We start from the raw sequence: 57671 nt of genomic DNA, 5'->3' as shown, positions 1-57671 counted from the left end.
TATTTCAAAGGATTTATTCAATGTTCTTACAGCGGTAAGAGAATGGACAAGCACCTGGGCGACATCTCCCCTTGTGATAGATCCTTTATGGCTTTCCAATTTTTCCTGGGCGACGATTTTACCTGTTGGATCATCGAATGAAAGTGCTCCTGGACGCACAATGGAGTAAGACAAGCCGCTGCTTTTTAAATGCTCATCTGCATCATGCTTGGCCTGATAATAATTCTGCATTTCCTTTGCTCCCTGCTCAGGATAATCTGATCCCATGGAGCTCAGCATGACAAAGCGCTTAATGCCAGCTTTCTTTGCAGCATCGACAATCTTTATCGCGCCATTTCTATCAACGGAAATGGTTTTTTCAGGGCCGGTCTTTGATCCGGATCCCGCTGCGAAAATCACAGCATCCATATCTTTGAGTGCATGATCAACCTCTTGCTCCAAATCGGCTATAACCGGGATTGCACCAAGAGCCTCCATGTCATTCTGCTGTTCCTGGCTGCGGATCATGGCATATGCCTGATGCTCGCTGTTACGGCTAAGAATTTCTGCCGCTATTCTTCCTGTATGTCCGTTTGCGCCGACGATTAATACTTTCATTATTTTTCACCCTCTCATTTTTGCTTCTCGTATTATCTTCCCCGGCAGTTAATGAAGTAAACTACATTGTATTCCTAAGCCTTCATGGCCCAATAAAAAAAGGAAACCAGAACGGGCAAAACAAACGCCCTGGTTTCCTTTCATCTTTATATGAATTTCTGTTTTAGAACATAGAAGAACTATGCATAGGCTGGATTCTTGCCTTCGGATCGATGTATTGCTTTGCATTATTAATGGCAGTTGGAGCCTCGCCAAATCCGCTTGCAATCAATTTTACCTTTCCGTCATATGTGCAGATGTCGCCAGCTGCATAAATGCCGGGAATGTTGGTTTCCATTTTCGAATTAACAACAATGGTGTTTTTCTGAATATCCAATCCCCACTCTTTAATTGGCCCAAGGGAAGAAACAAAGCCATAATTGACTATTACAGAGTCCACATCAATTACTTCCTTCTCTTCTCCGTTTGCACCTTCAACAACAACCTGTGTGATCTTGTCTTCATTTCCGATAAATTCAGCAGGAACGAAAGGTGTTTTGATGTCTACTTTAGAATTTTTAAGGTTTTCGACACTATGTTCGTGGGCGCGGAATTTGTCGCGGCGGTGAACGATGGTTACCTTTTCGGCAATTGGCTCAAGCATGAGTGCCCAGTCTACTGCAGAATCTCCGCCTCCAAATACGACAACCTTCTTGCCGGCAAACTGATTTAAATCATCAATAAAGTAGTGAAGGTTTTTGCCCTCATATTTAACGGCATCCTCCAATTCAATTCTGCGGGGCTGGAACGCTCCGTTTCCTGCAGTGATAATAATTGTTTTTGAATAGTGGATTCCTTTTTCTGTTGTTAGCTTGAATATTCCGTCTGCCTGCTTTTCAAGCTTTTGCACAGATTGTTCCAATACCACTTCTTGTTCGAATTTGGACATTTGCTCTTTTAAATTATTAACAAGCTCTTGTGCCCGGACCTTGGGAAACCCTGCAACATCATATATATATTTTTCCGGATATAATGCTGATAGCTGGCCGCCAAGCTGCGGCAGACTTTCGATGATTTTTACGGTCGCCTGTCTCATTCCTCCGTAAAAAGCAGTGAATAAGCCTACCGGACCTCCGCCGATGATTGTTATATCAAATACCTGTTCATTTTCTTCCAAGTGATAACCTCCTAAGTAATAACTCTAATCTGCCTTATATTTTATCATAAATAATATCTTAATCCTTTTAAATAATACTGATTTGGCAGGTGAATTAAAAGGCTGACTTTTTTTAAATTCAAAAGAATCCGTCAAATCCTCCGGAAAAAGCCACTGGAAAAGTGCGGTTAAGGAAGGTGCTGAGTGTAACAGAACACTTTAAAAAATGATTGTGTTATGAAAAAAATGGGTATGTAAAATTTAGCTTTCTATTTGTTCAGTTAGTATTAAACAAATGGTTTTTATTGAAAAAATGATGAAGAATATTATTTTTTTAGAAAAGTTATGAGAATTTTCCGAACAACACCTCCTAGCTTCTTCATGCTTTAGTGAATACATTCACAAAAAAATTTGTATTTTTATCACTATTGTTCGTGCAACCTGTAAATGATAAGTACAAGGTAAACAGAAATAATAGTAAAGGTGAAGTGATACCCTTGAACAAACCAAAAATCGTTATATTAGGGGCGGGCTACGGCGGTTTAATGACGGTTGTCCGCCTGCAGAAGGCATTAGGTGTCAATGAAGCGGATATTGTCCTGATTAATAAACATGATTATCATTATGAAACAACCTGGCTGCATGAAGCCTCGGCAGGTACCCTGCATCCAGACCGGGTGCGGTACGATGTCAAAAGCGTCATTGATAAAAATAAAGTTGATTTTATTAAAGGCACTGTGACAGAAATGAAGATTGCAGATAAAAAAGTCATCCTTGAGGACAGGGAAGTTTCTTACGATTATTTAGTTGTATCCCTGGGGGCTGAAGCCGAAACATTCGGCATTCAAGGCCTAAAGGAACATGCTTTCGCGATTACGAATGTAAATGCTGCGAGGCAGATTAAAGAACATATTGACCTGCAGTTTGCGACATTCCATGCAGAGGAAGAAAATAAGCTCGAGCGCCTGACCATTGTGGTTGGAGGGGCCGGCTTTACGGGAATTGAGTTTCTTGGCGAATTGGCCAACCGCATTCCCGAGCTATGCAAAGATTATGATGTAGACTTCCGCCATGTACGGGTAATTTGTGTTGAGGCTGCACCAAGCGTACTGCCGGGCTTTGACCCTGAGCTGGTAGAATATGCGGTACATTACCTTGAGAAAAAAGGCATTGAATTTATGATTGGGACTCCCATAAAAGGGTGTACTCCTGATGGAATCATCGTTGGCAAGGGAGAGGAAGAAGTAGAGGAAATTAAGGCAGGGACAGTTGTCTGGGCTGCTGGAGTACGCGGAAGCTCGATTATTGAAACCTCCGGGATCGAGGCTGCCCGCGGCCGTGTGAAGGTAAACCATGACCTGAGAGTCCCAGGACATGAAGATATTTTTATCATTGGAGACTGCAGCTTGGTCATTAACGAAGAAATTAACCGGCCATATCCGCCGACTGCACAGATAGCCATGCAGCAGGGGGTAGCGGTGGCAAAGAATCTGACTAAACTAATCCGCAACGAAGATGATTTGATTTCTTTTAAACCAGACATCAAAGGTACGGTATGCTCACTTGGGGAACATGATGCAATAGGTGTGGCATTTGGCAAGAAAATGGCAGGAAAGAAAGCTTCCTTTATGAAAAAAGTAATTGATAACCGTTCATTATATATGATCGGCGGTGCCTCTATGGTCCTAAAAAAGGGAAAATTCAATATTTTTTAATATGCTGCTTGTAATTAGCTGAGAGTAAGGGTCCTTTGCCAGGTTTGGTGGGTATGCTGAGAATTAAATGGGTATTGCTGAGTGAATGAAAGGCTGTTAAGGTTTTCCTTAATGGTCTTTTTACCTTTAGATGTAAGCTGATTTGCAGTAATCGCTGATGCTCTGCAATTGCGGATTCCTTGGGAACCAGACAGGAGCGATGCAGCGGGAAGTTTTGAAGGCTGCGATTGTGAATGTGGAAAGACAGGATAAACAGAAAATTAATTCAAATGGGGAGGGGCAATGAGCGTATGAAAGAACGCGGTAAGAATGTATGGCTGGCTGTTTCAGGCCTTGTCGCTGCAGAGGATGGAAAATGGCTTGTCGTTAATAAAAGATATGGTGGACTAAAGGGTGTATGGTCTCTGCCTGCCGGTTTTGTAAAAGAAAACGAAACTGTCGATGAAGCTGTTATCCGGGAGGTTTTGGAGGAAACAGGAATACAAGCAGAGGTAGAAGGATTGCTTGGGGTAAGAAGCGGCGTTATCCGCAATGAAATAAGCGATAATATGCTGATCTTTCTGCTGAAGCCACGATCCTTTGATGTGATTGCTCAGACAGAGGAACTATATGAGGCTAAATTTATAGATCCTGAGATTTTGATAAAAGAAGGCAAGCATTCTGTATTGCTTGCGCAGCTGCTTTCTTATAAAAAAGAGCATATGCAAACGGTGCTGGATGGGATTGATCCAGGGAGCCACTTTGGATACACTTCTTATAAAATATTTTTGTAATTTTCAGTAATTTTAATTAAAGATGAGCAAACGGGAGAAATGGTGTGATGTATCCGTTTACATAAAAGTATAATGTCCATTTTGGGGGTTTTCATTTTTTTTAATTCTTGATATATTATCAGAAAATTTAAAAAAATAAAGGGGATCTGAAAATGAACAATAAAAATAATGAGTGTCTTTACTGTGCTGGAAAAGGCTATTTTCAACTGCTGCTTGGAGGATCAGAGACCTGTTCTTGCTGTCAGGGAAGCGGAAAAGTAAAGGAACAAAAATAAACGGGCTCCTTCTTTGGAGCTCCTTTTTTATGAAAATAATATGGATCTTTTTTAGCTGTTTCATATATTACGCAGGAAATCCGGTGAAACCCCTTTCTCTATGAGATGATTTTCTTGAATATACTGGCATTTCAGTTATTGACGGACATACGTGCATTAAGTAAACTAAAATAGATGCTTCTTGTAGGGGGTCTTAAATAAAATGCGAATGCCGCTGCCGGTTTTAATCATATCCGTTGTTTTATTTTTTGTATTATTTTTTGGAATCGGCTTTTTGCTTAATATGTTGTTTCGTTCCTCATGGATCATGGTCATTATTTTCCCGATAATAGCAATTTTCATTGTCAATGGTGCAAAGCTGATACAGTATTTCAGAGAACCTGGTACAGTATTTGGACAGATGGGCGGGAAATTTTCTGCACTGCAGTCTGCAGACATCATCATTTTGGCAAGCGGCCTTGCGGGGGCTATTTTAGCAGGGTTCATTATCAAATTATTAAGAAATAAAGGGTATCAAATGTTCTAATATCGAACAGGCTGTGTCAGATGACAGCCTGTTTTTTTCTTATCAAAAAATTAATGTTATAAAGTTTTTATAAAACAATTGCGGATAAGCTTCTTCACTTATGCTGGTCGGAGGCCACCAGGACGGTGGTCACAAAGACGTTGCCACAGGACGTGGCGTTCTTAGTCTTTGATCCTCTGAGAGGCGCTTCCGCTTTTTCGTCAATCCAGCTTCAGCGCCTAGCCCCTCGAGGTCATAAGGCACGTAAGAATTGAAGGCAAAAAGCGCCTTCTATTCTTACGTGCCTTATGCTGGTCGGGGCTTTCAAGGCGCTTCCGCTTTTTATAAAAAAATGTTTCTCTCTTTTATGCATACTTTTCCTTTTTTCGGGAAAGAAATATGAAATGAGAGGAGTGAAATATTTTTATATGACAAAAATTAAAAATACAGCTAAAAGAGCGGGAATCCTCCTGCTTTTTGCAGCGGCGCTTCATGCTACCTTCTATCATATTACAGGTGTAGATGCTAAAATAGCAGATTTTCTGCCGGAAACGAGCTCTGCCTATCACAGCACATCATGGAGCAAAGCTATGGACTTAGGTACACGCCCGCAGAGTAATTCTTTGCATCCTGCATATAGTGCGGCACCAATGGTTTTATCCAGCATAGAACATGTGCAGCCGCAGTCTATTGAAAGCAAAATGAATTTTTCGCAATATCCTAAAGCGAAGGTTAAGGCTACAGGGTATACGGCAGGATACGAATCCACCGGAAAAAAACCTGGAAACCCTTCATATGGCATTACATATTCCGGAGTTAAAGTTAAAAGAGACCTATACTCCACGGTTGCTGCTGATTTAAATGTTTTTCCTGTCGGAACCATCCTTTTCATTCCGGACTATGGTTATGGGGTGGTGGCGGATAAAGGAGGGGCTATAAAAGGCAACGAACTGGATTTATTTTATGATACGGTAGAAGAGGTTTACAGCAACTGGGGAAAGAAAACACTGGATGTTTATATCATAAAAAAGGGTGACGGAAAGCTGTCAGAAAAGCAGCTTACAAACCTGAACGAAAATAAGGAGCTGCAGGTTTTCCGCCAGCAATTTACAGGGAAATCAATGCACTAAAAGCATGCTATACATAACGGAACAAAACAGAAGCAAGCATTGAGGGCATTTAGCCTCAGTGCTTGCTTCTGTTATATAAACTCTTATTGCAGCGTGCTTTTAGAAGACGTTAATAGTGGAAATTCCTTTGGATGCAAAAGTCCTGCAAGTTTGTGCAGACCCTCGAGGAGCCGGGGAGACGGCCTGCAGTACAGAGGCTCTTCCAATATGAATATATTATTGTTCTTCACTGCCTGGAGTTCTCCCCATCCCTGCCGTTTTTTAACAAGATCTGGCTTTACCTTCTTTTCAGGAACGCCTACCCATGCAAGGCAGATGTAATCAGGGTCGTGCTGAATGACATCATCAGAGGACACTTGTACACTTGCAAGCTCAATGTTCTCAAAAATATTATAGGCACCTGCCAGCCTTGAAATTTCCGTCAGCCAGTTAATGCCGCCGGGCGTGAATAATGGATTTGGCCACCACTCCCAGTATAGGGAGGGCTTATGCTTAATTTTGCTTGCGGCTATGCGGAATTCCTCCAGTGATGCAAGGAATTGCCCGGCTCTTTTTTCTGCCGCCTCCTTCATTCCCAATGCTTCACCGAGGACAATTAAGTCGTTGGCTATATCATCCAGAGACTGAGGATTGAAGATGATATGGGGAATGTTCCTTTTCTCCAATTCCGCGATGTTTTTTTCCATTCCAGGCACACTGAGCGAGGCAAGGACAAGATCGGGATTTAAAGCTTCCAGGCGATCCATGCGGATGGATAAGTCTGGCCCGAGCTTAGGAAGGCTTTGCAGATGTTCTGGCCAATCAGAATAATCATCAAGGGCTATCAGCAGGTCGTCTGCTCCCAGATAAACGCATAGCTCTGTATTGCTTGGACATATTGAAATGATTTTCATGCTCTCACCTTCCAAAAAATGAAATGGCTCTCTGATGCATTTGAAATGAGCCCTGCAGATTAAATAATAGCAGAATATGCCATGTGAAAGCCTATCCTTGGAATAAAAGCATATTAAGAATAAGTGCAACGAATATGCCGGACAATCCTCCAAAGAACACTTCGATAGGCTTGTGTCCAAGCAGCTCCTTCAATTTCCGCTGCTTTTGTTTTTCCTCTTTTTTCTGCCAATTCTTTGCTTCTTCTACAAAAGTGTTGAAATCTGCCACAAGACGATTCAAAACCACTGCCTGTTCGCCAGCCTGCCGCCTTACGCCTGTTGCATCGAACATCGTAATAATGGCAAAAACAGCAGCCACAGCAAATGAAGGAGAGTCAGGTCCGGACTCTATTCCTATGGCAGTTGCCAGCGCTGTAACGGCAGCGGAGTGGGAGCTTGGCATGCCGCCTGTAGAGGTAAGCAATGACCAATCCATTTTTTTAAAAGCAACGAAATGGATGGGAACCTTGATGAACTGTGCGAAAAATATGGCAACCAAAGATGATATTAAAGGGAAATTAAAAAAAAATTCCAAGCTTATTCGCCTCATTTCTTTAAAATTATTATTAAATGTTAATGGTGGATTCACATTGGCCGTGAGAAAGCTTTTTCAGACGGCAGAATTTATTGATTCAATAAATGAAGCCAAATTCCTTCTTAAACCTCCAAAATTGTCATTGTCATATGTTCTTTGTTCTCCAGTTTGCAATTCTTTAAACATTTCGCCGGCAAAAAAAGCATGTATTCACAGCAGAGGTCAGTGACAGCTGCTGTTCTTTCATCCTTAACATTCGAAAAATATCGATAACTTGGATATAATGGAGAGAGACAATATGAGAGGGGAATGACAGAATGTTTAATGTCCTGAATGAGCTAGATTTAAATCAAAGCCAGGAATGTCTGCTGATAGGAGTTTTTGATAAACCTGCCAGACTTTCGGGTGCCGCTGAAAGTGCTGATCAGAACTTGGAAGGGCAGCTTTCGGAATTATTAAAATCCGGAGATATCTCCGGAAAGAAAAAAAGCATCGGCAAAATACATACATTAGGTAAAATTGGAATAAAAAGGCTAGTGTTCATCGGTTTGGGCAAAGAAAGTGAGCTGACTTTTGAAATACTTCGCGAGGCATACGGAAGAGCTTTTAAAAGCCTGAACGGGAAATTCACTTCCCTTGCTGCAGACCTTGATACCTTTACCTCTGAGAAAATTGGCGCACTTGACGCTGCACATGCATTAAGTGAAGCTCTGGCGCTGTCAACGTATGAATTTGAGGGGTATAAGCAGAAATCGAATGCTGCTGTAAAAACACTGCATTCCTTTAACGTTTATACAAAGGAAGACTCTGAGGAAATTCTTGCTTCCCTGACAGTTGGCCATGTTTTCGGTAAAGCTACAAACTCGGCAAGAACACTTGTCAACCTGCCAGGAAACCTTCTGACATCAACCGATCTTGCGGATTATGCGGCAGATCTTGGCGGGCGCTACGGATTTGAAATTGAGATTTTGGAAAAGGATGAAATGCTTGAGCTTGGAATGGGCGCGCTTTTAGCGGTCAACCAGGGATCTGTTGAACCTCCAAAAATGATTGTTTTAAAATATCAGGGAAAAGAAGAGTGGAAGGATGTTATTGGTCTTGTCGGAAAAGGTATTACCTTTGATACTGGCGGATACTCTTTGAAAACGAAAACAGGTATTGTCGGAATGAAAACAGACATGGGAGGCGCTGCAGCTGTTCTTGGCGCCATGGAGATTATCGGCGAGCTAAGACCAGAGCAAAACGTTGTAGCTGTCATTCCATCGACAGACAATATGGTCAGCGGAAATGCCTTTAAGCCTGACGATGTTATTACTTCGATGAGCGGCAAGACCATTGAAGTCCTGAACACGGATGCGGAGGGACGGCTGGTGCTGGCTGATGCAGTCACGTATGCAAAGCAGCACGGAGCGGAATATCTGGTCGATGTCGCCACACTGACTGGCGGTGTTATCACAGCGCTGGGAAATGATATGACAGGTGCCATGACTAATAATGAGGAATTTTTTGAACAAGTGCTTGAAGCCTCATTCGAAGCAGGTGAGCCAATGTGGAGACTTCCTATTACGGAAAAAGATAAAGAACGTGTAAGAGGAAGCCGGATTGCAGATCTCAATAATTCACCAGGCGCAGCAGGGCACGCAATAATGGGCGGGGCATTTGTCGGTGAATTCGCCGAGGACACTCCGTGGGTGCACCTTGATATTGCCGGCACTTCAACTGCAAACTCTTCATCTGACCTTGGTACAGCAGGAGGAACAGGTGTCATGACAAGAACACTCGCCTTGCTGGTGGAAAGATTTGAGTCGGAAAAATAAGGGTACAATGCCTGCCGTTTGTGCATAACGCTTAGCCTCTCGAGCTCATAAGTCATCTCCGGATTCAAGGCAAAGAGCGCCATCTATTCGGAGACGCCTTATGCTGGTCGAAGGCCCCCAGGATGGGGGTCGCAAAGACGCTGCCGCAGGACGCGGCGTTCTTAGTCTTTGATTCACTGAACAGGCGCTTTCGCTATTTTTTGTAATCCAGCTTCAGCGTCTAGCCTCTTGAGGTCATAAGTCATCTCCGAATTGAAGGCAAAGAGCGCCTTCTATTCGGAGACGCCTTATGCTGGTCGAGGCTAACGAGGCGCTTCCGCCTTTTTATGTAATCCAGCTTCAGCGCCTAGCTCGCTGAGGCCTGCAGGATGCAGGTCATGAAGGCGTTTCTGCAGGATGCAGAGTACTTAGCCTTCGATCATTGAAAGATGTTTTGTCCTCAGAAGGCAAAGAACGCCTTCTAAGGCCAAAACCCTATTTGCTTCGCGAGCTGACCGAGGCGCTTTCGCTTTTTTTGTAATCCAGCTTCAGCGCCTAGCCTCTCGAGGTCATAAGTCATCTCCGAATTGAAGGCAAAGAGCGCCTTCTATTCGGAGACGCCTTATGCTGGTCGAGGCTAACGAGGCGCTTCCGCCTTTTTATTAGAAATTCATCCATTTTATTCTTAATATAATGTGGCAGCAGCCTTCTTGGGTATTTGCTGTTTTCGGATGGAAGTCCAGGCGGATGCCGTCAGGTGAGAAGAGGATGTCTGGAGAAGTTTGTATACCCGTCCTTAAAATCAGTTTGCGTACTTCGTTCATGTCGGAAGACTGGGCGGCAGACATGATTTTCTGTGAAAGGGCCCTGGAGTGCGTTAAAGATGAAAGCAGTTTTTCAGCATCTCTCAACAAGGCCAGGGAGACATTTGCAGACTTTATAAACATATCCGGGTTTGTCATGTTAAATTGCCTGTCTGCTGCGACAGGGTATGAATAAGGAGATAGATGCAGATAGGATGGATGCTGATAATAACCGGGATAATAAAAATAGGGTATATTCCCCATATCCTTTCCTCCTTAGCGTATGACTGATTAAAACAGCAGCAATTCGAAGTGTTCTGCCTATAAGGTATGAAGGCTAAAAGGTTTATATGTTCCTAATGTATGCGAAGACTTATGCAGCAGAGATATAAATTTGTGCAGCATCAGGAAATTCCCATAAAAAAGGAGATATGATAATGGATATGAATCTGAAGGATACGCTAATGACTTCGCTTGGTATTGAAATTACGGAATTATCACAAGGCAAGGTCATTGCGACAATGCCTGTAGATAAAAGAACCTGGCAGCCATATGGTTTGCTTCATGGAGGAGCTTCCGTTGCGCTGGCAGAAACAGTAGCAAGCGTCGGAGGATTTGAATTAGTGGACAAGGCCAGTGAAGCGGTTGTCGGGCTTGAAATTAATGCGAACCATATAAAAGGAAAAAAATCAGGAATTGTAACCGCAGAAGGAAATCTGCTTCACAGGGGCAGGACCACTATGGTGTGGGATATTAAAATTCGCGATGAAGAAGAAAATCTAATTTGTGTTTCCAGATGTACATTGGCTGTTATTAAAAGAAAGCAAGAGTAGAACAGTCCGGACTTTAGAGCGTCTGCCATACAAGCAAGAAGGGGATAGGCAAGACGGTCTCCGGCTGTTACATGCAGCATATTCAACACGGATTGCCCAAGCAGAAACAGAGACGGAGAGACAGAATGAAGAACACCTATTTAATCGGGCATTTCCCTCTTATATCAATCATTCTTTTCAGTCTTTCATTTGGCTTGTATGGTGAAATGGAAGCATTGATATTGATTCAAAAGATTGGCATTTATAAAGGAATGCTTGAGTTTCTTTCAAAGGCAGAAATAAAGCTTGCTCTTTTGCTTGTTATATTTTTGCTGTTTTTTATGCTATTTTCTGCATTGAAACTGATATCAGATACTGCTATTGAAGTTTCACTGCTGTTTTTTTCAAAAGATTCCGATGGTAATGGACTAAAGAGAATCCGCATGGCTGCCGTTATTTTTGCGGCAGGGGGCGCTGTTTCACTCGTGAGTGTTCAATCCCTTACAGGTTTAGCGGCCATTTTTCTGGGAACCGCTTTTATAGCTTTTATTTATTTTGTTTTTGCGGTCAGTCCTAATTTAAGCATGCCCGGAATGATCGGATTGATTTTCTTTCACACAATCATTTGGGCATCATTCATTTTACTTGTCGCTTATTCATCTCTAAAGCTCTATAACAGCATCATGAACAGCCTGCCGATATAAAAAAGATAAGCAGGCAAAAAGGGCATCGATTATTCGGTGCCCTTTTTGCTTTTTATTAGCTTGTTGATATCCTTCCAAATCATTAAATGCGGGGCGGAGGGCTGAATGGCAGACAGACCTGCAGGGCGGTCTTTCCCGACCCAGACGCCCGTCGTATAATCTTCAGTAAGCCCGACAAACCACATATCCTTGACTCCGTTTGTTGTTCCCGTTTTCCCGCCTATGTAGCTGGAAGGAATATAGGCTTTTTTTGCTGTCCCATTAACGGTTACCTCATGAAGCAAATCCCGCATCTTTTTGACGGTGTCCCTGTTCCAGACAACGGATAAATGGTCGTTCCACCTATAAAGGGTCTTGCCGGATTTATCAGTTACGCTTGTAATCGCTCTTGCCGGCTGATAGTTCCCATCCGCAAAGCTAGTATAAGCATCCGTCAGCTCAAGGGGACTGGTGCCATAGGCGAATCCTCCAACAGCAGCTGTTAATCGGCGGTCATCAGCTGTCACTTCTTTAAAATGGAAAGGTTCAAGATGGCGGAAGCTTCTCTCTATCCCATTTTTCTCAAATAATCGGATGGCAGGGGTATTATAGGATTCGGCAAAGGCTTTTTTAATGGTTACCATTCCATAGCTTTTCCGAGTATAATTTTTAGGGCAATACCCATTTTTGCAAAAGTCTGCACCGCTTACCTTTTCGGCGGTGCTAGCATGAGAATCCTCAATATATGGGGCATATACGAGCAGCGGCTTAATGGCTGAACCCGGCTGGCGAAAACTTTGGTAGGCTCTGTTGAAAGAATTAATTTTATAATTCTTTCCCCCAATCAAAGAGACAAGCCGATGCGTATTATGCTGTATGACCGCTGCAGCTCCTTCTGCTCCAGAACCGGCCAATCGTGTTTGAACAGATTGCCGGGCTCGTTTTTGGATAGCAGGATCAAGAGCTGTATGGATGGTTATACCGGATTGCAGAAGCAGCGTGACTTTTTTGGACAATTTTTCATTTGCTTCTTTTCTTGCTTTAGAGTCATAGCTTATAAGTTTTTCTGACAGCCCTTCCGACTGTGCGACCAATTGGCTGAACTCCTGGAGGGCGTAGACGGTATAGTCAGGATATAATGATTTAGGTTTGCTGATATCCAGTTTAATTTTTTCATGGATGGCTTTTAGGTATTCAGCCTTTGACAGCTTGTTTGCCTGCAGCATTTGCTTGAGAATCCTTTCCTGCCGCTTTTTTGTAAGCTGGTAGTGTGTCAGCGGATTGTAAAGGGTTGGATTATTGGGAATAGCTGCCAGGTAGGCGATCTCAGCCTTTGAAAGCTGCTTCAGAGGCTTGCTATAATAAAATTGGGATGCAGCTTCTATTCCATAGGAGCCATTTTGATAATAGATGGCATTGATATATAGCTCGAGAATTTCACTCTTTGTCAATTTTTTTTCAAGCTGCCAGGAATATAAAAGCTCTGTCAGTTTCCTGTTATACGTTTTTTCCTGGGTAAGATAAAGATTTCTTGCAAGCTGCTGTGTAATGGTGCTGCCGCCCTGGCTGAACGTGTCATGCTTGGAGTTAACGAGTATCGCCCTGCCTATGGCAAGTGCATCCACCCCAGAATGCTGGTAAAAGCTTCGGTCCTCAATGGTAATGAAAAGCTGTTTAAGGAATTCAGGAATGTCTTTTTGGGAAAGGTAGATTCTTCTTTCTGTATTGCTGATTTCCAAAATGGTTTTCCCTGTATCATCAGTCATGTAGCTTGTTTGAGGGATCGTGATGCTTTTATAATTCACCTTTTTATCAAGTAACTGCTCCGCACTCTGTGCATGTGTCCACTCATTGACGGAATAGACCAGAAGGATGTATAAAAAAGGTACTAGCATTAAAATAAAAATATAGCCTAGGATCGTGCGCATACTTATACTTCCAATCTAATATATTTTGGGTATGGCGTAGGGCATGCCAACAGACTTTCAAAGCTGTGCGGTTATATCAAACCCATTTGTTTTATCGGCTTCAATGAGTGCTTTTTCACAAAATAAGAGATATTGCACCAGAAAAAACAAATAAAAAAAAGCAGATTGCATGTAACTTTTATTAATAAAGACTGTGGTTTCTGCACTTTGCTGATTGAAACTGAAATCAGCATGAGCGTTTAATAGAGCTTTAAAAAAAGTAAAAAAATTTCAAAATTTTCTGCTATAATTTGAATAAGCATTTTGGGAAACATGCTTGTTTGTCAGTATATTTAAACAAAGCATAAAAAAGGAGGCTTTGAAGATGAAAGACCAGGTTCAGTATTTATTTATCGATTTTGAGTTTACAATGCCGGAGGGAAGGGCGAATCCACAAGGCTTTTTTGCGGAGATCATAGAGGTCGGTTTTGTGACCGTTATGGGTGAAGAGATGAATGATCAATTTTCTTCGTTTGTTGCCCCGGTAAAATTCCCGCAGCTTACAGAACGCTGTAAAAACTTTCTTCACATTTCACAGGAGCAGGTGGAGCAGGGAATGTCTTTCAGTGAGCTTGTTTCATTGTTAAGCAGCTATGAGCAAAAGTGTCCGACAACTGTCGTGACATGGGGAAATATGGACATGAAGGTGCTTAGGCAAAGCTGCCAGAGGAATGGAATAGAATTTCCGTTTAAGGGCAAACTGATCGATTTGTCTATGGAGTACAAACGTTTTTTTGGAGATCAAAATCAGACAGGTTTGTGGAAAGCTGTACAGGCATATGGAAAAGAAGGCACTGGAAAGCATCACCGTGCATTGGATGATGCCATAACCACATATAACATTTTTAAACTGGTTGAGAAAGATAAAAGCTATATGAAAAATCACCAGCCGACAACGATTGGGGAACGCATTGATTTATCCCAAGTCTTGAATAATCTTGCATTATAAAAGCCAAATCACTATCACTGATTTGGCTTTTATTGTTTCTTTTATTTGAAGTAATCCCCTTCAAGATCCTCGAGCATTTCAAGACTTTTTTGATTCCACTCCGTTTTGTCTTCCAATAATTTATTTTTCATTGCTTTCACGGCTTCTTTAAGTGATTCAGTATAATCCGGTATTTCTCCTTCGTAATGCCTGACCATGTTCATTGAAACATTGGTCTGTTCCCTATAGGCTAAGGAACGTCTTTGATGGAACATTGCTACATCTGTTTGCTTTGGATTGTGAAGGTCACCTTGCATGGGATGCTTGGAAACAGCCATGACCTTTACCAGATATGCCTGCGGGCGGATGCCGGTTATTTCACCGATATATTTTCCTGTTTTATATATGGCGGTTACACGGTCGCCAATTTTAAAATCCTGATCTGTCATTTTCTTTCCTCCTTGGAAAAATGCGATTGATATACACTATCATACATAAAATGGGCCTGCTTTTACAGCGTGGTCTTTTGCTGCGCTCTGCTTAGGCGCTTGCGCTTTTTATTAATCCAGCTCCAGCGCCTAGCCTCTCGAGGAGAAGGCAAAGAACACCTTCTCGTCTTACGTGTCTTATGCTGGCCGAGGGCCCCCAGGATGGGGGTCACAAAGACGTTGCCGCAGGAAGCGGCGTTCTTAGTCTTTGTTCCGTTGCATGGCGCTTGCGCTTTTTATTGATTCGTGTAAAGTGTACATTGTAAGGAAATGACTAGTAGTAGGTTAACTTTCATTATCGTATGGAAGATATATAGGAAAGAAGGAATGTACAATGGTTCATTATCCGCAATTATCGAAAGAGTTATCTGAAAATGAAAAAGCAGTTGTGATGGAAACTTCTCAGGGAAGCATTAAAATTAAGCTTTTCCCGGAGCAGGCGCCAAAAACTGTGGAGAACTTTATTACTCATGCCCAAAATGGATACTATGATGGTGTTATTTTTCACCGTGTCATCAAGGACTTTATGATTCAGGGCGGAGACCCTGATGGAACTGGCATGGGCGGCGAGAGCATTTGGGGAGATACTTTCGAAGATGAATTTTCCATGGAGCTTTTCAATCTCCGCGGGGCGCTTTCAATGGCTAATGCCGGACCGGGTACAAATGGGAGCCAGTTTTTTATCGTTCAAGCCCAAAATGTGGACAGCCGGATGGGTGAGCAAATGAAACAGGCCGGCTATCCGGAGGAAATTATTGAAGCTTACATGAAACAAGGAGGAACACCGTGGCTTGACCACAAGCATACTGTATTCGGCCAGGTGATTGAAGGGATGGAAATCGTAGACAGCATTGCGAACTTCCCCACTTTAAACGGTGACAGACCTGTAGAAGATATTATCATTAAGTCCATCAAAGTACTGGGATAGTAAAAAGAACGCAAGCATTTTTATTGCTTGCGTTCTTTCTTTATAAGCAGCGCAAATGCCCCCTAAGAACTTGTGTGGCTGGTGCGGAGTGATACTGATATAATGGAAGAAGGAAATTTCGGACTATTCGGAAAGGGATGCGATGACATGAATATTGCAGAATCAGTGCTTGCTTTATTTCTTTATTTTCCAAAAGATAAATCTGAGTATATCCCTGCAGCCATTACATCTGTGATCTTTGTAATTGGTGCTGTGCTCACGATGAAACTTATTATCTCAGTCTCAAAGAAAGAAGCTTTAAAAACGAAGCACTTGGAAGAAGAGCTTCTTAAGAAAAATCAAATCAGTGATAAGCTGAAATAGCTCTAATTCCTTTACATACTAGTTTTTATCTCTGTTAAAACTTCCTCTTTTTGCTTTACGTGTTTAAGAATGGCGACTATTAGAAAGCTTACAATTACCAGCAGCAGCCAGGAGCTTATCTTGCTGAATGAAACAAGATGCCATGCCTTCTGCTGGTCTGGGTATTCCCAGGCGCCAAAAAAGGTAGCGATGTTTTCTGCAATCCAGATGAAAAATCCGATTAAGGCGAAAGAAAGGGCAAGGGGCATTTTGTATAAATCGCCATCGGCCCTGAACGACACATATGTGTTGAAAAAAAGCAGGACTACAAGAGCTGTAAGCACCCAGCGGAAGTCAGGCAGAAAGTGATGGGTAAAGAAATTCAGATAAATCGCCCCGGCCAGTATAAGCACCCAATCAGTGCGGGGCCACCGGAGCAGCTTCAAATCCAGCCTCCGCCATGCCTGGCACATGTAGCTTGCGACACTGGCATACATAAATCCGCTATAAAGCGGGACGCCATGGAATTTGGTCCAGGCACTTTCGGGATATGCCCATGAACCCATGTGCACCTTGAACAATTCCAGAGCAAGCCCGATGATATGAAACAGGATGATGACCTTAAGTTCATCCAAGGTTTCAATGCCTGTGAGGACAAGCAGGACTTGGGCAGACAGGCAGACAAGCAAAATAAAGTCATATCGGTGAAGGAATGGGAAGGGGAGAACTTTGGATATTGCCAAAGTCAGGAATATGATTGCAGGAAACAAGCAGGACAAAGCCTGCTGATAGGCAAAATCCATGATTTTTTAATTACAGTCATAAAACGGCTCCTTCCAGCAAAATGGAATAATTAAAGAATATACGTTAAAGGGACTTTTGAATAGAAAAAAATACCGTGAATATTTCTAGCAGAGTTTCTTGTATTAGTAACAATGGCAGTTAAGATGTGGAGGGATATGGGCTGAAGGCGCTAAGAGTATCATTGCAGATAAAAATACTGGGGCTCGTCCTTTCTCTTGGGCTGCTGCTTATCATTATTTTCACAGGATTTTTCAGTTACATGGAGAGCAGACAGATAGAAGAGAGCAAAGGAAGAATGGCACTGGAAATTTCGAAAACGGTTTCACTTATGCCCGATGTCATCCGGGCTTTCCATAGCAGTGATCCTTCAAAAACCATTCAGCCTCTTGCTGAAAAAATCAGAAAAAGAACAGGAGCGGAATTTATAGTAATCGGAAACAAGGATGGAATCCGGTATTCCCATCCCCTTGCAGCGGAAATCGGGAAAAAAATGAGGGGAGGAGATAATGAGAGGGCCATCACTAAAGGGGATTTTTATGTATCGAAGGCAAAAGGCTCACTCGGACCATCTCTTAGAGGAAAGTCTCCTATCTTTGATCAAACGGGACAAGTAATCGGCATCGTTTCCGTTGGCTTTCTCCTGGAAGATATTAATAAACAAATCACAGAAAACATTACGAAGGTCTTGTTTGTCTCTCTTTTTGCCCTCTTGATCTCCATCATTGGAAGCATCTTGCTTTCTGGTAATATCCGCAGAGATACAATGGGCCTGGAGCCTTATGAAATTGCTTCTCTTTACAAAGAGAAAAACGCAGTTCTTCATGCAGTGAAGGAAGGGATACTTGCCATCAATAAAGAGGGATTCATTACGATGATGAACCAGCCTGCCAAAAGGATGCTCCATATTGAGGGATCTGTCCGCCATATGAAAGCTGAGCGGCTATTTCCATCTGATCTTCTTTATGAGGTTCTCGGCTCTGGAATTCCAGCGATAGATCGGGAAATTACATGGAGAGATAAGACGATAATTGTGAACAGCACCCCTATTTTTGACAGCGGGGGGGTGAGGGGAGTTGTCGCTTCCTTCCGTGATAAAACAGAAATAGAACAGATGGTCAACACGCTATCTGAAGTAAAAAGGTATTCAGAGGATCTTAGAGCCCAAACGCATGAATACACCAATAAATTATATGTGCTGTCAGGCCTTCTGCAGCTTGGGGAATATAAAGAAGCCATCACAATGATTCAAAATGAAACCAGTATACTGCAATATCAGAATTCAGTAGTATTCAATCAGATCAAGGATACAAGAGTCCAGGCGATTTTGCTGGGTAAGTTAGGGAAAGCTTCGGAAAAAAAGCTGAACTTCGATATAGTTCCAGACAGCTATTTAGAGGTACTGCCAAATCATATTAAACTTTCTAATTTAATCCTCATCATTGGGAATTTACTGGATAACGCCTTTGAGGCGGTGTATGGAAAAAAATCTGGAAAGGTCACATTTTTTGCTACCGATATTGGCAAGGATATTATCTTTGAAATATCTGATAACGGCAAGGGAATGGGGCCTGAAGAAAAACTTCATCTTTTCGAGAGGGGATATACCTCGAAGAAGGGAAGCGAACCGAGAGGCTATGGACTGTCTAATGCAAAAGAAGCTGTCAGGGAACTAGGCGGGATGATAGAGGTGCAAAGCACGGAACAATGCGGTACTGATTTTATCGTGTATCTACCAAAGTAATGAGCAAGGAGGCAGAAATATGCAGAGAATCAAAGCGGTCATCGCTGAGGATGATTTTCGGATTGCAGATATTCATGAGAAGTTTCTAGAGAATTTCAATGAAATTGAAGTAGTCGGAAAATCTCTTAACGGAAAAGAGACGCTTCAGTTATTGAACTCAAAAAGTCCCGACTTGCTGCTGCTTGATGTGTACATGCCCGATGTGCTGGGGACGGACCTGCTTGCGGAGATACGCGAGAGATTTCCGAGAATGGGAATTATCATGGTGACAGCGGCCACAGATAAAGTATTTCTGGAAAAAGCCTTAAGCTACGGGATTGAAAATTATCTGATTAAGCCTGTAAGCAGAGAACGTTTTAATAACATCATACAAGAATTTCTTCATAAGCATGCTCTGATGGAATCCGGACAGGAAGTAGATCAGAGGTATATTGATCTATTATTTTCCAAAGGGAAACGGGAAGTACCAGGCGCTTCCGAAGGCCTGCCGAAAGGAATTGATGAGATCACTCTCGGGAAAGTAAAGTATGTTCTGCAGACACAAAGAAATGGCTTATCTGCTGAAGAAGCGGGCAAGAAAATAGGGGCTTCAAGAACAACAGCCCGCCGCTATCTCGAATACTTAATTTCAGTTCAAGAAGGGAAGGCAGAAGTGGTGTACGGGATTGTAGGAAGGCCGGAAAGAAAATATTATCCTGTTTAAAAGGCGAGGTTCAATAGAACCGGCCTTTTTTAGTATATAGGATGGCTGTTGAATTACACCCGGGCGGGGAGCTCTTGGGGGAAGGCGACTAAACTTGCCTTCCTCATGCTGAGGCCCTCAGAATGGGGATCACAAAGACGCTGCCGCAGGACGCGGCGTATTTAGTCTTTGTTCCTCTGACCAAGGCGCTAACGCTTTTATTGTGAACTTTATGATCAAAATGTTTTTAAATTCTTTTAATTATTTTAATTTGTAAACGCTTACAAATTAAAGTGTTTTTATTACACTGAATGTATAAGTCAGGGGAGGGATAGGGATGCTTGCTTTACTTGGATTTTTGATGATTCTTCTATTTATGGTTTTAATCATGACAAAACGGTTATCTGCGATGGTTGCGCTTATTGCAGTGCCAATCATATTTGCCCTGATAGGGGGATTTGGAAAAGAAATAGGGCCAATGGCGCTCGAAGGGATCAAAAGTGTGGCGCCTACGGGAATCATGATTCTGTTCGCTATTCTCTTTTTTGGGATTTTAATGGACGCAGGTGTATTTGATCCCGTCATTTCAGCTATCCTTAAGATAGTAAAAGGAGATCCAGTGAAGATTGCAATAGGAACTGCAGTGCTTGCACTTATGATTTCTCTTGATGGAGATGGAACCACAACTTATATGATCACCATTTCAGCCATGCTGCCATTGTATAAACGGATAGGGATGAAGCCCCTTGTCCTGGCAGGGATTGCGGTTTCTGCATCTGGCGTGATGAATCTCCTTCCTTGGGGAGGGCCGACTGCCAGGGCCATGACCGCCCTGCATTTAGAAATGCATGATATCTTCACTCCAGTCATTCCATCGATGATAGCGGGGGTTCTGTTTGTGTTATTCATGTCCTATTGTCTTGGAAGGAAAGAACGGAAAAGGATAGGGGTTCTTCAAATCGACTTCCGTACAACTGCTATGCAGGCTGCTGCTGCTGAAGGGCCTTCCTTGAAAAGGCCGAGACTGATTGCTGTAAATTATTTGCTGACAATTGCGCTTCTGGCTGGATTGATTAAAGAGCTGCTTCCGGCTCCCGTATTGTTCATGGCCGGATTTGCTATTGCTATCATAATTAATTATCCAAAACTAAGTGATCAAAAAGAAAGGGTTTCACATTACGCAGATAATGCATTGTCTGTCGTTTCCATGGTTTTTGCCGCAGGGATTTTTACCGGTATTCTTTCAGGAACCAAGATGGTAGATGCAATGGCCAATACCATGATTACACATATACCAGATGCTTTTGGATCGCACTTTGCATTAATTACAGCCATCATTTCGGCACCTTTTACTTTTTTCATGTCCAATGACGCATTTTATTATGGAATCCTTCCATTAATTTCGAAGGCAGCAGCAGGCTATGGGATTGATCCCTCATTTATCGGGCGGGCATCGCTTCTCGGGCTTCCGGTGCATCTGTTAAGCCCTCTTGTGCCGTCCACCTATCTATTGGTAGGTATGGTAGGCGAGGATTTTGGCGATCTGCAGCGTTCTTTCCTCAAATGGGCATGCGGTTCTGCTGGTATCATGATTCTTGCTGCCGTTGTACTTTCTATCATCCCTTTATAATCATAAGAAGCTGTTTCACTGAGCCATGCAGGGCCTTTGAAGCAGCCTTTTTTTCTGTTAGGCCCCGTATGGTGATTTGCTCTAAGCGTGACTTGAAAGAGATTTTGCCCTATTTTTAGGTGAAGCGAAATCCAGACTATTTATGATATTTGGATACGAACAAAATTGTAAAAAAATCCCTTCATGAAAGAATGAGAGACGGAAAATACTATGTAATAGAAATGCTGTCAAGTTCACTTCTCAAATGTCACTTGCTGATTTATAGATCAGGGGTAAGGAAAGGATGTTGCAAAAGTGCTCTCCAAAAGACAAATCGAAATATTTAAAACGAATCTGCAAAACCTAAAGAAGGATCTGGAGGACAGATTAGAGGCAAATGGGGATCTGAATTTGAATGAAGATCATCCGCATGCTTCAACAGGTGAGCTATCGAGCTATGACAATCATCCCGGAGATGAGGGCTCTGAACTTTATGAACGGGAAAAGGACATCGCTTTGTACGAGCATTACCAAAACGGTATCAAAGACATTGAAGGTGCACTGCAAGCGATTGAAGAAGGGGCTTATGGTACGTGTAAGGTCTGTTCTGGTGAGATTCCTATTGAAAGATTGGAGGCTTTGCCTACGACTCAATTTTGTATAACGCACAGTCCTTCACAGGATACCTCCCATAACCGCCCGGTAGAGGAGGGTGTTTTGATGCCGCCTTTCGGAAAATTTGAAAAAGATGAAGAAGATGAAAATGCAGCATATGATGCGGAAGACTCGTGGCAGGATGTTGCAAGCTACGGCACTTCAGAGTCCCCTTCGGATTTTGCAAGGCCTCCTGGCCATTATGATGACATGTATGTGGAATCAGAAGAAAATACCGGCTACGTGGAGGATTATGAAAACTTTGCCGGAACTGATATAGAGGGAAAAAATGTTACAGTATATCCCAATTCCCAGCATGAGCAGTATGAAGATCTTCTTGATGAACAAGGTACCATGACAAGCTTTGGCGATCTGCCGGCATATGAACATGATCCTTATACAGAGGATTAAAAAGGAAAAGTGTGAAGAGTGGTCTTCACACTTTTTTGGTTATGCTAATGCGGTTTTTAACCGGCTTAGGCCGTCAAGCAGCATGCTTCGCGGACAGCCGATGTTCATCCGGACAAATCCTTCTCCGCCCGGTCCGTATTTATCGCCGGGTTCTAGTGCAAGCTTGCCCTTTGAAATGAGCCTTTCCTGAATGCTTTTGCCGCTCAAGTCCAGCTTCCTGCAATCTATCCATAATAGGTAAGAGGCTTCTGGATGGATACATCTTAATTGCGGCAGCTCATTTTTAATGAATTCCTCTGCAATCCGGATGTTTTCCTGCAGGTAAGACAGCAGGGACTTCAGCCAAGCTTCTCCGTGAAGGTAGGCGGCTTCAGTGGCAGTAAGTGCAAACAAATTTAAACCGTGAAAGCCATTTTTGTGCTGATATTCATTAAGGCGATTTTGAATGAGGGTATTGCTGCATATGATCAACGAAGATTGCAGGCCGGCAATATTGAATGTTTTGCTTGGTGCCATAAGTGTGATGACATTTTCCTTGAAGCCGGCATCAATGGAGGCAAGCGGCAGATGGGTGAGACCGGAATGGCTTAAATCGCCATGTATTTCATCAGAAACCACTAAAGCCTGATATTTTAGGCTTAGTTCGCCAATTTTCTGAAGCTCCGTCCGGCGCCAAATTCTTCCTCCGGGGTTATGCGGACTGCAAAGCAAGACCATTTTGACACCACTTTGAAGTTTTTGCTCAAGATCTTCAAAGTTAATCTCATAATGATCTTCAATTAAATCAAGCTGGTTATTTACGACAATCCTATTATTATTTTTTATCATATCAAAGAAAGGTGTGTAGACGGGAGATTGAATCATAACTTTATCTCCTGGTTCTGTCAGGGCATTGATTGCAGTGCCAATCGCAGCGACGATGCCCGGGCTAAAAGTAATCCATTCCTTTTGGATGGTCCAGCTGTGCCGCTTTTCCATCCAATTTATAATAGAAGTATATATGGATTCTGATGGCGCTGTATAACCGAACACTGGGTGCTTAATTCTTGAAATGAGCGCCTCCTGGACTTCAGGGGGAGAAGGGAAATCCATATCTGCTACCCACATTGGAAGCAAGTCCTTGGCACCAAACAAGATTTCTGTTCTATCCCATTTTACTGATCCTGTATTCTTTCTTTCAATCATGCTTTCAAAAGTATTATATTCCAATATCCTTCACCGCCTATGAAATTGATTTAAATATCATTGCTTCTTTTTTGCCTGATCATTATTTGGCCTCTGACTGGAATGAAATTATGTGTTACTATATATCATAACAAGAACTCAGGAAATTTTTAAGCGGGTGATAACGAATGGAAAATCAGCAAATGAATATAGAATTGGTTGCCGCTCTGCAAAACTGGGATCCCTTTCAGCTTGGAGAGGACTTTTATGAAACGGAAATTGCCGACGTCCTCATGAGCATGCGTGAATGTAAAACCAGTTTGCAGCTTGCAGAAAAAATTCAGGACATTTACGAATTTTCTTTTGAAGAAGTTTTGGATATTGAGAAATGCCAGTCGATGGCCAGCCATCTTTTTTTTATTAAAAATAATGCAAGCTGTTCGATATAAGGCAACACGGCTAGGGAGCAGATACCTTGCCGTGTTTTTATTTGGCCTCTAAAAAGAAATCCCTCATATAACGATGAACCATTTCCGGCTGTTCTTCCGGAAGCAAATGCCCGGTGTCTTTTATTACAATCAAAGTTGAATTAGGCAGATCGCGATGAAGCCTTTGTCCAATCGTTAAAGGAACTACTTTATCATGTTCACCCCAAATCAGTAGGCATCTTGTCTGGATATTATGCAAATCCTGTTCTGCAAGATCTCCTTCCCGGTCTCTCAGCATTTTTGCCATTGCCTTGAATATCTGATTATCCAAAAATGGTGTGAGATAGCCTATACGCATATCATCATCGATTAAATTCTGGTTATATACGACATTCTGCAGATTCTTTTCGATTCCCGTTTTTTCAAGCCGGCGCCGGACAAAGTACGGAAAAAAAGGCAAATGACTCATATATTTAAGATGCCGCTGAGCTCCCGGCAAGTAACTGGAAGAACATAAGAGAACAGTATCTGAAATGAGGTCAGGCCGGTTTTTCATCACATACATGGAAATCTGCCCGCCCATGGAGTGTCCGGCCAGGCAGCAGGATTTCACACCTGCCGCCTCCAGGTATTGAATGACCGTCATAGCCAGATTATTGCAGGAATATGTAAATGAAGTGGATTTCCCGCTCTGCCCAAATGGAGGAAGGTCAATGGATATCACTGTAAAGTCGTCCGCCAGGTATGGGATGAGACGCCTGAAACTGAAGGAGGAAGAAAGAAACCCGTGCAGCAGGACCAGTACAGGGGCACTGCTGCTGTGCTCAAAACGCTCGACATATAGTTCTGTGCCATTAATATTGTGTATTGACTTTTCAATGTTAAGCGTCATCATAATTTCTCCTTATACTGTTTTCCCTATTTTACCCATTATGAAATAACGTATGGCCGTAAGTTTATTTTTTTTTTGCTTAAGGCATGAATGAAGCGGACAGATGGGGAGAAGCTATAGGCGCAGCAGGAATGATAATAGGCCGGTCATGCCTCTCCCTGTGAACAGCTTATGCAAACAGAAAAAAAGGCTGCCCATTACAGGCTGCCTTCAAAAAGGGGGAATACTTGAAAAGCATTCATACAGCAAGCGCGGCCGTATTAAATGTTTCCGGCTCAAATAAGCCTTAAAAGTCTTACAATCATTATTGCCGCACTTTTTAAGGAATATACCCGCTTAGACCGAAATAAAAGCCAGGAATGAAGAATGCATGGTTTAAGAATGGCTGAATGGTGGAAATTACTTTTTGTAGCCTTTTCCTCTTTTTTTTGTTATGGTGAAGGAGATTATGAGCCAAGGAAAATAATCGGCTAATTCAAAAATGTCATCAATATCCATTTTGATAAATTTGAAAATGTATGATATAATTTTATATTGCGTGAAAAAGAGGAAAAAATATATTTATTTAGGAGTGTTTCCATGTCTGAAAAATACGAAGTTGGTAATGTTGTTGCAGGTAAAGTAACAGGCATCCAGCCATACGGTGCTTTTGTTGCGTTAGACGATTCTACACAAGGTCTTGTTCATATTTCTGAAATTACTCACGGATATGTAAAAGATATCAACGAACATTTAAAAGTTGGCGATGAAGTACAAGTTAAAGTACTTTCAATCGACGAAGCTGCAGGAAAAATCGGATTATCTATCCGTGCAACTGAAGAAGCTCCTGAGCGTCCGGCTGCTCCAGCTAAAAAAGCTCCTAAAAAACGCCAGGCAGCTGTTAAAGCTACAACAAACGACTCTGGTGAAGGCTTTAACACATTAAAAGATAAGCTTCAAGAGTGGATTGACCAATCTCAGCGCGAAGATTTAATTAAAAAATAAGAACCGCTGCAAGGCCGACAGGTATTTATCTGTTGGTTTTTTTTGCTTTATTGGAGACATTGCATCTGAAACCCCTGCTTTTTGTGCGTGACGCGAAAGAATTCAGTACCCTTTTAATAAGGCTCTTTTCTTAAAGATTGTTGTTACTTAAATAGTTCTCGAGGAAAATCCATGTTATAGCAGGTTGATTGGAGCGGGAAGGTGCGGAGACTCCTGCGGGATCAGCGTGACTGGTGAGACCCCGCAGACGACGCCTGGGAGGCTCAGCGCACGCCCTGCGGAAAGCGAAGCATCCTGGAGAGGAAATCAACCCCTTGTTTTATAGCAACAAAGTTTACGAAAACAGCCTTAAATAAAGAAAACCCAAAAACGAAAAAAGAGGACCGCTCTGCATGAATCATTCCATAGCCGCTAACATCATCGTATGCAGATATGGACATGAACAAGAAAACGATCCTCAATTTTGCCGAATGGGCATTTATACTGGTTAAAAAAACTGCAGCGTACAACTGGCAGTAAGGCCACGAAGTTAAGCATGGAGGCGACTGCCAGTAAACATCCGATTGGTTCAGATAACCTTCAGCGGAAAGAACGCCGCTGAAGGAAAATTTTTATCTTTCAGCTTCTGGTTCTCTTGCAACTTCTGCACTTGGTTTGAAAAGAAGTCCAAGGTTGACAAGTCCGGCAATTCCCACCAAACCGTAAATGATTCTTGAAAGGGCAGAAGCCTGTCCGCCAAAAATGGCTGCAACGAGGTCGAATTGGAAGAAACCGATAAGTCCCCAGTTAATAGCACCGATGATAGTCAGTACAAGGGCTGTTCTTTGAATACCACTCATTGTATTACCTCCTTGAAGAATAGTGTTCTAACTTATCTTTCTTTTTCTCCAGTGAATATATACATACAAACTTTACAAACGGATGTTTTGTATTTTGAGTCCTTTTTAGGCATAATGAAAAAAAAGGAGGTTGCGTGATGCAAAATTTCACTTATAAAAATCCTACAAAGTTAATTTTTGGCAAGGGACAAATAGAGCAATTGAAAAATGAAATTCCTGCTTATGGAAAGAAGGTTCTTCTTGTTTATGGAGGAGGAAGCATTAAAAAAAGCGGTTTGTATGATAAGGTCATTGCAGAATTAAATGGACTGGATATCGAATTGCATGAGCTTCCAGGTGTTGAGCCTAATCCCCGGATTTCAACAGTAAGAAAAGGTGTAGAAATCTGTAAAGAGCAGGGAATCGAATTTGTTCTGGCCGTAGGAGGCGGAAGTGTTATTGACTGCACCAAAGCTATCGTTGCCGGAGCAAAATATGATGGCGACGCTTGGGATCTTGTCATCAAGAAAGCTCCTGTTGAAGCTGCGCTTCCATTTGGTACAGTATTAACGCTTGCAGCGACTGGATCAGAAATGAATGCAGGCTCTGTTATTACAAACTGGGAAACAAAAGAAAAATACGGCTGGGGAAGTCCTCTGACATTCCCGCAATTTTCAATTCTGGACCCTGAGAATACATATACTGTGCCGAAAAACCAGACTGTATATGGAATTGTAGACATGATGTCTCATGTGTTTGAACAATATTTCCATGAGGCAACAAGTGCTCCTCTGCAGGATCGTTTCTGTGAGTCGCTTCTTCAGACTGTTATTGAAACAGCTCCGAAGCTGCTTAACGACCTGGAAAATTATGAGTACAGAGAAACAATCTTATATTCAGGTACAATTGCCTTAAATGGCTATCTGCAAGTAGGCTACAGCGGTGACTGGGCTACTCATAACATTGAACATGCCGTGTCAGCTGTATATGATATTCCTCATGCAGGAGGATTGGCAATTCTTTTCCCTAACTGGATGAAGCATACAATGAAGAAAGACCCTACACGCCTAAAGCAAATTGCTGTACGTGTCTTTAATGTAGATCCTGAAGGCAAGACGGACGAGGAAACAGCTTTGGAAGGAATCGCTAAACTGCGTGAATTCTGGAGCAGCCTTGGTGCGCCTACAAGATTGGCTGATTATGACATCGACGATTCACAAATTGATGCAATGGCTGATAAAGCGATGGCAAATGGAGAATTCGGCAAATTCAAGGTTCTGAACCGTGAAGATGTTATGTCCATTTTACGCGCATCTCTATAAATAATAGGTAAAAGGAAAGACAGATCCACGGCTAAAATATTTACATTTTCTAGAAAAAACGTCCGGTAGGGCGTTTTTTTTTGTTACAATTAAACAATAGCCCATACATAATGAGGTTTAAACTATATTACTTAAACATAAACAAACGTCATGCCTTTTCATTCGGATTTATATACGTTAGTCCCTGAAAATGAGCCTGAATTGGTATTTTGTCCTTTGTTCTTACAATTCTTGTACACTCTTTCAGATGAAAGAGTGATAGAGGAATCCCGATATAAACTTGCTTATAAAGGGTTTTTTAAGCCGCCTGCAAGCATCTCCTGAAGAATCAGGGGATTTTTTGTATGGAAGAGGGCAGAACTTCGCTCGTTCCTTGGCTTTTGATACAATCATAGATAAGAAATGCGAAAAGGAGAATAAGTATGTTTAAATTGTTCATTATTGAAGATGACAAACAACTGGTAGGTTTGCTTCAAGCTCATTTACATAAATTCGGCTATGATACAAAGGCTGTCGATGTTTTCGATACAGTCAGAACTCAATTTGAGGAATATGAACCACATTTGGTTTTATTGGATGTCAATCTGCCGAAATACGATGGTTATTATTGGTGCCGGCAAATCCGCAGTATCTCCACCTGCCCAATCTTATTTATATCTGCCAGAGAAGGAAAGATGGAGCAGGTAATGGCATTAGAAAATGGAGCGGATGATTATATTACGAAACCATTTGATTATGAAATTGTGACGGCGAAAATCAATAGCCAGCTAAGAAGGGCGTACGGAACCTATGCGGCCACGCTAAATGGACGGACCACTACAGTCGCTGGATTAACCCTTGATGTGGAAAGGTTGAATCTTAGTTTATGTGATAAGGATATTGAACTAAGTCATACGGAAGCAAAAATTTTAGATGAATTAATGAAAAAGGCGGAGCGGGTGGTCAGCCGTGATCGGTTACTAGAAAAAATTTGGGATGACCAGGTGTTCGTAGATGATAATACGCTAAATGTTTACATTACCCGGGTTCGTAAGAAGTTAGCTTCATTGGATATTCATGATGCACTTCAAACCATCCGCGGCCAAGGTTATCGCTTTTTGCCCAATTCGGGTTGGGGGGATAAAGAATGAAGCTATTCCTGCGTGACCAGATTCTTCTGCTTGTTTTTTATCTAATCCAATTATTGATCATCACCGCCATTTATTGGCTTGATGGGTATCACCATATGAAGATGAGTCTGTATGCAGCATTTCTCAGCGGCTGTCTTTTGATTGGATATCTCTGTATCCGTTACCTGATGAATCGCTCCTTTTATACCCGGTTAGAAAAGCCGTCCGCCTCGGTTGATGATTTTAGCTTCCCTCAGCAGCAAGCCCCGCTGGCACAAAGTTTAGATCGACTTTTAAAAAGTCAATTTCGGCATTACAAAACGGATTTACATAATTATAAATATAAGCTGGAAAACCATACCCAGTTTATTAATCAATGGGTTCATCAAATGAAGACACCATTATCCGTTATTCACTTAATGATCCAGGATGAGGATAATCCCCGCTTTACAGCAATTGGGGACGAGCTGGATCGCCTAAAAAAAGGGCTGGAAATGGTTCTGTATACATCACGATTGGAAAACTTTGAACATGATTTTTATGTGGAAACTCTTGATCTGCAAACAGTTGTCAGAGCGGCAGTCTCCAATCAAAAGCGTTTATTCATCCGCCGACGCATCTTTCCATCTTTTCAATTTGAGGAGGACTTGCGGATTGCATCTGATGAAAAATGGCTGTCCTTTGCCTTAACTCAGATTATTACCAATGCCCTTCGGTATACAATCGATGAGGGGCGCAAAATTTACTTTTATGGCTATCAGCGAGAGAACCAAGTGTTCCTAGAGATTCGAGATGAAGGGGTAGGAATACCGGCAAGTGACCTATCACGCGTTTTTCATCCCTACTTTACAGGAGAAAATGGCCGCAACTTCCAAGAATCAACCGGAATGGGACTCTACCTCGCTAAGCAGATATGCAAAAAACTAGGTCATCGAATCGAGATCCAATCGGCCGTCAACAAAGGAACAACCGTGCGCATCGCTATATAGTTGACAGGCACTATTCGTGTACATTCTTACTCATCAAGAGGACGTTCTTGGCTACCTTACAATTGTGTAAGGTAATTGTAAGATGGGGAGATAGAGGACAGGCTATTTTCTGGTTAGAATGGGGGTATTAATTGATGAAGAAGGAGTGAGCTTATGTCCATTTTGGAAGTGGATCATATAGAGAAGATTTATGAGGGGAAGGTTGCCCATAGGGCATTGGATAATATTAATTTTTCGATTGAAAAGGGTGAGTTTGTTGGGATAATGGGTCCGTCGGGGAGCGGGAAAACCACCCTTTTAAACCTGATCGCCACGATTGATCGGCCGACGTCTGGTGAAATTTTAATTAATGGGAAAAATCCACATGTGTTAAATCGAAGGGAAACAGCGTTATTCAGGCGTCACGAGCTTGGTTTTGTTTTTCAGCATTTTAATCTGCTTGACACGTTAACAGTCGAGGAAAATATCGTCTTGCCATTAACCCTTGATGGTATAAGTGTGAAAGAGATGGATGAACAACTACATTATGTGGCAAAAAAGCTGGGGATTGAGGCCATCTTGAAAAAAAGAACCTATGAAATTTCCGGAGGCCAGATGCAGCGAACAGCAATTGCACGTTCAATTATTCATCATCCATCACTTATTTTGGCCGATGAACCGACTGGAAACCTGGACTCCAAAGCATCGAAGGATGTCATGGAGACATTGACTGCGATCAACCAAGAAGAACAAGCAACGGCTTTAATGGTTACGCATGATCCGTTTGCAGCAAGCTACTGCCATCGCGTCATTTTTATTAAAGATGGTCAGCTCTATAATGAAATTTATCGCGGTGATAACCGCCAAGCTTTTTTCCAAAAGATTATGGATATGCTTGCTTTGTTAGGAGGGGACAGCCGTGACCTTTCCGCAGTTCGTCTGTAGAAATGTTGTCCGCAATAAACGGACCTATGCTGCCTACTTTCTTAGCAGTGCTTTTTCAGTAATGATTTTCTTTGTTTATGCCCTTTTTATCTTTCATCCAGCTATCCAAAAGAGTGTGACAAGTATCCTTGCCATTCAGTTAATGGGAGCAGCGGAAGTCATCATGTATGTGTTTTCATTCTTATTTGTTCTATATTCTGTCAGCACCTTTCTTAAATCACGGAAGCGGGAATTTGGAATATTAATGATGCATGGGATGACGAGAAACCAATTAAACCTTATGGTATTTTTTGAAAATATGCTGATTGGAATAGGAGCGATTGGTGCTGGAATCGGTTTAGGATTAATTACCGGAAAATTGTTTCTCATGGTTGGCGCGAAGATGATAGGCATTAGCGCGCTGCCATTCTATTTTTCTGGTAAGGCAATGGGACTTACCATCTGTGCCTTTTTATTTTTGTTCTTTTGTATTTCGTTATTTACAACCGCACTCGTTCGAGTTAATAAGTTAATTGATCTATTTCAAGCTGGTGAGAAACCGAAAAAGGAACCAAAGGTATCCATCTTTTTATCTCTATTATCAGCGGTATTGCTTATTGCCAGTTATTACTTAGCTGCAACTGCCACAGTCCAGACATTAATGTTTCGGATATTGCCAGTCATTACGATGACAGTTATTGGTACATATTTCTTCTACACGCAGCTCTCGGTATTCCTAACAAAATTACTGCAGAAAAACCGCGGCCTATTTTGGAGGAGAACGAATATTATTACCATTTCTTCACTTGCGTATCGCTTAAAAGACAATGCCAGAATGTTTTTTATGGTGACGATTGTGTCAACGGTGGCCTTTTGTGCAGTAGGAACCCTTGCTTCTTTTAATGTCGTGAGCAAGCAGGTGAAACAAGACTATCCTGCAGAAATCGGTTATGTAGGCGGGGAGAATCAGCAGGCTGACCAGCAGAATCTGCTTCAAATTAAAGCAGAATTTAAGGAGAAAAAGATTGATTATACGATCAGACAGGTACCGATTAAATATCTGGCGATTGCGTCCTCAAACAATCGGTATACACCTGAGGAAATACCTGTTGTAGCCTTCTCAGACTATAAAAAAATAGCAACAGCAGCCGGCTATGAAATGACGGAAAAGACTGTATCTGGCCTGAATGTATTCGCAATGCGAACGGCAACCCTGAGCAATTTTGAACAGAATACGTATAAATTAAAGCAGGAAAAAATAAAGCTTTCTCAAACTAAGCTGACTGAACATGTGGTGTTCCCGATGGAGCTGATAATGAGTAAAGGTCTTGTGGTCAGTGATGGACTGTTTGATAAGCTATTGGCGGTTAAAACGAGAATCTATACCGGATTTTACACGAAGGACCTTGAGAAAACGGCTGGAATGGGAGAAAATCTCGTGGAAAATGGGATGAAGTTTTATTCTGCCAAAAGTCCATACTCTATGACGGTGAGCGGGACCATCTATGAAAATCAAATGAATATGTTCAGGATGATGCTATTCGTAGCCTTACTGATCGGGGCTGTCTTCTTTATTGCGGCAGGAAGCTTTCTATACTTCCGCTTGTATGCGGATTTGGAATATGACCGCCGTCAGTATTTAACAATTGCAAAGGTTGGATTAACGGATCAAGAATTGAATAAGATAGTAACTCGTCAACTGGTATTACTCTTTTTCGTCCCAATACTAGTGGCCTTTATTCATAGTATTTTTGCTTTCATGGCATTACAGAGCTTTTTCGCTATATCCATCGTGCGGGAGATCGTCATTGTACTGACTAGTTTCTTAATAGCTCAGATTATCTATTTCCTATTGATCCGTTCCCGTTACTTGCAAAATCTGAAGAAAACATTGGTGTAAAAAGAAATAATACAAAAAACATCTGATTACCCTATTCAGATGTTTTTTTAGGGGTCAGACCCCATTTCCCGGATTATTTCCCGGCGGGGGGATATGCTATACGAAAAAGGGTTTAGGGGGTTTTTTGATGATTGAGCTTTCTTCTGGTATTGAGGGCAGGGTTTTTTCTTTATTGGATTTAGAAACAATGATGAAGCCGGCAGGTTATGTGATTGGGGGGAATTGGGATTATGATCATGGCTGTTTTGACTATAAGATAGATGACGCAGAAGGATATCAGTTCCTCCGCATCCCGTTCAAAGCTATAGATGGGCAATTGGATTCCCCGGGTGTAACGGTCGAACTGCAAAAACCATATCTGCTTTCACATGTTTATGAAAATGGGCTGGATCAGGAGGGAAATACAGGAAACGTATCCGCTTCTTTTAACCAATTTGCAGAACCTGTTGACCCTGACGGAGACTTCCCTCATATTTATATTTCGCTTGGAAAATCCATTTTACGTGAGCTGGAAAAAATCCTGCTTGATTAATTAGTTGGCATTCACAATCAGCAGGAGGTCATGACTCTCCATAGAAAATGAAAGCGGGGGATTAATTATCGTATTCCCATTTCGTACGATGCCTGCTGGCAATATATTTGAATCGACCAGAATATGGCATAATTCTTGGAACGTGAGGCCATTCCATTCTGGTTTTAAAGGAATTTCTGAAAAACCGGAGCTTTCCGATTTAAATCCTTTTTGGCCAGCTTCACCCAGATCCCTAAACATATAGCTGCTTGCATACTCATTCGTTTCAATCAGCGAATCGGCACCCGCACGCAAGGCATTGGACCTTTGTTCCTTTGTCAGTATTTCTACGGAACAATAAATATCCGGATTAATTCCTTTAATGCTGATTAAGGTTAATATGGAGAACATGTCGGTCTGAAATTCATCCTGTTTTAAATCAGCCGTGATCAGGACTCTCGAAGCGCCCGCAACATTAGCTTTTTCCAGCACTCCGTCATAGGCGGCATTACCCCGGATAAAATGAACATTGGATCTATGCTGTATCAATGGATGCCTTGTGAGAGTAGCATCAATCAGTACGATTTGCCTTCTTTTTTTCTCCAGAATGGACTGAATAAGCCGTTTTGATCGTTCATTCCAGCCGATTATAATTAAATGTCCGCTTTTGCTGCATATTTTTTTCCCTTCTGCGTAATCTTGTTCAGATGATGCAGCAATAGCTGAAACGGACGCAAAATAAGAGGTGAGGACTCCTGCACCTGATAATATAAGCAAAATGCCAATCGACTTTCCTTTCAGGGTCTCTGGAACTAAATCTCCATATCCGATTGTAGAGGCGGTAACAATCGCCCACCAGATGCCATCAAAGTATGAGCGAAAAGTTTCAGGCTCTGCGAGGTGTATGGCGCTTCCGAATGCTGCAAGGAAAATGAAGATAATGACAAGCAGCCTTAATAGTCGAAGCATATTCCCGTTTTCAGGGAGTGTTCTGAGTTTAAACATTAAATTCCCCTTCTTATTCCTTTTCCTAACAGTATGGACAACAATCCGCCAGCTAATAAGCGCAGCCACAGGTAACTCCGTAAATTTACTAAAAGATGCATGAAAAGTTTTTTTGGAATTATTTCAATACCAATGAACCAATCACCCTCCACATCTACCATCAAATTGTCATCCTATGAATCAGGATCGGTCATCCAGATTTGAGCATTTCCCCTAACGCCACAAAACCTCTTTAGCATTCTTTACTCGAAAGAACAGCCCTTTGTTAAAGGTTTTCTATCCTTCAGTAAACTATAAACATTCCTTTTATTTTCCAAAAACATAACTTAAGACCTGCAAAAATAGGTTTGAATTAATTTTATATATGGTATTAACGAACTATATGTTTAGTAAAATATTATTTATTTTACAAATTAATACATTTTATTATTATCTTTCTTTACATAGCCACAAAGGAGGAAGTACTGTGCTGGAATACTATAATGCCCAGCTTATTAAAAAGCAAAAAGATATTACCAGGCTGAATTCTATGAAAGCTTCGCTAGATATAAAGATGGGCGAATTTAAAGCGAATGAAAATAAAAGCCTTGAACCTGAATTAACTTCCAAAGCATGGTTTGGCAAGCACGCTGATGAATTTCAAAGAATCCGCCAATTGGGTATTAAGGATGCCTATGGTGAGATAACTGGAGAACAATTCACTGTTATTTTTACCGCAATCTCAGACAAAATAGCCGAAATTAACCTCGAGATAGAATCGATTAAAAGTACAATAGCTACATTAGAGAAGGCAGAGGAAGCAAAGAGAGCAACACTTGGGAAATAGGGGAGGAGAAGACCATGGCATCAGAAATAAAGGTGGTTTTTGGAGAAGCAGAACCAGCGCTTGACAAAATAAAAACGGCCTGTTCACATTTGAATCCAAAGGGATCAGCACCGATATCCGGCAATACACTGGACACAGTCACAGAGCTAACTAAACTCGCCGAGAAACTCGAACAGTTTCTCACATCCTACCAGACTGTTTTATCCAGCAATATTCAAACGACAGCTAAGTCAATTGAGTCAGTGAAACATGCTGATCAAACAATTTCTGATTCGATCGATCAATCAGCAACACAAGGCCCTTCCCAAAAACGCTAATCATTACGCATGCATAAAAGAGGACTTTTTATGCATGCAATTCAGCACATAAATATGGTAGTTTTCAGAAAGAAGGTGGAGTTTTGAAGGTTTTAAATGCTCAATCTTTCCATGAGGGAATTAAACGGTACCAAACCATGCTTGACACCATTGGAAAAGATGTTCATTCCATCGAACAGGCAATCAAGACATTTTCTGATTTGGACGAATCATTTAAAGGGAAGGGCGGAGAAACCATTCTCAGTTTTTATAGAAGCTGCCATCTCCCCCTTTTATCTTACTTCAGCAGCTTCATAACAAGCTTTGCAGAAGTGCTAAGAAAGATGGAAAGTGCTCTGAATTCTTTTGACCCCAATAACGCAGCTTTTATCCGTGAGGAATTTTTAAAAGGGGAAGTTGAAAATGGGTTAACCACTTTCAGCCAGAAAACCGGCGAATTAACAGATGAGACGAACTACTCGATGACAGCCGTTTCTGATATTGTTTCACTCCCTTCTCTTGAGGACAGCTATGTGCAGCAAGAGATCCAGTCAGCCAAGAAGCAAAGGGATCAGACAATTACTCAGCTTAATGAATTTGATCATGATCAGAAAGGGGCTTTGACCAAGCTTGCTGATGACCTTGCGAAAATGAACTCCTGGCTATCCGATATACAGGGAATGATGAAGGATGGGCTTACAGATGTCAATTTCCCGGCCGATGTATGGGCAGCCTATGCCGTTATAGCTCCTTTAAATGCTGATGTTAAAAAGAAAGACGAAAAAGGAATGACCATGAAGGAAAAGGTCGGGTGGGCAAAAAGAGCAAATAGCATTGCAACAAATGGTGCAGCAAGCTTCAGATTGTTCCTTGCAGGAAAAAATGGCGGCCTCAGTATAATTAAAATGAAGGACCCTAAAACAGGGAAATTCCTGTACCGCTTAAATGCAACCGAGGAAGCCTTAAAGAAACTGGGCGTCAAACCGGAGCCTAACGGCCAGGCCTGGAAAGAACTGATGAGAGGGCTGCCAAAGGATCCAAAAAAATGGACCGTTAAGCAGGAGCAAATTGCCGCTGCCAGAATGGCCACCTTAAAATTTTTCACCAAAAAATCCGGTTCGAACGGCTGGTCAGCAGCTGGAAATGAGGCATTAAAAAAGGCATCTGCTCTTGGATATTATAATAATAAAGCATCTCTTGCAGAGAAGGGTAAAACGGTTGGAAAAGCCGCCTTCAAAGGGGCTGGAAAATCCTTTACAGATATCGTTGATTTTAAAGGCATTTATAAATCAGGGGTTCTAAAGGGCGCCGGAAAAGCACTTGCTCCAGTAGGCGCAGCATTAAGCTACAAATCAAACTTCGATACAGCGAAAGAGGAAGGCTTGGATGATGGAGGTGCAGCTTTACGGGCTGCACAGGATACAGCAATTGACACGGCTGTTGGCGGGGCTATCCAGACAGGGTTTACTGCAGCAGGCACTGCACTTATTCCTATTCCTGGTGTTGGGACGGCGATTGGATTTGGGGTAGGGATGGCAGTTAATTATTTTATTAATCAAAAGGATGAGAAATCAGGAAAATCAATCATGGATCGTGTTAAAGGTTGGTTTCATTAATAGTTAGTTGGAGGGAGATTTTTCAGTGAAAAAACTTGGTTATCAAGATTTTGCAGTATTAAGAAGACCACTTGAATCCGGAAGACAGAGTCCTTCTTCATTAGCAGCAAATTTAATACTTGCAGTGTTTCTTCAAGTCATCATTCATCTTGCATTCTACTATCTTGCAGACTCGACCAATTATCCATCAATTCATCAAATTAGAGATGTACATTTACTAGCAACAATAAGCATTTGCGTTTTGTCAATTCTCTTTGCAATCCCTCCCGTATATAAAAGGCTAGGTGCGATTCAATATCTAGTATCAATCATTGTATCCCAAAATCTTTTTTGTATATATCCTTATATTGGGGGTTTAATACTTTTAGGAAGAAACTCTCAAGCTACCAAAGATTTTTTAGCGAATTTCACAACTATTACTCTTGAAATTGGTTTACTTCTTTTTATTCTAACGTTTATTCGCTTTATATTTCTCCTGAACAAAGGAAAGTATAGAAAAGGCGGAAAAAAGGATCAATTGAGAGGAACATTTGAGACAGATTCCTATCTTCCATTTGTTATAGCAGGAGGAGTTGGACTTGTTTTCGTTATGCAGTATGTAATTCGTTCCACTGGTATTGAAGACTTTGGAGATTTCTTTTTTGCTATGCTTCTATTTGCCGCATTCTACACCATGATCTTCGTCCTTCCGGAGCAGCTTGTGATTCTTTACTGCAAATTCCGTTTTAAAAGCTTTACGTTTAATGAGAGAGGCTATCTTTTGGATGAGGATGACCGAAAAAGGATTAAAGCCTAACTTTATGAAGGAGTGATTCCATGCCTATACTAGAAAAACCGCTGCTATTTGATCATGTGCTTACATATAAAACCAGACTGCCTAAAGATGAGTGGGGCGATGGCATTTTATACCTTGAGGATTTTATGCTTAATATAGAGGTTTACCAATCAGGTCCTGTATTCTTTTCTTTTCAGCCAGAAAAATCAGACAGCCAGGAAGGTGAATTTACGTATTACTTGCCGATTAATAACAGTGTTGAGCTTAACGAACAAGAGGAGGTTCAATTTTTTGACCAGTTCGCTATTGAAAGTGCTCTCGTATTAAGGCAGGCAAACGACGAAGAGGATTTTCAAGCTGCTTATAAAAAAATCCAGGAATACGCAATTACTAATAATATTCAATTAGAAGATACGTATTATTGTGTCCTGCTTGACGTTTACGGCGAATACATGATTGATCTGTATGTACCAATAAAGGATGCTGATACTGCATGACCATTTTAGAAAGTCATCAGATTGCTTATCGCAACACAGCCTCTAAAATTTACAATTTCTATCCAGAGGATATCGAAGCAGCTTTTGAAGATTTTCAGAGCATAGTAGCGGCACAAGGCTGTACGCCAAGCGGTCCGCTGTTCTTTTCCATCTTAAGTGATCCAACAGCAAAAGTCATGACAACAGAGCTTTTTCTCCCTGTTGAGGAAGACTATTTCAAGGATACTACAAATAATGAAATCTCCTTCAAAAGCTATTTTTGCATCAACGGCATGATCATGACCCGCATTACTGGCCAATACAGCGAAAATGCACAAGTTGGCTATTGGTCTTTGTTTGATTACATTAAATTAAATGACTTAGAGCAACGGACTCCTGTCTTTGTAGAATTTAAGAATAGCCCCAGCGGAAAGGCTTATGCAGAAATGAGCATAAAAGCCTTCTATTGATTTATAAAAAACTGTTCCCATAGGATGGGACAGTTTTTTTATTGTGAATCCATAGGTATTAGTTTATGCTTTGGATAAGAGGGATGAAAGGGTGATGCTATGAAGAACATTGAAAAAAGAACGATCATAATGGCAATAGTATCATTTTGTGTATTCTTGCCTGTTTTAGTGAATCACAGCCTGATTCCTGACTGGACACAATACTTGGAAAGTCATTATACATTTATTCATATCATTCTGGAATTGGCCAGTACACTGGTTGTGTTTACAATTGTTTTGCTCGGAATCTTTTTTTACAAATATTCCTCTACTCTTCCCGCAATTATCCTTGCAGGATCGTTTATAGCAACAGGTGTGTTTGACCTCTTTCACACATTGACATATAAAGGGCTAGCGAATGAGATGGCTGATAATAGCTTTGCTTATTCTAATCTTTTTTGGATTGCTGCCCGTATTACAGAATCCCTTGCACTTCTGCTAGTGATATTTTTGCCCAAAAGAAGAACCAGTGACGAAATTACCAAAAATACCTTCTTAGTCTTCAGTCTTTATGCCATTTTTATCTCCATGCTGATTTTTCTGAAATCCGAAAACTTTCCTGCTCTTTTCCAAAACGGTTCGCCTACTGTATTAAAAAATAGTCTGGAATATTTATTTGCATTTCTGCATGCAATGGTCTTGGTCCGCGGGGTGTTCCTTTATAAAAGCAGCGGAAAAAGAGAGTATTTATTTTTTGCAGCAGGAGCCTGTTTGCTGTTGTTTTCTTCCATCCTGTTTGCTTCGTATGAACATTACTATGACCAGAAAAACTTTCTAGGCCACATTTTTAAGATCATTGGTTACTTTTATCTGTTTAGGGCAGTTATTATTTTATTGGGAGAACGCCCATACGAGACAGTCAAAGTGCTGTCGGAAAAATACAGCCGGCTGCTTGATACAGTAGTAGAGGGAATATATGGAACGGATTTGGACGGAAGGCTGATTTTCATAAATGCTTCAGGTTCAAAAATGCTGGGATATAGGGAGGATGAGCTGATAAAAAGGAAATTGCATCCTCTGATCCATCATACAAAAGCAGATGGGGCGAGACATTTTGAGGAAGATTGCGTGATTTCAAATACTTCGCGCACAGGTCTTTCCCATCATGTCAAAGAAGACTGCTTTTGGAGAAAAGACGGTACGCCTGTACCTGTTGAGTTTTTCACGAGACCTATTCTTGAAGGGAAAAACATAGTTGGAACGGTCGTCACCTTTTTTGACATTTCCCAAAGAAAGCAGCTTGAAGTTCTCCAGAATAAGCAGAACCTGCTGGATCTTGAAATAGATCTTGCGGTTTCTGTTCAGCAGTCACTGTTATCTGCAGGGCATCAATCATCAGATTTGAAGAACATCGGTGTCGTCAGTAAACCTTATAAAAAGCTGAATGGGGACTTCTATGGCTTTGTCCAGCAGCCAGAAGGGATGACAATTGCCATTGCAGATGTATGCGGAAAAGGAATTCCCGCAGCTATACAAATGACCATGATGAAATTTGCTATGGAAGCCAACCGGAAGCCACCGCTTATTTTAGAGGATGTTAACCGATTTTTTGCTAAATATATGGACAATTATTCTTTCATTACTATGCTCGTAGGATTCTATAATCAAGATACAAAAATATTCTCTTATTCTAGTGCAGGTCATGAACCGGCGTTACTGTATAAAACAGAAAAAGACGAATTTACTGAACTTATGACAGGAGATCCGATTATCGGGATCCATAATGAGTTTGTTTATCAATCGAAGGATATTCAGCTTGAAGAAGGAGATTACCTGCTGCTTTATACAGACGGTATTATTGAGAAAAAGAACAATAAAATTGATAATAATGATGTATTAAGAGAAGCGTTCCGCAAGGCTGATTTGACAATGCCTGTACAATATATAGCTGATAGTATGTTCGATGCAATCAGGGATTATCATGGGCCAGGTGTTTACGATGACCAGACATTGATTGTTGTAAGGGCATGATAACCCATGGCGGGGGCAGGCTTTTTTCGGGGCTGAACGGGCGCTTGCGCTTTTGAAATTCATTGAGGGAGATTATTTGATGCATTTTCATCTTGCTATGAAAGAGGTTCTCTTAAACTTCTTTCTTATTTTGACCCCGATTTATTTTTTTCAATTTATTAGTACGCAAAGAGCCAGAAACGGGCAAATTCTCCTGGGAATCATTGCAGGGCTGGCAGCCGTTTTATGCATGACGTTTCCGATTGCTTATGGAAACGGCTTTCTTTGGGATCTGCGCTGGGTGGCGTTTGTTATTGCCATCATTTATGGCGGCTGGACAGCAGGCGGCATTGCCGGCGTGATTCTTCTCAGCTACCGCATGAGTCTCGGGGGCTTGGCCAGCATCTTGAATGTAACAGTTGTAGAGGTCCTTTTATTTATCATTTTTATTGTTATGCGGAGATGGTTTCACGGCTTAGCCTTAAAAAAGAAAATGCAGGCTGGCTTTATAATGGCAGTATTAACCTTTTCATTAGTTCTTATGGCGATTATGTTTCATTTTTGGTTCATGGACAATCTCGGTTTCTTTTACAAAGAGGGAACCAATGTTTTTCTTCTTATGGGCGCAAGCTATATTTTATCGATGCTGCTTTTCATTTACTTTTCAGAAAATATCATTCGGTTTACCAGTCTAAGAGAAACCTTTCATCAAACTGAAAAAGCGCATATGGTCAATGAGCTGTTTGTTCTCTTTTCATATGAACTGAAAAAGCCATTGGGCAATGTAAAGGAAAGTTTGGAGAAAATTCAGCTAAATACTGCTGATGCATCAAGTGCCGGGCATCATAAACTTGCTGTGAACCAGCTTGAGGAGGCACAGCGCGTTCTTTCGGGATATCAATCATATTCGAGTAATGAAAGTGGAATGAAATCCGGTTTTTTCCTGCTGCCGGCTATCGAAGAAATTGTGGAAATTACATCTCCCTACTCCCATACAAAAGGTGTTACAGTGACTTATTCATTGAACCAAAATATAGAACTGACTGGAGATAAGATACCATTCAAGCAAGCGATTTTGAATATCCTGAAAAATGCCATTGATGCCACTTCTAAAGGAGGAAGGGTATTAATTGAAGCCGAAAGATCGAGAAATCATGTGAAATTACGGGTAATAGACTCGGGAATCGGAATGACCAGGGAAGTTCTGCGTGACATAGCGAGAAGCAATGGACTGAGCGGAAGCAAATTTTCCGGAAATGGCCTGCATGTGGCATTTGAACAAGTTCACAAAATTGGCGGTTATTTGTCCTTTGATTCTGAAGTGGATAAAGGCACTGTGGTTACAATGAAGCTGCCGCTAGCCTGAAAATGAAAAGCTGTCCGGTGTGATTTCTGCCAGGGACAGCTTTTTTGCTTGATATATGATAACTAGCTCCGCTTTCTTACATTGAAATTATCACTGATTAAAAGCCAATTTTGCGGAAAAGGCAATCCTAGCTTCCAATAGCTCATTCCGCGGAGACCCAATCTTTTCATTAAATCGAATTTAGCCTGGATGGACCGGGCATCTTCAAACCATACTTCATGCCGCTTTCCCTGTGTGTCCGTATAGCGGAAATGCGGGGCCTGGGCAGTTTTGCTATATTCAATGGGCACATTATATCTTGCGGCAAGCAGAATGGCTGCCTGGGGGCTCAGTGCCTTTGCTTGGGATCCCTGGACAAAGGGCAGTGTCCAGTCGTAGCCATATAAATTTTGGCCCATTATTATTTTTGTTGGGGGAATTTCGGTAATGGCATATTCAAGAACCCTCCTGACCGGACCTATTGGCGAAACAGCCTGAGCAGGCCCGCCGCTGTATCCCCACTCATATGTCATGATGATAACAAAATCGGCAATTTGGCCGTGTGCTTTATAATCGTGTCCTTCATACCATTTTCCTTTTTGGCCTGCACTTGTCTTGGGGGCTAAGGCTGTAGACAGCAGCCAGCCTTCCTGGCTGAATCTCGCCTTCGCGGTCCGCAAGAATTGGTTGTAGGCTTCCTTGTCAGCGGGCCTTAAGTATTCAAAATCAAAATGAATATCCCTAAAACCATATTGCTTGGCAGTTCTCACGATATTATTAAGAAATGCAGTCTGTATAGAGGGGTTTGTTAACAGGATTTTGCCCAGTTCATCACTGAATTGGCCATTTTCCTGATTGTTTATCACCATCATGAGCACATTTCGGTTATTTCTCGCAATGCTTTCAAAGTTATTAAGAGGAGGGGCTTTTAAACTGCCGTCCCGCTGTGCCTGGAAGCTGAAGGGAGCGAGGTAGGTTAAGTAAGGTGCTGCCTCCACTGTGCTGTTTTCCAGTGCTTTTGTAACGCTTGTTCCCAGAGGTTCCACATAACCATTGAATTCCCGTTCGGTCTTTGGCATAGGCGGGATATATAGGCGATAGCCAGGGGAAAGCGGCTGATTGACAGAAATTCCATTAATTCTGGCAAGCTCTTCATAAGAAATTCCAAATTTCCTCGATATGCTCCAAAGTGTGTCGCCGGTTTTGACGAAATAAAAGCGGCCGGTAATCGGTATAACAAGTGTTTGACCGATAACCAGATGGTCAGGATTTGGCACCTTATTTGACTCTGCGATTCTTTGGGCAGTGGTTCCATACGCCTGGGCAATGCTTGACAGAGTTTCATTAGAAGCAACCACATGTATTTGCATCAGCTTCCCTCCTAATTGGTCACGTTCGCCATATGATTGAAAGTCATTTTTGTTTGGGTACGCTATAACCATTTTATGCCGGGAAATTCATATAATGTTATCAAAGCAAAAAACCGCTTGAATGAGTCTGATTATATATTGGAAATATAACTGTAAAATCTATGAAATGGCAGCTACCTCCAGTAAAGGACTTAGCTCTTGCTCTCCTGGAATTCATATGCAAGCTGGATGACTCTGGCAGGGAAATCGGTGAACAGTCCCTCAACGCCAAGTTCAAGAAGATAGATAATATCACTTTCTGAATTCGCTGTATAAGGGCGGACCTTGCAGCCTAGAGCCCTGGCCTTTAATGCGAGTTCCTTAGTGAGGCCGGCCAGTGCCGGATGAAAGGCTGCTCCTGGATTATCTTTAAGCACTTCTTCAAAATTAACGGGAGATCTTTCAAATAAAAGGGCACTTTCAATTTCAGGAGCTATTTTTTGGGCTATGCTGATAGACTCATGGTTGAAGGAAGAAAGGATGACCCTCTTTTCATAGGAGTATCCGCGGATAAGCTCTATAATCTTTTTCTCTAATCCTGCATATGGTAATTTATCATTTTTCAGCTCAACGTTTATAATAAGAGAGGTGTCTTTTGCCCATTGAAAAACTTCCTCAAGCAGAGGGATTTTTTCATTTTTAAAAGAAGGAGAAAACTTTACACCTGCATCACCCATTTTCAGCTCTTTGGCCGTATAGTCCGCTACATAGCCTGACAGAGTGGTAGTCCGTTCCAGAGTTTCGTCGTGGATGACTGCCAATTTACCGTCTTTGGTCAGGTGGACATCAAGCTCAATGCCGTCTGCACCGCTTCTCAAAGCCGCTTCGAATGCTGAGAGGGTATTTTCAGGATGTGTCCCTTTTGAACCTCTGTGGGCAAATATACATACATTCCTCATGTGTCATCCTCCTTGTATACAATAGTTATTATTCTATTCCCTTGTCTTTGAAATTACACTTATAAAGAAAATTAAGGCAACCGAAAAGATGATTTTACAAGAATAAAAGAGCGGGTGGCAAAGGAAAGCATACGAAATGGGGACAGCCGGGGTCCCGCACTGCCGGCGGATTTCTTTTCTGAAAGAAACTAGTAAAATTGCGGACAGCTCCGTCTTTTTTTCAGAGACGGGGCCTTTTTGTTATGCAAGGTAATCCTTACCTGAAGCTTATGTCTGTTTAAGGAGCGCTTTAGCCTGCGGCTGTTTGAAAAGATGATTTAAAAGGTAAGATATTAGGAGCGTACTGCGCTTGCTCATTTTGGTAATCCAGCTCCAGCGCCTAGCCCGCTATGCAAAAGATGTTTTGCCCTGAGAGGCAAAAAGCGCCTCTAAGGTCAAACCCCTATTTGCTGCACGGGCTGATTAAGGCCGCTTGCTCATTTTGGTAATCCAGCTCCAGCGCCTAGCCCGCTATGCAAAAGATGTTTTGCCCTGAGAGGCAAAAAGCGCCTCTAAGGTCAAACCCCTATTTGCTGCACGGGCTGATTAAGGCGCTTCCGCTTTTTAGTAATCCAGCTCCAGCGCCTAGCCCGCTATGCAAAAGATGTTTTGCCCTGAGAGGCAGAAAGCGCCTCTAAGGTCAAACCCCTATTTGCTGCACGGGCTGACAAGGCGCTTGCGCATTTTTGGTAAGTTATTGGTTTTTTTTTGATAAAAAAGGCCTTATTATATTATTTTACGATAAAAGTCTTGACTTCGACAAAGAACGACAATATCCTTTAAATATTGAACCGTTAAAAAATTAAAATATTTAGACAATTCAATCTCTTAATTAAATTATCATTCAAGGAGAATTATATGAACTCAATCTTCCGTAAAGTCTCGATTCCTGACTTGGTGGCAAAAAGCCAAGTGAAAAAATTGAACCGTTCGTTAGGTCTGCTTGACCTAATCTTTTTGGGCGTAGGCTGCGTAATCGGGACGGGCATCTTTGTAATTACAGGAGTGGTCGCTGCAAAAAGTGCAGGTCCTGCGCTGCTTATCTCATTTATTATCGCCGGTGTGGCCTGCGCCCTGGCTGCTTTGTGCTATGCCGAGTTTTCGTCGGCTGTACCGGTGTCAGGGAGTGTGTATACCTATACATACGCTACCCTGGGTGAAATTTTTGCCTTCCTGATCGGTTGGGACCTCATGCTCGAATATGTTTTGGCTGTTTCTGCCGTGGCTACTGGCTGGTCCTCTTATTTTCAGTCGCTGATTGCCGGTTTTGGCATATACATACCAGATATATTAACGCAGGCACCCGGGACAGGGAAGGGCGCCATCATTAACCTTCCGGCGGTTATTATTATCTTGCTGATTACAGCACTAGTAAGCAGAGGTGTCAAAGAAAGTACAAGATTTAATAATGTAATGGTATTTATAAAGCTTTCCGTCATCCTGGCGTTCATTGTTGCAGGAGCTGGTTATGTGAAACCTGAGAACTGGACCCCGTTCGCACCATTCGGTTTCAAAGGGATTGTTACAAGTGCCGCAACAGTTTTCTTTTCTTATATAGGATTTGATGTCATTGCTACGGCATCTGAAGAAGTTAAGAATCCAAAAAGAAATATGCCGATTGGAATCATTGCTTCCCTTGGTATCTGTACGTTTTTATATATGGTTGTTTCCCTTATCCTGACAGGGATGGTCCCCTATACAAAATTAAATGTCGGAGATCCTGTCTCCTTTGCATTAAAAGCTGTCGGCCAGGATCAGATGGCGGGAATTATTTCAGTAGGGGCTGTTGCAGGAATTACGACTGTATTGCTTGCACTGATTTATGCCCAGGTAAGATTATCTTATTCAATGAGCCGTGACGGACTTCTTCCAAAGCGTTTGTCTGTGGTCCATAAAAAGTACAAAACTCCTTTCTCAAATACATGGCTGACTGGCATTGTTGCTGCAGGTATTGCAGGATTTGTAGATCTGACGACCCTTGCACACTTGGTGAATATGGGCACTCTTGCTGCCTTTACACTAGTATCAATAGCAATTATCGTTCTTAGGGTAAAGCATCCCGAAATCAAAGCATCCTTCCGGGTTCCCTTTGTGCCGGTTTTACCTGCAATCAGCGCCTTGTTTTGTGTGTATTTAACATTAAGTCTCCCTGCGATTACCTGGATATCCTTTCTCATATGGCTGATCGCAGGACTTGCTGTTTATCTCTTTTACGGTAAAAAACACAGCCATCTTAATCAGCGTTAATATAAAAGCTTCATCATAATTTTTATGATGAAGCTTTTTTGATTTTCCAGGCGCGTGCCGTTTAATTTAGTGCGAAAGAGCAGGAGGTTTTTTTTCAAAGAGGACCTTATTTAAAAATCGCTGAAGTCCGTACATTGGACACAGACACCGAAAAGGATTAAGATAAAGAACAATTTTTATTTGAAAGGTCTGAATGGATATGGAATATATATCACCCTCAGGAAAGCTTTACAGAAAAACCATCCTGGCTTTGTTTTTTGGAAGCTTTGTAACGTTTGCAGATTTATACAGTACACAGCCGGTGATTCCGGTCATTGCAGAGCAATTTCATATATTGCCGGCAAAAGCCAGTCTTGCACTTTCTTTTTCCACGGGCATGCTTGCCATATGTTTGTTCATTATCTCGATTTTTTCTGGGATTGGTGACCGAAAACGTATCATGGGTGCTGCATTGACTTTATCAGCTTTATGTTCAATCAGCGTGAGCTTTGTTCATAGCCTTCCCCTGCTCCTTGCCATCCGTGCTGTACAAGGAGCGGCATTAGCCGGATTCCCCTCCATTGCCATGGCTTATATTACGGAGGAATTCCATCCGAAGAGCCTTGGATATGTAATAGGGATTTATGTCAGCGGATCAAGCATCGGCGGACTTGCGGGCAGGCTGATTGTGGGTTCATTATCGGATTTCCTGAACTGGAATATTGCAATAGGCTGTCTGGGGGCATTAAGCCTGCTGATCAGCCTGGCCTTTTGGGTGATGCTGCCCTCCTCAAAACATATCATGGCAAACCCGATATCGCTCAGAAGCATAAAAAGTTCTCTGATTCACAATTTGAGGAATAGAGGGCTGCTGATCCTCTATACCATTGGTTTTTTATTAATGGGTTCATTTGTGTCCGTATATAATTATGCAGGAATTCCGCTTATGAAACCTCCATATAACTTGTCGCAGACCCTCGTTGGATTTATTTTTATCATTTATCTTGCAGGCACCTTCAGTTCTGCCTGGATGGGGAAGCTTGCTGACCGGATGGACCGCACGAGAGTCATATCTGCAGGAATACTTTTAATGATGGCCGGAGGTGCTTTGACGTTAAGCGGAAGCATTGTGATGAAAATTGCTGGGCTGACTGCTTTTACATTCGGTTTTTTTGGTTCCCATTCTATCGCGAGCAGCTGGGTTGGAATCTTGGCAAGTAAAACCGAAAAAGCACAGGCTTCGTCTCTTTATCTGCTATTTTACTATGCGGGGTCGAGCTTAATAGGTGCTGCAGGGGGTGTGTTCCTCCACAGCTATGGATGGGGCGGTGTAATCGGCGCGGCTGGCATTTTGCTTGCTGCAGCCTTTGTTTTGGCATTATTCATCGATAAAACAGAAAATGTCTTTATGCGGGAAGATGGCTGATACATCTATGCAGGCTCCGGGAGATCTTCACTTATTACTCTAAAACTCGCCCGTCATATTTTTTGCAGTTTATGAATATATTTTCTTAAATGGGATAAATACATATAGAGCATCATTTTGAAAAGAAGAGAGGTTAATAGATAAATTGAAATATAAATCATCTGTACTGGCAGGATTAACTGGTATGCTGGCCATTTTGCTTTTTGTATTTTTTCAGGATTCTTCCGGTATGGAAAAGGTGCGGATCAATGAAAAGTATTATCCGGAATATGCAAACGGAAAAGCTGTGGGATTTAAAACGAAAAAGGTAATCAATGTTTCCAAAACAGCGGAAGGCAATTCATGCGCGATGGAGTTCAGCAACGGAAAAACACTGGAAATCGATTGCGGCCGATATCTGGACTATCGGGTTGGGGATACAGTTTATATTGACTATAAGGGAAATCATGTGACCGATATACAAAGAAAAAAGTAGCGGCAATTATGCTAAATACATAATAGTAAGCAGCTGGTCAAAAAAATACAGCATCCAAGGCCCCAAAAAGATGTTATGATACTATCAGACTGGTTTCGTGGGGTGTTTGGGCAGTGCAAAAAGGTATTGCGGGTTTTTATTTGAGTGTGGCCGCCCTTTTAACCGGGTCTGCGCTATATGCGCTGGTCCGGCTGAAATTCTCCCTGCCAATGCTGGTATACGGAGCGATAGGGCTGACTTTCTTGCTGCTTGCCTATCTTTCCTGTTTTTTATGCGTAACGGGAATCTTCAGGGAAAAAGATAGAAAAGGCAGATGGTATTCTATAATTGGCGCAGGTATTTCAGGTGTTTTGGTGATAATGGTCATCTACCTTATCATATTGGCTGGCCAGAAATAGCAATTAGCCCCCTTAAAAGGGGGGCCAGGCTGCTTTAATTTTCAGCCTCTCTTTTTAGAGGCTTCTTTTTTTTGTTTATGCTCGGTTAGAATTTTTTTGATTCTTCCCGCGTTGTTTTTTGAATTGATCAGCCTGACCAAATCAGACATATTCTCGGCTTCATAGTCTCTTCTGTTTTCGCTCATCTAATCCCTCCCGGAAGTATGCAACATGTAGTATTTCCATACCCGGTAAGGCTGCTGATAAACTAAATGCCGCCAATGATTTCTTCCATTTCAAATTTCAGCTTTTCGGTTTCATTTTCAATTATGGTAATCATCGTTCCAAAAATTTCTACAGAATCCCCCGGTTTCGCATTGGCTGGAAAAAGATTTTTTGGGATGCCTTCGGTTTCACCGTCTATTTCCACAATTCCGTAATCACCTTCAAAGCGGTTAATTAAGCCCTTTTTAAGTTCATCCACTTTTAATCACCATCCTTTTTATATTAATGCTGGTATTCCCGCTTCATACTGGTTTGTAAACAAAAATTTTTCTGCCATCATGAGAAAATGTGATAAATTCTGTCTATAAAACTAATATAGTGGCGTTTTTCAGAAACAAAGTGTAATGTTTTTACATATAAAGTGATGGTTTTGGGTATATAGATATAACAATCTGGAGGATTCTATGAAAAGTATAGAAAATATAGGAAAAAGATTAAGCTCCGCAAAAGTCAAAATGGCTGAAAAGCTGGGCTCGGAATATGAAGGCTCACAAATTTCCGGGAATGATATGGCCAAAATCAGAAGCGAGCTTATCGGGATCCATGCTGAAGCATTGTCAGGAGACCTGGGTACAGCCATTGATAAAATGAAAATTAAGGCAAAGGAAATAGGGGAGTTACTTATTTCCTCCGGGTATACTCTTGAATCTGCACTAGAAAACACGAAGACGGCCCGACAAGCATTCTGGGATTTTTTCGAGGAGGAAGTAAATCAGCAGCGATTATCTGCAAATGCGCTGCTTCAGGCAGCTTCCATTGTAGATCAAGTGCTTGATGCATCCATAATCAGCATCAGCGAATGCTATATTGCAAGCTTTAAGGAAAATGCAGCAGCAGCGGATGATGCGGCACTGCAAATTAAAGAGAATAAAATGTTAATAGAAGAACTTTCTGCTCCTGTTGTCCAGACGGTTTTAGAAGGCACCCTGCTGGTCCCTTTCATTGGCAGGATTGATGCGTCCCGGATGGAAGCCATTCAGATGAATGTGCTCAGCAGCTGTTCTGAAAATAATGCTGAGTATATTATTCTAGACTTTTCCGGGCAGACGGAGGATGTGGATGCCTTTACATTTCATCTTCTGGATCAGCTGGTGAAATCATTGAAATTGATAGGAACTGAACCGAGATTTGCAGGGTTTTCTTCTGGTGCGGCTAGAAAAATCGTAGAAGAGGGCCTTGTTAATGATGTGAAAACATTTGGCAGCTTCAGGCAGGCAATGTATGATTTATTTAGTGAAAAAGGGATATCCTTTGCCGAACTGGCCAAATAGGTGAAGCCTCTTCAGGCACTCCTGGAGCACTGATAGTAAGAAATCATGTTTTGCTTTTCTTTTTATTTGGGAAAAATAAAAGGGGAGTAAGGTATAAACTGCTTGATTTAGCTGACATACAGAAAGGAAAGCCGGGCAGCTTTTTCTCTCCTTGCTTTTGCTTTAATATTGGGGATGGTAGGATGCAAAATAATAAGGAATTATATAACTTTTTATTGGATCGTTCAACGGATATTGCAGACCGGTGGATTGAAACATTTAATCATCATTTTGATTCATTGTTTACTTCGTCTGATTCAGTCAGGCTGGATGAACTGCGGGTGCAGAGCCAGCTGTTCATTATCCATTTGCATAAGGTCTTTTTAGTGGATAGAGGGCTGTTTTTTTCATCTTTGCAGGATTGGATTGAACAGGTGGCCAAGCATGGAAATAAGGATTCTTCGATTTCTGAGCTGGCATATCAGGTGAAAAAGCTCAGGGGAATATATTGGGAGGCCATTGGTGAATTCGTGGAAATGAATTCCGGCAGAATTTCCAATCAGGAAATTATGCTATGGAGCGATCTTGTTTATATAGCCTTTGACGAAATTACAGAAGCGCTTTTAGGCTTTTTCCAGAAAGAGAGCTCCAATAAAATCGATGCGCAGAATACAATTATTTATTCTCTTACCGTACCAATCATACCGATATCTTCTGCGGCTTATTTAATGCCGCTGTTTGGAGAAATGAATACGAAGAGGGCCAAGGTGATAAAAGAACATATTATCGCCCACTGCGCATCCAAAAAGGTCAGCCTGCTCTTCATTGATTTATCAGGGTTAACCGGTGCGGATGATTCTATGCAGCAAATTTTCCAGCTGTCTATTATGCTGCAAAAGATAAAAGTGGAAACAGCTTTTATAGGAATTGGCCGGCAAATAAAAGAGAGGATTGAAGAACTGGAAATAAGCTTAGACAATATCGCTGTCTACTCCAGTTTGACGGCCGCTTTAAAAAACTATCAGCTGGATGGTGAATAGGCAGAAAAAGCAGGGACCTGATGTCTCTGCTTTTTTTTGATTTCCAAAAAAACGGGATACTAAAAATAGGAAATAAGAATGGTAAAAGAGAATATAATAGACATGCGTCTGCAGTGAAGTCCCGCAGCCCCAATTTGGCTGGCGGCCAGTTGAATGGATCACTTAGGGCAATCTTCATTCAAGTTTATTGCAGACGATAATGCTGGAAATTGAAAAGTGGAAAGAAGGGGCTGATTATGGCTAATGCTGCTGTACCTCAGATAAAAACGAAGAAAAAGAGAGGAAAACGGCTTTTATGGGTACTGGGCATAGCGGCAGTGCTGCTGCTCGCCGCATTTGCCGGCGTGAATTTTTATCTCGCCCGTTCACTGCCTGTAACAAAGGGAGAAATCGGGCTGCACGGCCTTTTGGGGTCTGTAACTGTCGTTAGAGATTCAAGCGGTGTCCCGCATCTTAAAGCAAAAAATGAACACGATTTGTTTATGGCTCAGGGCTACATACAGGCCCAGGACAGATTGTTTCAAATGGATTTGAGCAGGAGGCAGGCTTCGGGCAGGCTGAGCGAGGTGATTGGCGACAAAACTGCTGAAAATGATAAGTTTTTCCGCACGCTGGGATTAAGAAGGGCTGCCGAATCATCTTATAAGCAATATTCCCCAAAAGGAAAGGAAGCTCTTCAATCCTTTTCAGAAGGAGTCAATGCTTATATTAAAGAACTGAAGAAAAACGGGAAATGGCCGGTTGAATTTAAGCTGCTTGGATATAAGCCAGAACCCTGGACGCCTGCAGATTGCCTCACAATCGGAAAATATATGGCGTTTGATTTAGGCGGAAACTGGGAGGACCAGGCCTTTAGGCAATATTTGCTCCAGACTTTCCCAAAGAATAAAGCATATGATCTTTTTCCTGGCTATCCAAGAAGCGCGCCCTATATCATCGGGAAATCAGAATTGAATATTGAAAAAAGCTTTGCACATGCAGTTACTCCATTCGAATATAACGGAAGCAATAACTGGGTAGTCAGCGGCCAAAAAACGGCATCCAAAAAACCTCTTCTTTCGGATGACCCTCATCTCGGACTTGCAACCCCTTCAATATGGTATCAAATGCATCTGGAAGCCCCAAGTCTGAATGTAAGCGGTGTCATATTTGCGGGCGTTCCAGGAATAATCCTTGGGCATAATAAGAACATTGCCTGGGGAGTCACCAACACAGGCCCTGATGTCCAGGACCTGTATATAGAAAGAAGAAATCCGGTGCAAAAGAATGAATTTTACTATAAGGGGAAATGGGAAAAGGCATCTATTGTCAGCGAGCCTATAAAAGTAAAAGATAAAAAAACAATCGACTATAAGGTAACGGTGACACGGCATGGGCCAGTCATATCCGAATTTGCAGGCGAAAGCGGAAAGAATACGGTTCTGGCACTTAGATGGACCGCATTAGATCCTTCCTCTGAATTGGAAGCAGTCCTGAAAATGAATAAAGCGAAGGACTGGAATAGCTTTGAGGAAGCGCTGCTGAAATTTGAGACACCGGCCCAAAACTTTGTATTTGCCTCAAAAGACGGGACAATAGCCTATAAGGCAAATGGAAAAATTCCCATCCGGAAAAAAGGAGACAGCATGCTTCCGGTTCCCGGCTGGACGGATGAGTATGAGTGGAAGGGGTATATTCCATTCGATGAACTGCCAAAAACGGTCAATCCAAGTGAAGGCTTCATTTCAACTGCTAATAATAAAGTGATTTCCGATGACTATCCGTATCATATCTCAAATAACTGGGCCCAGCCGTACAGGCAAATGCGCATACAGGAAGTGCTGAAAGCGAACGATCACCTGACTGTGAAGGATATGGAAAATCTGCAGATGGATCAAATGAATCTGCAGGCAAGGGAGTTTGTTCCGCAATTCATTCATGAACTTAAACATATGAAAAGCGGCAGGGATAAGCAGGCACTGGAGATTTTAAAAGATTGGAATTTTATTGACTCGAAGGATTCCCCTGCTCCGCTGATTTTTAACTTGTGGATGCTGAATATATCCGATGTGCTGCTGTCAAAGCAAATACCTGAAGATACGTTAAAGCTTTTTAAAGGCAAAAAACAGGCAGTAGATGAATTGCTGAGAAGAGGTCTTGAAGGAAAGCCGGGCCCATGGGTGACGGAAGCGGGAGGATTGAAAAAAGTATTGGAGCTGTCCCTTGAAAAGACAATAAAACAGGCTGGAAAACTGCAAGGGGAGAAAATGGAGGATTGGAAATGGGGAGATTACCATCAAATTCAATTTACCCATCCCCTCTCAAGTGTCGCGCCGCTGAATTTATTATTCAACAGGGAAGCTCCCATTCCTGTTGGGGGAAGCAGTGTCACTGTCCAGGCTGCTGCATTTACAGAGGAAGGAATAGTGAACCATGGGGGCTCCTGGCGATTTGTAATAGATCTTAGCCATATGGACGAAGCCTATCATCTTGTCGGGCCTGGACAATCAGGAAATGTGAAATCCAGATGGTATCATGACCAAATGGATGACTGGGCAAATGGAACGTATCATAAGACAATTCTTAATAACCCTAAGGGGGATATTATGACATTAAAACCATAGCATAAGAAAAGGGAAGGCACCATGTTTGGTGTCTTCCCTTTTATATGAGTGCCGTTCAATTCGGCATCTATAGGTATTTGCTGCCCTCGCGTATGCTTAGCTTGGCCAATGTATGGGTGCCGATAAATTGTCTTACTGAGTCAGGTGCCGTTTTGGAATACTCGCGCAGCGCCCATCCTATAGCTTTTTGAATGAAGAATTCCCTGCTGGTTGCATTTTGCAGAATATACCGGTAAAGCAGTTCTTCGTTTGTTTGATGTTTATATTTCAGCTGAAAAAGAATGGAAGTCCGCTTGCGCCAAAGATGATCGGAGGTGCTCCACTCATCTAGGTTCCAAGCAATCAGTTCCGGATAACGGAAAGCTAATTTTCCAACAGGCTTTGCTGCCAGCGCATCTACCGTATCCCACCAGGATTTTTCTGTAATAAGCTGTTCCAGAAGGGGGAAATGTTCTTTTGACAGCACGTTCAGCTTTTTGCTGATATAGTCCAGTGCCGCATATTGATATTCACGCTCAGGTTTTTCCCAAAGTTCAAGAGCAAGCTCCGGAAGAAAGGGTTTCTTTAGTATTTCTGTTTCAGAGTAAAATTGCTTGGTTAGTTCGTTTCTCAGTGGTGTTTTTATCCCTAAAAAAGGGAACAGGTTTTTCATATATTTGCTCATCGGCACAGCCTGCTCTGTGTCGCGGTTTTGCTCAAACTTCTCCTGAAGCTGCATGGTAAGCATTGTCTTTGCCTCCGCTTTCATAGTGCTAATATTTTCTGTACACATAAGGATCTTCCGGCTTGCTGATTGTCTGGACGGACTTTACCTTAAGAATAGGGATTGTTTTTTTGAATGGCTGATAATATACGGTATCTAATTCACCTGTAACAGAAAGCCAATCATCATTTTTAGTTTTTATGTTTTCAGGAAGCTCGATCAGCATGCCGAAAACGCCCGAATCGGCAACACAATGTATGATTCCAAAGCGGAACAGGAAGATCTGGTTTTTTGCCACATCCTCAGCATGGTAGGCAAAGCCATTCATTTTAATCGTCTTGCCTGTGAAATCCCCAGGGTAATTATAGATGGTTTCAAGATCAGTCAGATAGTTGCTGTCGTTCAATTCAAGCTTCCCTTTTTTATCAAGCTTTTTCAATGACCGGTCCATAAGGGTCTGATAATCGTCTGTCCCATAGTAAAGACTGGTATTGGGCTGGAGAAATTGATGCTGGCTGTACTGGTCTGTGTCATTATAGACAGGGAAATGAAATCCCTTTTTTGCGACGATATTGGAATCCATCGTTGCAACAGGAAGGAAAAGCCCTGTGAAAACCGGAATCAGAAATAATATATATGTCAGGTATTTCTTCCAGCCTTTGCTTTCATGGGTATGATCGCTGCCGCAATGACAATCATCACTGCACGTTTTTTTATCATCTTCTTTTACATATAGATATAATCCGATCAAGGTGAAAATAGCCAAAATGTAGATGGCGGTTTCCGAGATATAGGCATATTTCATGTTAATATATTTCGAAATATTTCCAGAGGCATGCAAATGCATGAATAAAAAAGTAAAGCCAATTAAGATAAGTAACCGAATCATAAAAAACACCTCGTTAAAATTTAAACAATAAAGTAAGACCAAGGACTGAAAGGATAATGTACAGCGTCAGATAAAGGACAAATTTCACTTTGAAGGTGCCGAGAAGCATAATGGTATTTTTAATGTCGAGCATGGGACCGAACACAAGGAAGGCTACCAGCGAGCCTGTGGAAAAGGTGCTTCTGAAGGAGCTGGCAACAAAGGCGTCCGCTTCAGAGCAAAGAGACAGCACATAGGCCATGGCCATCATGACCATGTTGCCGGATACCCGCCCCTGCCCAATATCAAGCAGTACAGATGTTTTAAGGAACGTCTGGACGGCTGCGGCAATCAGTGCCCCTATGATGAGGTATTTTCCTACCGAGAAAAACTCTTCAATAGAGTGCTTGAGCATCGCCATAAGCTTAGACTTAAAGGTATCCATATGAACATGGGATACATGTTCATGCTTCAATTGGGATTCTTTGAATTGATAAGAAATAATAAGTCCGACAATCAATGCGACCAAAAAGGAAATGCCTCCGCGGTACAGCACCATTTTCCAGCTGTTCCCAAAGGCGATGAAGGTGGAAAAAAGGACGATTGGATTAATGACAGGCCCTGTAAGCATAAAGCCGATCGCTGCATGAAGAGGCACTCCTTTGGATATAAGGCGCCTTGCAATCGGGACAATGCCGCATTCGCATGCTGGAAACAGTGCTCCAAGCAGAGTGGATACAATAACAGATAAAATCCGGTTTTTTGGGATGATCTTTGCAATCATTTCTTCGGTGACGAAAATCTGTATCACGCCGGAAACTAAGACTCCCAATAAGATGAATGGCAGTGCTTCTATTAAAATACTGATAAAGATTGTGTTCATTTGCAGTAGTGACTGACTCATACGGGCCGTTCCTCCAAAACTTTTATTCATTATGCTCTGTTAAGCTCAGTTGAAATAACTTAAGGCTTTTTTCGTAAACTTTGTTGCTTTCTGAACAAGTGGCTGATTTCCACTGCAGGATGCTCCGCTTTCCGCGGGGCGTGCGCTGAGCCTCCTCGACTTGCGTCTGCGGGGTCTCAGCAGTCACGCAGATCCCGCAGGAGTCTCCGCACATGCAGCTCCAATCAGCCTGCTTTAAAAATGGATTGCCTCGAGAACTTATTAAATAACACAATAATCTCTAAGAAAAGAGCCTAACTTAAAGACGATTAGAACGATATGCAGGACTGCGTGAAAGCGGGTTAAGGAAGACACGGCAGATGCAAGAGAAGAACTGCCTGCTAAAAGAGCGCCTTAAGCAGAATCGGCAGGCAGGTTTAACAGAGCCATTCATTAAGATAGTAGAGAAGGATCTGCCCTAAGTCAATTTTTCATTACCATGAGATACAGACGGGCATCTTATCAGTATAGGGCTTTAGGATAGAGCCGTTCCTCTTTTCAGGCATTAAGTAAAGGATCAGGGCAATACTCATGGTATATCTTCATATATTTTCCTGACTCACGGCAGTTAAGATAGCGTCAAGACAGTGTTATTCGAAGGATTTGAAGCAGGAGATGTGATGATTCCCTCCATGGGAGGTTTCACTAAATAAATCAGAGAGAGGGATGATGGAATTTGAACGGCAAGTGTGAATTATGCGGAAGGAATCATACAGAACTGACTATTCATCATTTAACACCAAGGGAAGAAGGGGGAAGCCATCTGCCAACTGCTTTATTGTGCAAGCCCTGCCACAAACAGATACATGCTTTGTATTCAAATAAAGAATTGGCTGTACGGATGTATACCGTTGGTTTACTGCAGGATGATGAGGAAATTAAAAAGTATATAAAATGGATCAGAAAGCAGCCTCCTCAAAAATTGGTCAAAACAAGAAAGTCGAAGCAAAAATAAAGGCTGTTTTCGTAAACCTTGTTGCTGTTCAACAAGTGGTTGATTTCCGCTCCAGGATGCTCGCTTTCCGCGGGGCGGGCGATGAGCCTTCTCAGCTACGCTTGCGGGGT

At 41.9% G+C, this 57671-nt stretch carries 58 protein-coding genes (1 of these 58 running past the window's edge); 39 read left to right on the top strand and 19 right to left on the bottom strand.

Annotated features, from left to right (window positions below; all coding sequences use genetic code 11):
* Both BIV59_RS04440 and BIV59_RS04435 read right to left on the bottom strand, forming a co-directional pair.
* A protein-coding gene (locus BIV59_RS04440) for an SDR family oxidoreductase (protein WP_071350243.1) crosses the window boundary here: on the bottom strand, positions 1-597 show its 5' portion. The gene continues 45 nt to the left of window position 1, outside the view; only the first 597 of its 642 coding nucleotides appear in the window; the start codon lies at positions 595-597; its stop codon lies off the left edge, out of view.
* Positions 598-760: 163 nt separating this feature from the next.
* The gene (locus BIV59_RS04435) at positions 761-1753 is read right to left on the bottom strand and encodes an NAD(P)/FAD-dependent oxidoreductase (RefSeq protein WP_071350242.1); all 993 of its coding nucleotides are present in this window, start codon (positions 1751-1753) and stop codon (positions 761-763) included.
* Between the two features lie 467 nt (positions 1754-2220).
* On the opposite strand from BIV59_RS04435, the gene BIV59_RS04430 reads away from it, so the two are divergent.
* The 5 genes from BIV59_RS04430 (at position 2221) to BIV59_RS04410 (ending at position 6130) form a co-directional block, all read left to right on the top strand.
* Positions 2221-3447, top strand: coding sequence for an NAD(P)/FAD-dependent oxidoreductase (locus BIV59_RS04430; protein WP_071350241.1), 1227 nt, complete (start codon positions 2221-2223; stop codon positions 3445-3447).
* Between the two features lie 290 nt (positions 3448-3737).
* Positions 3738-4220, top strand: a complete 483-nt coding sequence (locus BIV59_RS04425; protein WP_071350240.1) for an NUDIX domain-containing protein — start codon at positions 3738-3740, stop codon at positions 4218-4220.
* A 152-nt stretch (positions 4221-4372) separates the two neighbouring features.
* On the top strand, positions 4373-4495 hold the full coding sequence (locus BIV59_RS23515; RefSeq protein WP_170846081.1) for a YuiA family protein: 123 nt from the start codon (positions 4373-4375) through the stop codon (positions 4493-4495).
* Positions 4496-4697: 202 nt separating this feature from the next.
* Positions 4698-5021, top strand: coding sequence for a YuiB family protein (locus BIV59_RS04415; RefSeq protein WP_071350238.1), 324 nt, complete (start codon positions 4698-4700; stop codon positions 5019-5021).
* Positions 5022-5428: 407 nt separating this feature from the next.
* A complete protein-coding gene (locus tag BIV59_RS04410; RefSeq protein WP_071350252.1) occupies positions 5429-6130 on the top strand; it encodes a 3D domain-containing protein in 702 nt (233 codons plus the stop codon).
* An 83-nt stretch (positions 6131-6213) separates the two neighbouring features.
* Here BIV59_RS04410 and BIV59_RS04405 read toward each other — a convergent pair whose 3' ends face one another.
* The gene (locus BIV59_RS04405; protein WP_071350237.1) at positions 6214-7023 is read right to left on the bottom strand and encodes a cobalamin-binding protein; all 810 of its coding nucleotides are present in this window, start codon (positions 7021-7023) and stop codon (positions 6214-6216) included.
* A gap of 91 nt (positions 7024-7114) precedes the next feature.
* On the bottom strand, positions 7115-7597 hold the full coding sequence (locus BIV59_RS04400) for a divergent PAP2 family protein (RefSeq protein ID WP_071350236.1): 483 nt from the start codon (positions 7595-7597) through the stop codon (positions 7115-7117).
* A gap of 317 nt (positions 7598-7914) precedes the next feature.
* On the opposite strand from BIV59_RS04400, the gene BIV59_RS04390 reads away from it, so the two are divergent.
* Positions 7915-9414, top strand: a complete 1500-nt coding sequence (locus BIV59_RS04390) for a leucyl aminopeptidase (RefSeq protein WP_071350234.1) — start codon at positions 7915-7917, stop codon at positions 9412-9414.
* A gap of 641 nt (positions 9415-10055) precedes the next feature.
* On the opposite strand, the gene BIV59_RS04385 is transcribed toward BIV59_RS04390, so the two are convergent.
* A complete protein-coding gene (locus tag BIV59_RS04385; RefSeq protein ID WP_071350233.1) occupies positions 10056-10460 on the bottom strand; it encodes a YuzC family spore coat inner layer protein in 405 nt (134 codons plus the stop codon).
* A 179-nt stretch (positions 10461-10639) separates the two neighbouring features.
* Between BIV59_RS04385 and BIV59_RS04380 the strand changes: the two genes are divergently transcribed.
* Complete coding sequence (locus tag BIV59_RS04380; protein ID WP_071350251.1) at positions 10640-11029, top strand: hotdog fold thioesterase; 390 nt, start codon at positions 10640-10642, stop codon at positions 11027-11029.
* 125 nt (positions 11030-11154) lie between these two features.
* A complete protein-coding gene (locus BIV59_RS04375; RefSeq protein ID WP_071350232.1) occupies positions 11155-11712 on the top strand; it encodes a DUF5366 family protein in 558 nt (185 codons plus the stop codon).
* A gap of 29 nt (positions 11713-11741) precedes the next feature.
* On the opposite strand, the gene BIV59_RS04370 is transcribed toward BIV59_RS04375, so the two are convergent.
* Complete coding sequence (locus tag BIV59_RS04370; protein ID WP_071350231.1) at positions 11742-13619, bottom strand: transglycosylase domain-containing protein; 1878 nt, start codon at positions 13617-13619, stop codon at positions 11742-11744.
* Positions 13620-13983: 364 nt separating this feature from the next.
* Between BIV59_RS04370 and kapD the strand changes: the two genes are divergently transcribed.
* Positions 13984-14607, top strand: a complete 624-nt coding sequence (gene kapD / locus BIV59_RS04365) for a 3'-5' exonuclease KapD (RefSeq protein WP_071350230.1) — start codon at positions 13984-13986, stop codon at positions 14605-14607.
* Between the two features lie 41 nt (positions 14608-14648).
* On the opposite strand, the gene kapB is transcribed toward kapD, so the two are convergent.
* A complete protein-coding gene (gene kapB / locus BIV59_RS04360; RefSeq protein WP_071350229.1) occupies positions 14649-15035 on the bottom strand; it encodes a kinase-associated lipoprotein KapB in 387 nt (128 codons plus the stop codon).
* A 373-nt stretch (positions 15036-15408) separates the two neighbouring features.
* Between kapB and BIV59_RS04355 the strand changes: the two genes are divergently transcribed.
* Both BIV59_RS04355 and BIV59_RS04350 read left to right on the top strand, forming a co-directional pair.
* Positions 15409-16002: a peptidylprolyl isomerase gene (locus tag BIV59_RS04355; RefSeq protein WP_071350228.1), complete on the top strand. Its 594-nt coding sequence runs from the start codon at positions 15409-15411 to the stop codon at positions 16000-16002.
* A gap of 147 nt (positions 16003-16149) precedes the next feature.
* Positions 16150-16365 carry a hypothetical protein gene (locus BIV59_RS04350; RefSeq protein WP_071350250.1) on the top strand — a complete coding sequence of 72 codons (216 nt, stop codon included), beginning with the start codon at positions 16150-16152 and terminating at the stop codon, positions 16363-16365.
* 11 nt (positions 16366-16376) lie between these two features.
* On the opposite strand, the gene BIV59_RS04345 is transcribed toward BIV59_RS04350, so the two are convergent.
* Positions 16377-17147, bottom strand: a complete 771-nt coding sequence (locus BIV59_RS04345; protein WP_071350227.1) for a DUF817 domain-containing protein — start codon at positions 17145-17147, stop codon at positions 16377-16379.
* A gap of 161 nt (positions 17148-17308) precedes the next feature.
* On the opposite strand from BIV59_RS04345, the gene BIV59_RS04340 reads away from it, so the two are divergent.
* From BIV59_RS04340 to BIV59_RS04325, 4 genes are all read left to right on the top strand, one after another.
* A complete protein-coding gene (locus BIV59_RS04340; protein ID WP_071350249.1) occupies positions 17309-18889 on the top strand; it encodes an ATP-binding protein in 1581 nt (526 codons plus the stop codon).
* Positions 18890-18908: 19 nt separating this feature from the next.
* On the top strand, positions 18909-19592 hold the full coding sequence (locus tag BIV59_RS04335) for a response regulator (protein ID WP_071350226.1): 684 nt from the start codon (positions 18909-18911) through the stop codon (positions 19590-19592).
* 316 nt (positions 19593-19908) lie between these two features.
* Positions 19909-21201, top strand: a complete 1293-nt coding sequence (locus BIV59_RS04330) for a CitMHS family transporter (protein ID WP_071350225.1) — start codon at positions 19909-19911, stop codon at positions 21199-21201.
* A gap of 294 nt (positions 21202-21495) precedes the next feature.
* Entirely contained in the window at positions 21496-22245 is a 750-nt protein-coding gene (locus BIV59_RS04325) for a TraR/DksA C4-type zinc finger protein (protein WP_071350224.1), read from the top strand.
* A 39-nt stretch (positions 22246-22284) separates the two neighbouring features.
* Here the strand turns inward: BIV59_RS04325 and BIV59_RS04320 are convergent, their stop codons facing one another.
* Entirely contained in the window at positions 22285-23454 is a 1170-nt protein-coding gene (locus tag BIV59_RS04320; RefSeq protein ID WP_276205120.1) for a MalY/PatB family protein, read from the bottom strand.
* 143 nt (positions 23455-23597) lie between these two features.
* On the opposite strand from BIV59_RS04320, the gene BIV59_RS04315 reads away from it, so the two are divergent.
* Complete coding sequence (locus BIV59_RS04315; protein WP_071350223.1) at positions 23598-23858, top strand: DUF1871 family protein; 261 nt, start codon at positions 23598-23600, stop codon at positions 23856-23858.
* A gap of 37 nt (positions 23859-23895) precedes the next feature.
* Here BIV59_RS04315 and BIV59_RS04310 read toward each other — a convergent pair whose 3' ends face one another.
* Positions 23896-24729: an alpha/beta fold hydrolase gene (locus BIV59_RS04310; protein ID WP_071350222.1), complete on the bottom strand. Its 834-nt coding sequence runs from the start codon at positions 24727-24729 to the stop codon at positions 23896-23898.
* Positions 24730-25308: 579 nt separating this feature from the next.
* Between BIV59_RS04310 and yugI the strand changes: the two genes are divergently transcribed.
* Positions 25309-25713: a S1 domain-containing post-transcriptional regulator GSP13 gene (gene yugI, locus BIV59_RS04300; RefSeq protein WP_071350220.1), complete on the top strand. Its 405-nt coding sequence runs from the start codon at positions 25309-25311 to the stop codon at positions 25711-25713.
* 611 nt (positions 25714-26324) lie between these two features.
* Here yugI and BIV59_RS04290 read toward each other — a convergent pair.
* The gene (locus BIV59_RS04290; RefSeq protein ID WP_071350218.1) at positions 26325-26552 is read right to left on the bottom strand and encodes a DUF378 domain-containing protein; all 228 of its coding nucleotides are present in this window, start codon (positions 26550-26552) and stop codon (positions 26325-26327) included.
* 137 nt (positions 26553-26689) lie between these two features.
* Here BIV59_RS04290 and BIV59_RS04285 point away from each other — a divergent pair, with 137 nt between their 5' ends.
* From BIV59_RS04285 to BIV59_RS04260, 6 genes are all read left to right on the top strand, one after another.
* On the top strand, positions 26690-27853 hold the full coding sequence (locus BIV59_RS04285; protein ID WP_071350217.1) for an iron-containing alcohol dehydrogenase: 1164 nt from the start codon (positions 26690-26692) through the stop codon (positions 27851-27853).
* Between the two features lie 422 nt (positions 27854-28275).
* A complete protein-coding gene (locus BIV59_RS04280) occupies positions 28276-28983 on the top strand; it encodes a response regulator transcription factor (protein WP_071350216.1) in 708 nt (235 codons plus the stop codon).
* Positions 28980-29951, top strand: coding sequence for a sensor histidine kinase (locus BIV59_RS04275; protein ID WP_071350215.1), 972 nt, complete (start codon positions 28980-28982; stop codon positions 29949-29951). The genes BIV59_RS04280 and BIV59_RS04275 overlap by 4 nt, the downstream gene beginning before the upstream one ends.
* Positions 29952-30104: 153 nt before the next feature.
* Entirely contained in the window at positions 30105-30875 is a 771-nt protein-coding gene (locus BIV59_RS04270) for an ABC transporter ATP-binding protein (RefSeq protein WP_071350214.1), read from the top strand.
* Positions 30850-32754: an FtsX-like permease family protein gene (locus BIV59_RS04265; RefSeq protein ID WP_071350213.1), complete on the top strand. Its 1905-nt coding sequence runs from the start codon at positions 30850-30852 to the stop codon at positions 32752-32754. Before BIV59_RS04270 ends, BIV59_RS04265 begins: the two co-directional genes overlap by 26 nt.
* 127 nt (positions 32755-32881) lie before the next feature.
* Positions 32882-33286, top strand: coding sequence for a YugN-like family protein (locus tag BIV59_RS04260; RefSeq protein WP_071350212.1), 405 nt, complete (start codon positions 32882-32884; stop codon positions 33284-33286).
* Here the strand turns inward: BIV59_RS04260 and BIV59_RS04255 are convergent, their stop codons facing one another.
* Positions 33287-34270 (bottom strand): potassium channel family protein, encoded by a 984-nt coding sequence (locus tag BIV59_RS04255; RefSeq protein WP_083392042.1) that lies wholly within the window; start codon positions 34268-34270, stop codon positions 33287-33289.
* A gap of 466 nt (positions 34271-34736) precedes the next feature.
* Here BIV59_RS04255 and BIV59_RS04250 point away from each other — a divergent pair, with 466 nt between their 5' ends.
* The 8 genes from BIV59_RS04250 to BIV59_RS04215 all read left to right on the top strand — a co-directional run bounded on the left by BIV59_RS04250 (position 34737) and on the right by BIV59_RS04215 (position 42084).
* Positions 34737-35096, top strand: a complete 360-nt coding sequence (locus BIV59_RS04250) for a YwqH-like family protein (RefSeq protein ID WP_071350211.1) — start codon at positions 34737-34739, stop codon at positions 35094-35096.
* Positions 35097-35110: 14 nt separating this feature from the next.
* A complete protein-coding gene (locus BIV59_RS04245; RefSeq protein WP_071350210.1) occupies positions 35111-35413 on the top strand; it encodes a YwqI/YxiC family protein in 303 nt (100 codons plus the stop codon).
* 83 nt (positions 35414-35496) lie between these two features.
* Positions 35497-37008 carry a ribonuclease YeeF family protein gene (locus BIV59_RS04240; RefSeq protein ID WP_071350209.1) on the top strand — a complete coding sequence of 504 codons (1512 nt, stop codon included), beginning with the start codon at positions 35497-35499 and terminating at the stop codon, positions 37006-37008.
* A gap of 25 nt (positions 37009-37033) precedes the next feature.
* Positions 37034-37804 carry a hypothetical protein gene (locus BIV59_RS04235; RefSeq protein WP_071350208.1) on the top strand — a complete coding sequence of 257 codons (771 nt, stop codon included), beginning with the start codon at positions 37034-37036 and terminating at the stop codon, positions 37802-37804.
* Positions 37805-37824: 20 nt separating this feature from the next.
* Positions 37825-38280: a DUF5085 family protein gene (locus BIV59_RS04230; protein ID WP_071350207.1), complete on the top strand. Its 456-nt coding sequence runs from the start codon at positions 37825-37827 to the stop codon at positions 38278-38280.
* A complete protein-coding gene (locus tag BIV59_RS04225) occupies positions 38277-38729 on the top strand; it encodes a DUF5085 family protein (RefSeq protein WP_071350206.1) in 453 nt (150 codons plus the stop codon). Before BIV59_RS04230 ends, BIV59_RS04225 begins: the two co-directional genes overlap by 4 nt.
* A 99-nt stretch (positions 38730-38828) precedes the next feature.
* Positions 38829-40739 (top strand): MASE3 domain-containing protein, encoded by a 1911-nt coding sequence (locus BIV59_RS04220; protein WP_071350205.1) that lies wholly within the window; start codon positions 38829-38831, stop codon positions 40737-40739.
* Positions 40740-40818: 79 nt separating this feature from the next.
* The gene (locus BIV59_RS04215; protein ID WP_071350204.1) at positions 40819-42084 is read left to right on the top strand and encodes an ATP-binding protein; all 1266 of its coding nucleotides are present in this window, start codon (positions 40819-40821) and stop codon (positions 42082-42084) included.
* Between the two features lie 62 nt (positions 42085-42146).
* Here the strand turns inward: BIV59_RS04215 and BIV59_RS04210 are convergent, their stop codons facing one another.
* Complete coding sequence (locus tag BIV59_RS04210; RefSeq protein ID WP_071350203.1) at positions 42147-43433, bottom strand: glycoside hydrolase family 18 protein; 1287 nt, start codon at positions 43431-43433, stop codon at positions 42147-42149.
* Positions 43434-43624: 191 nt separating this feature from the next.
* A complete protein-coding gene (locus tag BIV59_RS04205) occupies positions 43625-44371 on the bottom strand; it encodes a glycerophosphodiester phosphodiesterase (protein ID WP_071350202.1) in 747 nt (248 codons plus the stop codon).
* Between the two features lie 897 nt (positions 44372-45268).
* Between BIV59_RS04205 and bcaP the strand changes: the two genes are divergently transcribed.
* From bcaP to BIV59_RS04185, 4 genes are all read left to right on the top strand, one after another.
* Positions 45269-46657 (top strand): branched-chain amino acid transporter BcaP, encoded by a 1389-nt coding sequence (gene bcaP, locus BIV59_RS04200; protein WP_071350201.1) that lies wholly within the window; start codon positions 45269-45271, stop codon positions 46655-46657.
* Between the two features lie 193 nt (positions 46658-46850).
* Positions 46851-48062 carry an MFS transporter gene (locus tag BIV59_RS04195; RefSeq protein ID WP_205684382.1) on the top strand — a complete coding sequence of 404 codons (1212 nt, stop codon included), beginning with the start codon at positions 46851-46853 and terminating at the stop codon, positions 48060-48062.
* 145 nt (positions 48063-48207) lie between these two features.
* A complete protein-coding gene (locus BIV59_RS04190; RefSeq protein WP_240501850.1) occupies positions 48208-48537 on the top strand; it encodes a hypothetical protein in 330 nt (109 codons plus the stop codon).
* Between the two features lie 113 nt (positions 48538-48650).
* Positions 48651-48935 carry a hypothetical protein gene (locus BIV59_RS04185; protein WP_071350199.1) on the top strand — a complete coding sequence of 95 codons (285 nt, stop codon included), beginning with the start codon at positions 48651-48653 and terminating at the stop codon, positions 48933-48935.
* Between the two features lie 41 nt (positions 48936-48976).
* Here the strand turns inward: BIV59_RS04185 and BIV59_RS23510 are convergent, their stop codons facing one another.
* The gene (locus BIV59_RS23510; RefSeq protein ID WP_170846080.1) at positions 48977-49120 is read right to left on the bottom strand and encodes a hypothetical protein; all 144 of its coding nucleotides are present in this window, start codon (positions 49118-49120) and stop codon (positions 48977-48979) included.
* A gap of 62 nt (positions 49121-49182) precedes the next feature.
* Positions 49183-49398, bottom strand: a complete 216-nt coding sequence (locus BIV59_RS04180) for a DUF3006 domain-containing protein (protein WP_071350198.1) — start codon at positions 49396-49398, stop codon at positions 49183-49185.
* Positions 49399-49603: 205 nt separating this feature from the next.
* Here BIV59_RS04180 and BIV59_RS04175 point away from each other — a divergent pair, with 205 nt between their 5' ends.
* From BIV59_RS04175 to BIV59_RS04160, 3 genes are all read left to right on the top strand, one after another.
* On the top strand, positions 49604-50470 hold the full coding sequence (locus tag BIV59_RS04175; RefSeq protein ID WP_071350197.1) for an STAS domain-containing protein: 867 nt from the start codon (positions 49604-49606) through the stop codon (positions 50468-50470).
* 182 nt (positions 50471-50652) lie between these two features.
* Entirely contained in the window at positions 50653-51489 is an 837-nt protein-coding gene (locus BIV59_RS04170; protein ID WP_139194301.1) for an STAS domain-containing protein, read from the top strand.
* A gap of 236 nt (positions 51490-51725) precedes the next feature.
* Positions 51726-54092, top strand: a complete 2367-nt coding sequence (locus BIV59_RS04160) for a penicillin acylase family protein (RefSeq protein ID WP_071350194.1) — start codon at positions 51726-51728, stop codon at positions 54090-54092.
* Positions 54093-54159: 67 nt separating this feature from the next.
* Here the strand turns inward: BIV59_RS04160 and BIV59_RS04155 are convergent, their stop codons facing one another.
* Genes BIV59_RS04155 through BIV59_RS04145 form a run of 3 tightly spaced genes read right to left on the bottom strand, consistent with a single transcriptional unit; the run spans position 54160 to position 56567 of the window.
* Entirely contained in the window at positions 54160-54819 is a 660-nt protein-coding gene (locus BIV59_RS04155) for a DNA alkylation repair protein (RefSeq protein WP_071350245.1), read from the bottom strand.
* Between the two features lie 25 nt (positions 54820-54844).
* Positions 54845-55684, bottom strand: a complete 840-nt coding sequence (locus BIV59_RS04150; protein ID WP_071350193.1) for a TIGR03943 family putative permease subunit — start codon at positions 55682-55684, stop codon at positions 54845-54847.
* Positions 55685-55697: 13 nt separating this feature from the next.
* Positions 55698-56567 (bottom strand): permease, encoded by an 870-nt coding sequence (locus BIV59_RS04145; protein ID WP_071350192.1) that lies wholly within the window; start codon positions 56565-56567, stop codon positions 55698-55700.
* A 715-nt stretch (positions 56568-57282) separates the two neighbouring features.
* Between BIV59_RS04145 and BIV59_RS04135 the strand changes: the two genes are divergently transcribed.
* Positions 57283-57561, top strand: a complete 279-nt coding sequence (locus BIV59_RS04135; RefSeq protein WP_071350190.1) for an HNH endonuclease — start codon at positions 57283-57285, stop codon at positions 57559-57561.
* Positions 57562-57671 lie beyond the last annotated feature (110 nt).

This window comes from Bacillus sp. MUM 13 (assembly GCF_001866725.1).
GTDB lineage: Bacteria > Bacillota > Bacilli > Bacillales > DSM-1321 > Peribacillus.
Note: the sequence above shows the minus strand (reverse complement) of the source record. Positions and strands in the feature narration are given on the sequence as shown.

Coding starts and splice junctions, on each gene's coding strand:
- BIV59_RS04425 (WP_071350240.1), top strand. CDS start 3,738: ATGAAAGAACGCGGTAAGAATGTATGGCTGGCTGTTTCAGGCCTTGTC.
- BIV59_RS23515 (WP_170846081.1), top strand. CDS start 4,373: ATGAACAATAAAAATAATGAGTGTCTTTACTGTGCTGGAAAAGGCTAT.
- BIV59_RS04415 (WP_071350238.1), top strand. CDS start 4,698: ATGCGAATGCCGCTGCCGGTTTTAATCATATCCGTTGTTTTATTTTTT.
- BIV59_RS04410 (WP_071350252.1), top strand. CDS start 5,429: ATGACAAAAATTAAAAATACAGCTAAAAGAGCGGGAATCCTCCTGCTT.
- BIV59_RS04405 (WP_071350237.1), bottom strand. CDS start 7,023: ATGAAAATCATTTCAATATGTCCAAGCAATACAGAGCTATGCGTTTAT.
- BIV59_RS04390 (WP_071350234.1), top strand. CDS start 7,915: ATGTTTAATGTCCTGAATGAGCTAGATTTAAATCAAAGCCAGGAATGT.
- BIV59_RS04385 (WP_071350233.1), bottom strand. CDS start 10,460: ATGGGGAATATACCCTATTTTTATTATCCCGGTTATTATCAGCATCCA.
- BIV59_RS04380 (WP_071350251.1), top strand. CDS start 10,640: ATGAATCTGAAGGATACGCTAATGACTTCGCTTGGTATTGAAATTACG.
- BIV59_RS04375 (WP_071350232.1), top strand. CDS start 11,155: ATGAAGAACACCTATTTAATCGGGCATTTCCCTCTTATATCAATCATT.
- BIV59_RS04370 (WP_071350231.1), bottom strand. CDS start 13,619: ATGCGCACGATCCTAGGCTATATTTTTATTTTAATGCTAGTACCTTTT.
- kapD (WP_071350230.1), top strand. CDS start 13,984: ATGAAAGACCAGGTTCAGTATTTATTTATCGATTTTGAGTTTACAATG.
- kapB (WP_071350229.1), bottom strand. CDS start 15,035: ATGACAGATCAGGATTTTAAAATTGGCGACCGTGTAACCGCCATATAT.
- BIV59_RS04355 (WP_071350228.1), top strand. CDS start 15,409: ATGGTTCATTATCCGCAATTATCGAAAGAGTTATCTGAAAATGAAAAA.
- BIV59_RS04350 (WP_071350250.1), top strand. CDS start 16,150: ATGAATATTGCAGAATCAGTGCTTGCTTTATTTCTTTATTTTCCAAAA.
- BIV59_RS04345 (WP_071350227.1), bottom strand. CDS start 17,147: ATGGATTTTGCCTATCAGCAGGCTTTGTCCTGCTTGTTTCCTGCAATC.
- BIV59_RS04335 (WP_071350226.1), top strand. CDS start 18,909: ATGCAGAGAATCAAAGCGGTCATCGCTGAGGATGATTTTCGGATTGCA.
- BIV59_RS04330 (WP_071350225.1), top strand. CDS start 19,909: ATGCTTGCTTTACTTGGATTTTTGATGATTCTTCTATTTATGGTTTTA.
- BIV59_RS04315 (WP_071350223.1), top strand. CDS start 23,598: ATGGAAAATCAGCAAATGAATATAGAATTGGTTGCCGCTCTGCAAAAC.
- BIV59_RS04310 (WP_071350222.1), bottom strand. CDS start 24,729: ATGACGCTTAACATTGAAAAGTCAATACACAATATTAATGGCACAGAA.
- yugI (WP_071350220.1), top strand. CDS start 25,309: ATGTCTGAAAAATACGAAGTTGGTAATGTTGTTGCAGGTAAAGTAACA.
- BIV59_RS04290 (WP_071350218.1), bottom strand. CDS start 26,552: ATGAGTGGTATTCAAAGAACAGCCCTTGTACTGACTATCATCGGTGCT.
- BIV59_RS04285 (WP_071350217.1), top strand. CDS start 26,690: ATGCAAAATTTCACTTATAAAAATCCTACAAAGTTAATTTTTGGCAAG.
- BIV59_RS04280 (WP_071350216.1), top strand. CDS start 28,276: ATGTTTAAATTGTTCATTATTGAAGATGACAAACAACTGGTAGGTTTG.
- BIV59_RS04275 (WP_071350215.1), top strand. CDS start 28,980: ATGAAGCTATTCCTGCGTGACCAGATTCTTCTGCTTGTTTTTTATCTA.
- BIV59_RS04270 (WP_071350214.1), top strand. CDS start 30,105: ATGTCCATTTTGGAAGTGGATCATATAGAGAAGATTTATGAGGGGAAG.
- BIV59_RS04260 (WP_071350212.1), top strand. CDS start 32,882: ATGATTGAGCTTTCTTCTGGTATTGAGGGCAGGGTTTTTTCTTTATTG.
- BIV59_RS04255 (WP_083392042.1), bottom strand. CDS start 34,270: ATGTTTAAACTCAGAACACTCCCTGAAAACGGGAATATGCTTCGACTA.
- BIV59_RS04245 (WP_071350210.1), top strand. CDS start 35,111: ATGGCATCAGAAATAAAGGTGGTTTTTGGAGAAGCAGAACCAGCGCTT.
- BIV59_RS04230 (WP_071350207.1), top strand. CDS start 37,825: ATGCCTATACTAGAAAAACCGCTGCTATTTGATCATGTGCTTACATAT.
- BIV59_RS04225 (WP_071350206.1), top strand. CDS start 38,277: ATGACCATTTTAGAAAGTCATCAGATTGCTTATCGCAACACAGCCTCT.
- BIV59_RS04220 (WP_071350205.1), top strand. CDS start 38,829: ATGAAGAACATTGAAAAAAGAACGATCATAATGGCAATAGTATCATTT.
- BIV59_RS04215 (WP_071350204.1), top strand. CDS start 40,819: ATGCATTTTCATCTTGCTATGAAAGAGGTTCTCTTAAACTTCTTTCTT.
- BIV59_RS04210 (WP_071350203.1), bottom strand. CDS start 43,433: ATGCAAATACATGTGGTTGCTTCTAATGAAACTCTGTCAAGCATTGCC.
- BIV59_RS04205 (WP_071350202.1), bottom strand. CDS start 44,371: ATGAGGAATGTATGTATATTTGCCCACAGAGGTTCAAAAGGGACACAT.
- bcaP (WP_071350201.1), top strand. CDS start 45,269: ATGAACTCAATCTTCCGTAAAGTCTCGATTCCTGACTTGGTGGCAAAA.
- BIV59_RS04195 (WP_205684382.1), top strand. CDS start 46,851: ATGGATATGGAATATATATCACCCTCAGGAAAGCTTTACAGAAAAACC.
- BIV59_RS23510 (WP_170846080.1), bottom strand. CDS start 49,120: ATGAGCGAAAACAGAAGAGACTATGAAGCCGAGAATATGTCTGATTTG.
- BIV59_RS04175 (WP_071350197.1), top strand. CDS start 49,604: ATGAAAAGTATAGAAAATATAGGAAAAAGATTAAGCTCCGCAAAAGTC.
- BIV59_RS04170 (WP_139194301.1), top strand. CDS start 50,653: ATGCAAAATAATAAGGAATTATATAACTTTTTATTGGATCGTTCAACG.
- BIV59_RS04160 (WP_071350194.1), top strand. CDS start 51,726: ATGGCTAATGCTGCTGTACCTCAGATAAAAACGAAGAAAAAGAGAGGA.
- BIV59_RS04155 (WP_071350245.1), bottom strand. CDS start 54,819: ATGCTTACCATGCAGCTTCAGGAGAAGTTTGAGCAAAACCGCGACACA.
- BIV59_RS04150 (WP_071350193.1), bottom strand. CDS start 55,684: ATGATTCGGTTACTTATCTTAATTGGCTTTACTTTTTTATTCATGCAT.
- BIV59_RS04145 (WP_071350192.1), bottom strand. CDS start 56,567: ATGAGTCAGTCACTACTGCAAATGAACACAATCTTTATCAGTATTTTA.